Annotated in this window: 52 protein-coding genes (1 of these 52 running past the window's edge); 27 read left to right on the top strand and 25 right to left on the bottom strand. The window is 57.9% G+C overall.

The window, feature by feature from the left end; translation table 11 throughout:
• A partial coding sequence (locus tag VEH04_01135; protein HYG21353.1) for a hypothetical protein occupies window positions 1-184 on the top strand: 184 nt, incomplete at its 5' end.
• A 178-nt stretch (window positions 185-362) separates the two neighbouring features.
• Here VEH04_01135 and VEH04_01140 read toward each other — a convergent pair.
• The 4 genes from VEH04_01140 to VEH04_01155 form a co-directional block, all read right to left on the bottom strand.
• Window positions 363-1955: a glycoside hydrolase family 31 protein gene (locus VEH04_01140; GenBank protein HYG21354.1), complete on the bottom strand. Its 1593-nt coding sequence runs from the start codon at window positions 1953-1955 to the stop codon at window positions 363-365.
• A gap of 74 nt (window positions 1956-2029) precedes the next feature.
• The gene (locus tag VEH04_01145) at window positions 2030-3628 is read right to left on the bottom strand and encodes a hypothetical protein (GenBank protein ID HYG21355.1); all 1599 of its coding nucleotides are present in this window, start codon (window positions 3626-3628) and stop codon (window positions 2030-2032) included.
• A gap of 36 nt (window positions 3629-3664) precedes the next feature.
• Window positions 3665-5275 carry a DUF4832 domain-containing protein gene (locus VEH04_01150; GenBank protein ID HYG21356.1) on the bottom strand — a complete coding sequence of 537 codons (1611 nt, stop codon included), beginning with the start codon at window positions 5273-5275 and terminating at the stop codon, window positions 3665-3667.
• A 3-nt stretch (window positions 5276-5278) separates the two neighbouring features.
• A complete protein-coding gene (locus VEH04_01155) occupies window positions 5279-6088 on the bottom strand; it encodes a prepilin-type N-terminal cleavage/methylation domain-containing protein (GenBank protein HYG21357.1) in 810 nt (269 codons plus the stop codon).
• Between the two features lie 137 nt (window positions 6089-6225).
• On the opposite strand from VEH04_01155, the gene VEH04_01160 reads away from it, so the two are divergent.
• The 3 genes from VEH04_01160 to VEH04_01170 are packed head-to-tail and all read left to right on the top strand — an operon-like array spanning window position 6226 to window position 10892.
• Window positions 6226-9399 (top strand): two-component regulator propeller domain-containing protein, encoded by a 3174-nt coding sequence (locus tag VEH04_01160; protein ID HYG21358.1) that lies wholly within the window; start codon window positions 6226-6228, stop codon window positions 9397-9399.
• Between the two features lie 26 nt (window positions 9400-9425).
• A complete protein-coding gene (locus VEH04_01165; protein ID HYG21359.1) occupies window positions 9426-10052 on the top strand; it encodes a response regulator transcription factor in 627 nt (208 codons plus the stop codon).
• Window positions 10053-10076: 24 nt separating this feature from the next.
• Complete coding sequence (locus tag VEH04_01170) at window positions 10077-10892, top strand: methyltransferase (protein HYG21360.1); 816 nt, start codon at window positions 10077-10079, stop codon at window positions 10890-10892.
• Window positions 10893-10901: 9 nt separating this feature from the next.
• Here the strand turns inward: VEH04_01170 and VEH04_01175 are convergent, their stop codons facing one another.
• Genes VEH04_01175 through VEH04_01190 form a run of 4 tightly spaced genes read right to left on the bottom strand, consistent with a single transcriptional unit; the run spans window position 10902 to window position 14396 of the window.
• Window positions 10902-12107 (bottom strand): right-handed parallel beta-helix repeat-containing protein, encoded by a 1206-nt coding sequence (locus VEH04_01175; GenBank protein ID HYG21361.1) that lies wholly within the window; start codon window positions 12105-12107, stop codon window positions 10902-10904.
• Window positions 12108-12151: 44 nt separating this feature from the next.
• Window positions 12152-13273 (bottom strand): right-handed parallel beta-helix repeat-containing protein, encoded by a 1122-nt coding sequence (locus VEH04_01180; protein ID HYG21362.1) that lies wholly within the window; start codon window positions 13271-13273, stop codon window positions 12152-12154.
• 33 nt (window positions 13274-13306) lie between these two features.
• Complete coding sequence (locus VEH04_01185; protein ID HYG21363.1) at window positions 13307-14182, bottom strand: hypothetical protein; 876 nt, start codon at window positions 14180-14182, stop codon at window positions 13307-13309.
• Window positions 14183-14219: 37 nt separating this feature from the next.
• A complete protein-coding gene (locus VEH04_01190; protein HYG21364.1) occupies window positions 14220-14396 on the bottom strand; it encodes a hypothetical protein in 177 nt (58 codons plus the stop codon).
• Between the two features lie 118 nt (window positions 14397-14514).
• Here VEH04_01190 and VEH04_01195 point away from each other — a divergent pair, with 118 nt between their 5' ends.
• Window positions 14515-15219: an SDR family NAD(P)-dependent oxidoreductase gene (locus VEH04_01195; protein HYG21365.1), complete on the top strand. Its 705-nt coding sequence runs from the start codon at window positions 14515-14517 to the stop codon at window positions 15217-15219.
• Between the two features lie 18 nt (window positions 15220-15237).
• Here the strand turns inward: VEH04_01195 and VEH04_01200 are convergent, their stop codons facing one another.
• Window positions 15238-15540, bottom strand: a complete 303-nt coding sequence (locus VEH04_01200) for a DUF2249 domain-containing protein (protein ID HYG21366.1) — start codon at window positions 15538-15540, stop codon at window positions 15238-15240.
• 143 nt (window positions 15541-15683) lie between these two features.
• On the opposite strand from VEH04_01200, the gene VEH04_01205 reads away from it, so the two are divergent.
• From VEH04_01205 to VEH04_01285, 17 genes are all read left to right on the top strand, one after another.
• A complete protein-coding gene (locus tag VEH04_01205) occupies window positions 15684-16937 on the top strand; it encodes a c-type cytochrome (GenBank protein HYG21367.1) in 1254 nt (417 codons plus the stop codon).
• 18 nt (window positions 16938-16955) lie between these two features.
• Entirely contained in the window at window positions 16956-18785 is a 1830-nt protein-coding gene (locus VEH04_01210) for a cupredoxin domain-containing protein (protein HYG21368.1), read from the top strand.
• Window positions 18778-19494: a hypothetical protein gene (locus VEH04_01215; GenBank protein ID HYG21369.1), complete on the top strand. Its 717-nt coding sequence runs from the start codon at window positions 18778-18780 to the stop codon at window positions 19492-19494. Before VEH04_01210 ends, VEH04_01215 begins: the two co-directional genes overlap by 8 nt.
• Window positions 19491-21176: a hypothetical protein gene (locus tag VEH04_01220; protein HYG21370.1), complete on the top strand. Its 1686-nt coding sequence runs from the start codon at window positions 19491-19493 to the stop codon at window positions 21174-21176. Before VEH04_01215 ends, VEH04_01220 begins: the two co-directional genes overlap by 4 nt.
• Complete coding sequence (nosD, locus tag VEH04_01225) at window positions 21176-22543, top strand: nitrous oxide reductase family maturation protein NosD (GenBank protein HYG21371.1); 1368 nt, start codon at window positions 21176-21178, stop codon at window positions 22541-22543. The genes VEH04_01220 and nosD overlap by 1 nt, the downstream gene beginning before the upstream one ends.
• On the top strand, window positions 22540-23271 hold the full coding sequence (locus VEH04_01230) for an ABC transporter ATP-binding protein (protein HYG21372.1): 732 nt from the start codon (window positions 22540-22542) through the stop codon (window positions 23269-23271). The genes nosD and VEH04_01230 overlap by 4 nt, the downstream gene beginning before the upstream one ends.
• The gene (locus VEH04_01235) at window positions 23268-24278 is read left to right on the top strand and encodes an ABC transporter permease (GenBank protein ID HYG21373.1); all 1011 of its coding nucleotides are present in this window, start codon (window positions 23268-23270) and stop codon (window positions 24276-24278) included. Before VEH04_01230 ends, VEH04_01235 begins: the two co-directional genes overlap by 4 nt.
• Complete coding sequence (locus VEH04_01240) at window positions 24275-25219, top strand: SCO family protein (protein HYG21374.1); 945 nt, start codon at window positions 24275-24277, stop codon at window positions 25217-25219. The genes VEH04_01235 and VEH04_01240 overlap by 4 nt, the downstream gene beginning before the upstream one ends.
• A gap of 470 nt (window positions 25220-25689) precedes the next feature.
• Window positions 25690-26148, top strand: a complete 459-nt coding sequence (locus tag VEH04_01245) for a VCBS repeat-containing protein (protein HYG21375.1) — start codon at window positions 25690-25692, stop codon at window positions 26146-26148.
• The gene (locus VEH04_01250) at window positions 26141-26422 is read left to right on the top strand and encodes a hypothetical protein (GenBank protein HYG21376.1); all 282 of its coding nucleotides are present in this window, start codon (window positions 26141-26143) and stop codon (window positions 26420-26422) included. The genes VEH04_01245 and VEH04_01250 overlap by 8 nt, the downstream gene beginning before the upstream one ends.
• Complete coding sequence (locus VEH04_01255; protein ID HYG21377.1) at window positions 26382-27377, top strand: VCBS repeat-containing protein; 996 nt, start codon at window positions 26382-26384, stop codon at window positions 27375-27377. The genes VEH04_01250 and VEH04_01255 overlap by 41 nt, the downstream gene beginning before the upstream one ends.
• 593 nt (window positions 27378-27970) lie before the next feature.
• The gene (locus tag VEH04_01260; protein ID HYG21378.1) at window positions 27971-28483 is read left to right on the top strand and encodes a hypothetical protein; all 513 of its coding nucleotides are present in this window, start codon (window positions 27971-27973) and stop codon (window positions 28481-28483) included.
• A gap of 100 nt (window positions 28484-28583) precedes the next feature.
• Window positions 28584-29387, top strand: coding sequence for a rod shape-determining protein MreC (gene mreC / locus VEH04_01265; protein ID HYG21379.1), 804 nt, complete (start codon window positions 28584-28586; stop codon window positions 29385-29387).
• A gap of 4 nt (window positions 29388-29391) precedes the next feature.
• Window positions 29392-29943: a rod shape-determining protein MreD gene (gene mreD / locus VEH04_01270; GenBank protein HYG21380.1), complete on the top strand. Its 552-nt coding sequence runs from the start codon at window positions 29392-29394 to the stop codon at window positions 29941-29943.
• 55 nt (window positions 29944-29998) lie between these two features.
• Entirely contained in the window at window positions 29999-32029 is a 2031-nt protein-coding gene (locus VEH04_01275; protein ID HYG21381.1) for a penicillin-binding transpeptidase domain-containing protein, read from the top strand.
• Window positions 32029-33243: a rod shape-determining protein RodA gene (gene rodA / locus VEH04_01280; protein HYG21382.1), complete on the top strand. Its 1215-nt coding sequence runs from the start codon at window positions 32029-32031 to the stop codon at window positions 33241-33243. Before VEH04_01275 ends, rodA begins: the two co-directional genes overlap by 1 nt.
• A 3-nt stretch (window positions 33244-33246) precedes the next feature.
• Entirely contained in the window at window positions 33247-35211 is a 1965-nt protein-coding gene (locus VEH04_01285) for an Rne/Rng family ribonuclease (GenBank protein ID HYG21383.1), read from the top strand.
• A 71-nt stretch (window positions 35212-35282) separates the two neighbouring features.
• Here VEH04_01285 and VEH04_01290 read toward each other — a convergent pair whose 3' ends face one another.
• The 8 genes from VEH04_01290 to VEH04_01325 form a co-directional block, all read right to left on the bottom strand.
• Entirely contained in the window at window positions 35283-35744 is a 462-nt protein-coding gene (locus VEH04_01290) for a hypothetical protein (protein ID HYG21384.1), read from the bottom strand.
• Window positions 35745-35781: 37 nt separating this feature from the next.
• Window positions 35782-36234, bottom strand: coding sequence for a hypothetical protein (locus VEH04_01295; protein ID HYG21385.1), 453 nt, complete (start codon window positions 36232-36234; stop codon window positions 35782-35784).
• A 51-nt stretch (window positions 36235-36285) separates the two neighbouring features.
• Window positions 36286-36879, bottom strand: a complete 594-nt coding sequence (locus VEH04_01300) for a sigma-70 family RNA polymerase sigma factor (protein ID HYG21386.1) — start codon at window positions 36877-36879, stop codon at window positions 36286-36288.
• A gap of 36 nt (window positions 36880-36915) precedes the next feature.
• Window positions 36916-37578, bottom strand: coding sequence for an imidazoleglycerol-phosphate dehydratase HisB (gene hisB, locus VEH04_01305; GenBank protein HYG21387.1), 663 nt, complete (start codon window positions 37576-37578; stop codon window positions 36916-36918).
• A gap of 59 nt (window positions 37579-37637) precedes the next feature.
• Window positions 37638-38564: a hypothetical protein gene (locus VEH04_01310; GenBank protein HYG21388.1), complete on the bottom strand. Its 927-nt coding sequence runs from the start codon at window positions 38562-38564 to the stop codon at window positions 37638-37640.
• On the bottom strand, window positions 38564-39346 hold the full coding sequence (locus tag VEH04_01315) for an ABC transporter permease subunit (protein HYG21389.1): 783 nt from the start codon (window positions 39344-39346) through the stop codon (window positions 38564-38566). The genes VEH04_01310 and VEH04_01315 overlap by 1 nt, the downstream gene beginning before the upstream one ends.
• Window positions 39343-40098, bottom strand: coding sequence for an ABC transporter ATP-binding protein (locus VEH04_01320; protein HYG21390.1), 756 nt, complete (start codon window positions 40096-40098; stop codon window positions 39343-39345). Before VEH04_01320 ends, VEH04_01315 begins: the two co-directional genes overlap by 4 nt.
• Window positions 40099-40248: 150 nt before the next feature.
• Window positions 40249-40635 carry a type II secretion system protein gene (locus VEH04_01325; protein ID HYG21391.1) on the bottom strand — a complete coding sequence of 129 codons (387 nt, stop codon included), beginning with the start codon at window positions 40633-40635 and terminating at the stop codon, window positions 40249-40251.
• 458 nt (window positions 40636-41093) lie between these two features.
• On the opposite strand from VEH04_01325, the gene VEH04_01330 reads away from it, so the two are divergent.
• Window positions 41094-42566 (top strand): O-antigen ligase family protein, encoded by a 1473-nt coding sequence (locus VEH04_01330; GenBank protein HYG21392.1) that lies wholly within the window; start codon window positions 41094-41096, stop codon window positions 42564-42566.
• 8 nt (window positions 42567-42574) lie between these two features.
• On the opposite strand, the gene VEH04_01335 is transcribed toward VEH04_01330, so the two are convergent.
• Entirely contained in the window at window positions 42575-43558 is a 984-nt protein-coding gene (locus tag VEH04_01335) for a DUF362 domain-containing protein (protein ID HYG21393.1), read from the bottom strand.
• 20 nt (window positions 43559-43578) lie between these two features.
• Window positions 43579-44469 (bottom strand): hypothetical protein, encoded by an 891-nt coding sequence (locus VEH04_01340; GenBank protein ID HYG21394.1) that lies wholly within the window; start codon window positions 44467-44469, stop codon window positions 43579-43581.
• Between the two features lie 264 nt (window positions 44470-44733).
• Here VEH04_01340 and VEH04_01345 point away from each other — a divergent pair, with 264 nt between their 5' ends.
• Genes VEH04_01345 through hemC form a run of 4 tightly spaced genes read left to right on the top strand, consistent with a single transcriptional unit; the run spans window position 44734 to window position 49029 of the window.
• The gene (locus tag VEH04_01345; protein HYG21395.1) at window positions 44734-46101 is read left to right on the top strand and encodes a S8 family serine peptidase; all 1368 of its coding nucleotides are present in this window, start codon (window positions 44734-44736) and stop codon (window positions 46099-46101) included.
• 9 nt (window positions 46102-46110) lie between these two features.
• Complete coding sequence (gene ccsA, locus VEH04_01350; GenBank protein HYG21396.1) at window positions 46111-46941, top strand: cytochrome c biogenesis protein CcsA; 831 nt, start codon at window positions 46111-46113, stop codon at window positions 46939-46941.
• A 16-nt stretch (window positions 46942-46957) separates the two neighbouring features.
• The gene (gene hemA, locus VEH04_01355) at window positions 46958-48010 is read left to right on the top strand and encodes a glutamyl-tRNA reductase (GenBank protein HYG21397.1); all 1053 of its coding nucleotides are present in this window, start codon (window positions 46958-46960) and stop codon (window positions 48008-48010) included.
• Between the two features lie 44 nt (window positions 48011-48054).
• The gene (gene hemC, locus VEH04_01360; protein ID HYG21398.1) at window positions 48055-49029 is read left to right on the top strand and encodes a hydroxymethylbilane synthase; all 975 of its coding nucleotides are present in this window, start codon (window positions 48055-48057) and stop codon (window positions 49027-49029) included.
• Between the two features lie 5 nt (window positions 49030-49034).
• Here hemC and ccsA (VEH04_01365) read toward each other — a convergent pair whose 3' ends face one another.
• The 6 genes from ccsA (VEH04_01365) to VEH04_01390 form a co-directional block, all read right to left on the bottom strand.
• Window positions 49035-51032 carry a cytochrome c biogenesis protein CcsA gene (ccsA, locus tag VEH04_01365; GenBank protein HYG21399.1) on the bottom strand — a complete coding sequence of 666 codons (1998 nt, stop codon included), beginning with the start codon at window positions 51030-51032 and terminating at the stop codon, window positions 49035-49037.
• Entirely contained in the window at window positions 51029-52177 is a 1149-nt protein-coding gene (locus VEH04_01370; protein HYG21400.1) for a cytochrome c biogenesis protein ResB, read from the bottom strand. The genes ccsA (VEH04_01365) and VEH04_01370 overlap by 4 nt, the downstream gene beginning before the upstream one ends.
• Window positions 52174-53337: a hypothetical protein gene (locus VEH04_01375; protein ID HYG21401.1), complete on the bottom strand. Its 1164-nt coding sequence runs from the start codon at window positions 53335-53337 to the stop codon at window positions 52174-52176. The genes VEH04_01370 and VEH04_01375 overlap by 4 nt, the downstream gene beginning before the upstream one ends.
• A gap of 174 nt (window positions 53338-53511) precedes the next feature.
• Window positions 53512-55026: a transcription termination factor Rho gene (gene rho, locus VEH04_01380; GenBank protein ID HYG21402.1), complete on the bottom strand. Its 1515-nt coding sequence runs from the start codon at window positions 55024-55026 to the stop codon at window positions 53512-53514.
• A gap of 154 nt (window positions 55027-55180) precedes the next feature.
• A complete protein-coding gene (gene rpiB, locus VEH04_01385; protein ID HYG21403.1) occupies window positions 55181-57340 on the bottom strand; it encodes a ribose 5-phosphate isomerase B in 2160 nt (719 codons plus the stop codon).
• 54 nt (window positions 57341-57394) lie between these two features.
• A protein-coding gene (locus VEH04_01390; protein HYG21404.1) for a S41 family peptidase crosses the window boundary here: on the bottom strand, window positions 57395-57671 show its 3' portion. The gene runs 824 nt beyond the window's last position; only the last 277 of its 1101 coding nucleotides appear in the window; its start codon lies beyond the right edge, outside the window; its stop codon occupies window positions 57395-57397.

The following is a 57671-nucleotide window of genomic DNA, read 5'->3' on the forward strand; positions in this document are numbered from 1 at the left end:
TGGCGCTTCTGTTGAAGAAAAAATCCATCTTGTTCACAACTCGGAAATTTCCCGGCGCGAAAGTTGTTCACATCGGCTGCGGCGAGCTGATCCAAAGGCTTCCTCGCCGATATTGAATAACTTTCGGAACAGCTATAAGGGTGCTCTGATCCGTTCTACAGCGTGGCGTCATTTTCAGGTTTGAACGCTCCTCCTCTCCCCAGCCCTCTCCTCCGCTCCGAGCGGAAGAGAGGGTGTTAAGAGTGCAGCTGAGCCTACGGCGACTCACACTTCTGTCCCGATACATCAACGGGCTTTGCTGATTCGTGTGAATTCGTGTCCATTCGTCGTACTGCGCGCGGTTTCAACTAAATCGTTCCGGCTTAGTCGGTTCGTTCGAAAAAGCAAAGTTCGTCCAGTTGAACTGGCACCGTGATCCGGGCCGGACCTTCGTGGCGTTTGCCATCCAACCCTTGCCACACCCCCGGAGGAAGAACCACTTGCCGTTCGCGTGCCCCCTTCTCCAATACCGGCGCCACCAGAATGCGATCACCCAGGAGAAATTGATCTTTGATTCCTTCATAACCCTGATGCGGAAATGCATACTCCAGGGAGCGCACGATGGGCTCGCCCGTCGACGCTGATTGGCGCGCCAACTCGAGGATGAAGCTCTTGTGTTTTTCCCGCACCTCGACGGCTTTGCGAGCTGCCTTCAAGTGTGTTGGATCCAGAACACGCCATGGAGCGACAGAGAATTGCATCATTGGCATCAAGGCATGGCACTGCGCAGAGCGCACCACCAGTTCCTGGTCGATCGTCGCACTCGATTGAAACGACTTATATTCGCCGCCGCCGATCATGTCGGGACAGCAAAACGGGTATCCCATAAGTCCCTCGAGCAGCATGTTCGGAACAAGCTTTGGGAGATCGCTCCACGAATGATCCTTGTCACGCAGCCGCTCCGCCAGGGGCTGGCCACCCATCTTCCACATCGCGCGGTATTCATTGAGCGGATACGCGAGACCGATTCTGCCAAACAACTCAGAATGCGTGTTGGCCGAAACGGGCTGTGAAGCAACGGTCCCCTGGTAATACGAACTGTCGCCGCCGTCGAACTTGAATCCATCCACCTTGTAAGCAGTTTGCAGATAATCGAGCTGCGAACGAAACCAGGCGACCGCCTGCGGGTTCGTGAAGTCGAGCAAGGCGCTCTCGCCATTCCACCATTTGACCAACGCAACGCCGCCCGTCGAACCCTTCAACAATAGATTGTTCGCGGCCAAATCCGCGTACGAATGAGAGTTGGTGTGCACGAACGGGCAGACCCAAAGCATCACCTTGAAGCCTTTCGCGTGCAGCGTGCGGATCATTCCCTTTGCATCGGGAAACTTGTTCTTTCGGAAATCCCATTGCCCGTAGTTCTGCTGCCAGTTGTCGTCAATCATCAGCACGCCAGGGGGGAAATCATTATCCAGGATGCCTTGGGAATATTTCAGAATGTCGGCCTGATTCTGATCGTACATCAACTCGATCCATGTGTTGTATTGTGGCGCTGAGAACAACAGTTCGTCGGGCATCTTCCCTGACGGCGGGAAATGATTACGGCTCGCGTAAAGATAAGCGTCGCGCAACGAATTACCGGCTCTGGCCTGAATCAGCTGCCCCCCCCTGCCCTCCACCACCATGCCGCGGGACGAAAGTTGAAACGAGAACGGGTCCTCTGACCAGACAACATCCCCCCGACTCGAGAGCAGCAGTGGCTGGCCCTGGTTCCCATACGTGTCGCCGCACAGGTCTGCCTCATACCCTTCCGCCAAGGGCATGCGGTAGCCGTGTTCAATGACTCCGCCCCACCAGGACGTCTTGGTCTGAGCGGACACCACGACCCGCGATGCGTTGGTTGCCGGCGCAGAGTTCGCAGCGGCCGATCCCGTGGCCAGGGAGCAGGCGAGAAGAAGAATTAAGGATGATTTCATCGCAGTCGAGCAATCCGGGGGCGGGTCAGTGTGATAGCGGGCGCAGGCCAGGCCTGCGCCCACCAATCAATCAATTACGGATGAAATAATCCGAAGAAACAATTTGTCGGCGCATGTGAAAACACGGAATTCAACGTGGACTGTCGCACAACGGCCAGGCGCCGCTGCCCTGCGATGTTCAGCCAGCCAGTTTCCTCCGCCGGAAGTGTCAGCCACTCGCCGTTTGCGAGGTCATTCTCGAGGCTTTCCGTGGCGTAGAGGCTCGCAAAGCCCAGGTCGGGCTGCGGCCACGTCAGCCAGTATTCCGCATCCGGCGGGTTGATGAAGATCCCCTGGGGATTCGATGCCTTCCGCAGCCAGGTCGCCGCATCCAATTCATAGGGCGCGCCTGAAGATACAAAGTTATCGTCCAGCGCGGCTGCCGCACCCGTTATCTTGATCCGGCTGAATGTGGCCGATTGACCTATCCGCGATGTGTCGGTCGGTCGAACCCCAAAATAGGCAATCAGGTCGCCCTGGAAATGTGCCGCATCGGCTTCAGGAATGGTGACGGTCGTGTTGGTGCCAGTTGGCGCCGATATCGTCACGTTGGTGTTGTTGTTAAAGGTCAGCGTCCACGTTCCGACAGGGCTCGATCCCGAGTCGAAGTCCGTCCAGCCAAGGAAGGTTTCCGCACTGGCACTATTGACCTTGTAACGGAAATTGGCCCTTCCTGTGCCGTCCGCATTCGCAGTGATGGTGAAGTACGCCACGTGTGCCGAATCCCAATCCACCGAAACGCCATCAGGACTGCTCATTCCGTTCGCGGGAATGAGATACATCATCGCTTCGAATCCGCTTTGCGCAGCGCCAGGGAAATCGGCGACGGTAATTGCATACGACGTTGTGTTCGCAGCAGCCGTGGCCGTGTGCCAGGAATAACCGCTGTTCACGGTTCGAATCATCTGGCGTTGCCAGGCGTCGCCGGGTGCATTCGCAAAAACGCTCACGCCCGCAGGCGGCGCTTTGGCGATCGTGATTGCGGGCTGATTCGTATGCACCGAGGGCGGGGCGGTGAGTCTCACATTATCGATCCAATACTTGACGGTGTTCGTCAGGCTGCTGCCGCCATTGGAGATAAAGCCCACGACGACGCTGTCGTAGGTCATGGCAGGAATTCCTGAGAGGGTTCCATGAATGCGCTGCCATCCGTCGGTCGCCGCCAGCGTGGCGAAGCCCTGCACCTGCTGCCACCCGCCGTCCCCGCCATTGACATACAACCCAACGGCCCCGTAGCTCCCATCCAGCGCCGGCGACGAGTTTGTGACGTCCACCTTCACGAACACTTCGACATCGATGTAATCCCCCGAGGCGAATGACCCTGCGCCGTAAGCCACCTGCACGTCGTTCCAGCTATTGTTCCAGTTGGGATCCGAGGCGAGCGGCCAGTCAACCGTGACATACATGGAACCGCTGCTGGCGTTCCCGTCGGCATCCTGCGCGGAGTCCCAGATTTCGTCGTGTCCCGTGACATACGTTCGCCAGTTTTCCCAAACGATTCCGCCGAGACCGAACTCGAAAGTGTTCACGAGCAGGTCGTCGGCGCGCGCTGCACCTGCCGAGCCGAGGAGAGCGAGGCCGCAGAAAATGGGAAGGACGGCTTTGGATTGGGATCTGATGCGTTGAGCTTTCATATCATATGCACTCGATTTTGATGGGTTGATGGATGTTCACGGCGAGCTGACTACACGGTAAAAGCGCGTTGCTGCGAATGCTTCATCCATGACGCTCCAGTCCGGCGTCGTGGTGTTGGTCACAAAAAATCGAACCCAATCCGCCAGGTTGGTGCTGCCTTCAACGGCCCATGGCCCGGGCGCAGCATCGCGGATGGCGAGTGCGAAGGCAGCATCGGAAAAGCTGCCGCGCAGGGACGGCTTGAACGGCCCCGATGTGACTGTGAACTGGCCCAGAGTCAGCCAGCCGGGAACATCAATGTCCTGCGCGTCATTTGCGAAGCGAAAGGGAACACCGTTGGTGAGCGGGTTCAGCACGCGCAGGAGAACCGTGTACGCGCCCGGTTGCAATCCATGATCCTCCCGGCTCCAGCTCCAAAGCGTGTTCGTCGCGGCCGGAAGGAGTGAAGAAAGTTTCCATGGTGTGTTCCATGTTTGGACCAGCGCGTTACTGCTGTTCAGGAGGCCCAATTGCACTGGCCAGTCGTAGTAAAACGGCGCAACGCCGGCGTTTCGCAATTGCAGGTCGACACGGATGCGACTGGAATCGATGACGTCCACCAGCACAGCGTTCGAGACATGCATCTCGTAACCCAGCCGCACACTTCCCGCTAACGCGAGCGTCTTCTGCGCACCCGAGAACCCGGGCGAAAATGCGCGATGATTCAGCATCCAGGATGCGTGCGTGAGATCCACACAACGATCGAACTCCTGCCCGGCCGGAACACAGTTGGTCACGGCCGTGTTCCACATGCAGGGCTGGACCTCCGGCCGCACCTCGCCGCCGATCGGCTGGGTTCGCCACTTGTTCATTTCCCCTGCTGCCTTCAACAAACCGAGGAACATCCAGTTCGGCGGATCAACCGTTTCAAACGCAAAAGAGTCGTCATGGTATCCGATTTTTCGCGTTGAAGGATTCGTTCCAGCGGGACGGCGGACGACCAATCGGGTCTTCGTGAACGCCAGCTCAAATGCGTTCAGCACTTCATTCTCCACGGCAGTCGAAGCATACCAAGTCTCGTGCGGGTACGTGTGCCATTCGCCCCAGAACCCGAGCAACCCTGCTTTGACAAAGCCGACGCGGGGATCGCCATCATAACGTTCGCCAAGCGCGGCAATGAAATTCGTCAGGGCCGTGCGCAGCAGCGGGTTCTCGTAATCCGGCGACACACTTCGCCCGTTGTTGCCGTAATCCGAGTAACTGTGCGTTTCCAGGCCCGCATCCAACAGGTACTGCGGCAACCCGGTGGATTTTCCCGGATAATCCACATAGACCCGGAATACTGTTTGATGCCCGCGGCCGGCCACAGCATTCAGCAAGGTCTCGAGACTGGACCAATTGAAGTTCGTGGGACCGCTCATCAAGTCACGCAACGAAACGTAATTCCACTCCATGCTATGCGGGAAGGTCGTGTAATTGCCCGAATAAGGCATGAAGCCTTTCAGCGGATTGTTGGTTGGCGACGCGGAACGCCCGAGCGAATAGACATTGGTTCCGGCTGCTGAATCCAATGCGGGGCAAACCAGCGCCAGCGCGAAGGAAATGCAACGCGCAAAACGCTGAATCCTTGTGAAAGTAGTTTCGCGGGTGACGGCGGGATGATGCATGGTCTATTTAGGCGCCGGAAGGGTGGATGGTGCAACCCAGTTGTTGTGCCAATCCAACGTCCAAAGCTGCTGCAGCTTGGTCGGACCCGCGTGGCCATCCGCGAACGCGACTTGAATGCCGCCGACCAGTGCGGACGCATCCGTGATGTTCCTTGGCGCCGCCTTGGGCGAAACGCCGAAATGCCGGGCGACGCTGAATCTTCCCATAAACGTGTTGTTGCTACCGTTGTAGAGATCCTTCGCGGGCCCCTCGGTTTCCTGCGGCCATCCATCCACCCACACGGCATCCGCAAACACAGGGGTGCTCGACGGTTTGCGAACACCCGCTTCCGAAGAATATTTCCAACTATCCGACGCCCCGGGAATGACCGCGCCAGCCGAATAGCTTCCCGTGTAGAGCCAGCCGTTGTAGCCGTAGCTCCCTGTATAGGTGGTTCCAAACGGATTCCATTTCCACGTTTGGTCGGCAGCGCCAAAGGTGTATTGCGTGCTTAGAATGGTGCGCGTTGTGGCGGCGCTCGCTGAGGGGCAGACCCGAACTGCATTCACCTTCGCGTGGTAACTGAGCAGTATCGCCATCCAGAGATTCTGGTCGTAGGTGTATTGGAAGGATTTGTTGAAGTCGCCCAGATACATGCTGTGGGCCAGCCCCAGCTGCTTCACGTTATTGATGCATTGGACATCCTTCGCCTTAAGCTTGGCACGGGATAGCGCCGGCAACAGCATTGCGGCCAAAATGGCAATGATCGCGATCACGACGAGCAATTCGATCAATGTGAATGCGCTCGCGGCGAGGTGTCTTCTTATTTTCATGCTTGCGGCCCCTATGCGGGGAAGGTTCGGCGTGGGACGACAGTGTCATGAACGAAGCCGCCTTGAGTAGCTGCACAATGATGTAGCTGGAACAGCCTTGTCGGGGCTGGGACGGAAACCTAGAGTGCAACATCAGAGTGCCGACGCCCGCCAATGAACAGCGATTCCATGTGTGGATCAACGCCCGCATAGTGCTCGTCGTGGCGTGGATTTGCTGTTGCGCCACGATCTGCGGCCAGCCTGCGCGACCGCTCGTCCCACCGCAGAACGAATTCATGGTGAAGGCCTGGTCCATGGCCGACGGACTTCCCCATCCTTCGGTCACCGCGCTGGCACAGACTCGCGATGGCTACATCTGGATCGGCACCCTCGCGGGGTTGGTGCGGTTTGATGGAGTACGCTTCAAGGTTTACACCCCGCAAAATTGTCCGGAACTGCCGCGAAGCCGCATCGGCCGGCTCTTTGAAGGCGCGGATGGCACGCTCTTCATCACCACGGAAAGAGGCGGCGGATTGGTGGCCCTGCGTGGGGGCAAGTTCCAGCAACTGCTCGGTTCAGGAAACGAGCAGGATGAAATTGTGAGCGCCTTGAACGAAGGCTCGGGAAGCTCCCTGTTTGTCGCACGCTCGGGCGCGTTGTGGCGCTGGGCAGACGGGAGGCTCACGACCGTTTCCACCAACCGCGCCTTCTACCCGGTATCTCGGTCGCACGTTTGTGAAGACGGCCAGGGCAAAATCTGGATGGTCAGCGGCGCACACGAGTCGCGGCGGCTGCTTCGCTTCGATTCTGGCCACGTGGAACCAATCCTCCTCGAAGGGCCGCTTGCGGGAAGCCGCATCCAGGCAATTACCAAGGACGCGCACGGTCAAATCTGGCTGGGCACATCGAAGGGATTGGCTGCTTTGCGAGAAGGCCGCTTCGAGCGCATGGAACTGCCTGGGCCAGATTTGACAGCGAGCATCACACACCTCGCCCCCAGCCGGGATGGCGGGCTGTGGGTGTGCGGCGCGAATTATTGGCAACAGAAATACCACAACGGCCGCTGGGTGGGCGCAACCAGCAGGATTCAAGGCGTGCAAACGTCGCTTGAACTTTTGGGGGAAGATCGATGGGGCAACCTATGTTTCGGAAAATATCCCGAGGGATTTGTCACCGTGTCGCCGGAAGGAACAGTCACGAAACTTGACCCGCGCAATGGCCTGCCCGGCACCACTGTTTCATGTTATCTGGCCGATCGTGAAGGCAACGAGTGGCTGGGTTTGTTCGATGGCGGACTGGTCCGTTTGCAACCGCGCCGCTTCAGCATTTTAGGTGGACCCTTGCTCACAACTCCTGTCTATGCCGTCTGTGAAGATCCTGCCGGGGATATCTGGGTGGGCAGCAGTTTCGGCGGTGTTTACCGGTTTCAGGGCGCTGATGCGACGCGCTTCGGACCCGGCGATCTGCCGTTGACGGATGTGTGGTCGATCTTCGCTGACAGCCGATCCAACCTCTGGATCGGCACATCGTCCCACGGCGTCTTTCAATTTCGGGGCGGCCGATTTGTTTCCATGTTCGACCGAAGTCGCATCTCGGATCGGGTGAACGCCATCCATGAAGATCGGCGCGGGCGAATCTGGTTTGGACATTGGGGCGGACTGGCGTGTTATGCCAATGGCGAGCTTGCCCGCGTGCCGATGCCGTGGTTTTCCGACGAATATGAAGTGGTGGCGATCGCGGAGGATAAATTGGATCGACTGTGGCTGGGCACGAAAGGTGCCGGGCTCCTTTGCCTGCAGGACGGCAAGTTCACCTCCTACACCATGACGAACGGCCTTCCCAGCAACCTCGCGTGGTCTCTCTTTGTCGATCGTCATGACACGCTTTGGATCGGAACGGCGGATGGCGGGCTCAGTTGCTGGCGCGGCGGCAGGTTCGTGAACATCACAACGCGCGAGGGTCTCGCCGACAACACGGTTTGCCACATCCTTGAAGATTCGATGGGCCGCTTTTGGTTCAGCTCGCCGCACGGGGTGTTCTCCGCTCACCGATCAGTGCTCGAAGCGTTCGTCCGCGGCGAGAGGCCGGCAATTTCATGCACGCTGTATGGCCAATCCGATGGCATGCTGTCAGCCGCCTGTACATGCGCGTTCCAACCGTCCGGCTGCGTCACGCGCGACGGGCGGCTGTTATTTCCAACGCTCAAGGGCGTCGCCGTGGTGCGGCCGGATGCGATCGTTCCGCCTTCGCTTTCGCCGCCGGTGTTCATCGAAGAAGTGACGATCGGCGGAAAAGTGCATGCCGTGAACGGACCAGAAACGTTCACCACGACGCCAGGCCGATCCCGCCTTGAAATCCGTTACACAGCCGTCAACTTTTCCGCGCCGGAAAAAGTGCGATTCAAGTATCGAATGGAGGGACTCGACGCAGCATGGGTCGACTATGGAACGAAACGCGTGGTCGACTATCCCTACCTGCCTCACGGGCGTTACCGGTTTCAAGTCCTGGCGAGCAACGATGACGGCTTATCGACTCCGCAGATCGCAAGCATCGAACTGGTCGTTCCACCGCATTTCTGGGAAACGTGGTGGTTCATGGCGTCGCTTCTCCTCACCGGCGGGGTGGGCATTGCGCTGACGGCGAGACGCCTCGAAAAGACACAGGCGCAACGACGGCTGGAACGGCAGCAGCAGGCTCACCTGGTGGAACTCGAACGCGCCCGCATCGCGCGCGATTTCCACGACGACATCGGATCATATCTCACCCACGTCATCGTGCTCAGCGAACTGGTCAAGAGTGATCAGGCGCGGGCCAAAGAGGTGGAGGCGCACGCGACGATGATCGGCAACACGGCACGGAAGGCGGTGCGCGGCCTCGGCACAATCATCTGGGCTGCCAATCCCAGAAACGACACGCTGGACAGCCTCGTGCAGTACATCAGCCAGTATTCGTATGACTTTTTTCAAGGCTCCCCCGTGTTGTGCCATTTGGACCTGCCACCCGAAGTCCCGGCATTGCCACTCACCGCCGAGGTGCGGCACAATCTTTTCATGGTAGTGAAAGAGGCGTTGCATAACATCCTCAAGCACGCCCACGCCTCAGAGGTGCGCTTGAGTTTGAACCTTTACGATGCCGGCCTGGAACTTCAGGTGAACGATGACGGCCGCGGTTTCAACGTTGATTCCGTTGCCGCCGGCCAGCGCAGCGGCCTTGGCAACATGCGCCATCGCATGCAAGCCATCGGCGCAATCCTTGCCATCCACAGCACGCCAGGCGCAGGCACGTCCATTCGCGTACGCTGGAAATATCCAAAACAAATCCCGCCGGTCTAACGCGAACATCGACGTGAGCTAACCAAATGAGTACCCGAGTCGCCCTGGTGGAGGACAACAACGACCTCCGAAAGAGCATGAAAAGCCTGCTGCAGCGATCACCTCCGCTGCGCGTTGTGGCCGATTATCCCGATGCGGAGTCAGCGCTGGCGGACATCGTCGAACAGAAACCGGACGTCGTGCTGATGGACGTGAAGCTGCCGAACATGGATGGAGTGGAATGTGTGCGGCAGCTTAAAACCATTCTGCCAACCGTGCTGGTTGTGATGTTGACGGTTCACGACGACAACGATTCGCTCTTCAATTCGATCCTGGCAGGCGCTGACGGTTTTCTGTTGAAGGACACGGTTCCATCGCGGCTCGTTGAAGCCATTGAAGAAGTGCGCAGTGGCGGCTCGCCCATGACACCCCAGATCGCGCGCCGCATCGTTCAGCGGTTTCGCAAAAGCGACCCGGAACCCTCGGTTGTGGCGAACCTGACACCGCGCGAAATGGAAGTCCTGGAGCAACTGGCGCTTGGGAATCGCTACAAGGAAATCAGCGACAACCTGGGCATCAGCCTGGATGGAATTCGATTCCATATCCGTCACGTGTATAACAAGCTGCACGTTCATTCGCGGACGGAGGCAGTTTTGAAGTTCCTGAAACGGTAAGTACCTTCGCACGAGATCGAGCACATGGCAGCAGATATTCATCAGCGTTTCCTGTCCCGGATTTCCTCCCTTGAGCAGGAGATGGGCGAGGAACTCTTCATATCAGGCCTGGTTGGTCCGTACCGGATTTTTCAACGGAAGAAAGGGCACCGCCACGGAATCGATGATGCCACCACCGCATGGTATGCATTGCAGAAAACGCCCCCCGTGACGAGGACGCTCGATCTTGGCACGGGCGTTGGAACCGTCGGGCTCGCCGTCCTCTGGGGCCTCGGCGAAAGCGCGGAGTTAACGGGCGTTGAGGCGCAGGAGGTCAGTTACCGATTGCTGTGCGAGAACGTTGCGGGGAACGGGTTAGACCAGCGAGTCCGCGCCATGCACGGGGATCTACGGGAGCTGGAATTGGGCGAACGTTTTCCCCTGATCACCGGGAGTCCTCCCTATTTTCCAATCGGCAGCGGATCGGTGCCGGAGGATTCACAAAAGGCGCACGCGCGTTTTGAACTCCGGGGCGACGTAGGCGACTACGCGCGAGCCGCGCGGAGGCACATTACGGACGACGGCTTGTTCGTATTCTGTTTTCCGTTCCAACAGAAAAGCAGGTGCATCAGCCTGGTAACTGGCGCGGGGTTCAGGCTGATATCGTTTCGCGATGTGATGCCAATGCAAAACAAGCCCGCACTGTTCTCATTGTATTGCGCTTCACTCAGCTTCAACGGACCAGTTACGGAGGAAAAGCCGCTGATCGTCGCTTATGAGGACGGGAAGAACACGCCCGAGATGATGGCAATCCAGGCGTCACGCGGATTCGGACCTGAGGGAACAAACGTGATTGGATAAGCGGGGGCATCATTGTGCAAAATTAGCCCATGGATTCGTCGTTCCAAGCCCTGAGCCGCCCGCATCACCAGAAATTGCGGCGCTGGCTGGCGGCGTCACAATCAAGCCGACCTGGTTCGTGGCTGCGATGACGTAATTGATCGTATTGGCCCCGGCGGTGTTTCCAAAGATGATGTTGCGGGTGCCATCCACCTTGATTCCGCGCTTGTTGCTGCGAACCACATTGCCTTCGATCCGGTTCACACCGCCGGTTGCGTGAATGCCGGCGCCGTCTGCAGTCCCGTCGCCGTTGCTGATGCAATTGTTGCCGCGGACGGTGGAGCCGGTGCTGACGACAATTCCCTCGCCCATGTTGTTTGCCGAGTGGCATCCTTCCAGCACCGCACCGCCGTTGAATCCGTTGGTACCGTTGGAGGTGGCCGAACACTCGCGGTAAATATTGCCGCCGCCCGTGAACCCGTGGGCATTGTTGCGGGCTGCTGAACAGTTTACAAAGATGTTGCCTCCGCTTCCAAAAAATCCCGAGCCCCCATTCGCGCTCGATGCGCTATCGCGAATCGTGCTGCCATCGTTGGAGATGCTGAACCCGTCGCTGCCATTGTTGCGCGCGGTCGAATCCGAAACGGTGCTGCCAATGTTGGCAAAGATCCCCCATTGGGCATTGGTCACCGCTGAACAGCTCTTCACAACAGAACCGAAACTTCCCGATAACCCGCCTCGCCCGTTTGAAAGCAGATGAAGGTTCATGAAGTGCGCGCCGCTGGCGCCGAGAGCGTCGATTCCATCGCGATCCCAATAACGAATGATTCCGTTCCGAATAACAACGCTGCTCCGACCGTCGGTGATGAAAATACCATTCAGCGATCCCGGCACTCCAACCAGTGAAAAACCATTCAAGTCGAGGGACACGCTGTCAGCGGTAATCGTGATGCCATTCGTTCCCGCGACGCCACTCAAGTTGGTCACCAGGTAATACGAACCCGAGGCGGCGATCACGAACGGCAGGGACCCAATGGGCGTTCGCGATTCAATCTGGTCGAGGCTCTTCATCGTCGGCGCAGGTGCACCAGGCGGGGTGAGCGAACCCTGGGCGAAGGCGGTTGCGAGTTGGAATTCGAGAGCAAGGAGCAGCATCGAACAGAGTGAACGATGCAAAACGCGAAACCAGAGGCCCGCCATCGCATGCCGTGCGCCGCCTAAGTCTTTGAATTTCATAAATCGTAAATCAACAATCATAAATGGATCCTGGGATTTCGAGATCAATACGAGACATTTGCCCACGGGTTGGTGCTGCCAACTCCGGAGCCGCCGGTGTCGCCTGAGATTGCCGCGCTATCCGGGGCGGCCGCAATCGGGCCAACTTTGTTGCCTGCCACGATGACGAAGTTCGTGGTGTTGCCGCTTGCGCTGTTGCGAATGATGAGGTTGCCGATTCCATCGGCGTCAATTCCCAGGTGATTGCCGGTGATATTGTTCCCTTCAATCCGGTTGTCCCCGCCCGTCGCGTGAATGCCCGCACCCGAATTATTGTAACAATTGTTTTGGACAATGCGGCAACTGTTTGTGACTTGGATTCCAGCCAATCCGTTGAACGAGACGGTGCAATCTATGACAGTGCTGCCGACTGTCCCGAAAATCCCGGTCCCGGAATTGTTATAGGCCGTGCAGCGGCTGATTGTGCAAGCGGTGCTCGTTGAAATCCCATGTCCGCCGTTCAGTCTCGCTGTGGAATCGGTGACCGTGCACCCGCTGCTCGTGACGATTCCATCACCGCCGTTGCTATACGCGGAACAGCCATTAACCGTGACACCGATCGTGACGGAGATTCCATTGCCATTGTTTGCATAGGCGGTGCAGTGGTTGACGACGCTTCCCAATCCCGCGTAAATTCCACGCCCGCCATTTCCAGAAACGCGCAGCCGCTCCAACTGGCCGGCACGCCCCTCAAACAGATCCACGCCGTTGCCGCTCCAGCCACGCACCGTTCCGTTGCGCACCGCCACGTTGGTGCACGTCCCGCGGACAACGATCCCATCACCGGCGCCGCCAACGAGTGCAAAACCCATCAAATCAAGAGTCACATCCGCAACGCTGATCGTGATGCCGTTGGTAAACTTGCTCGAACCGGCCAGGTTTTCGGTGAGATAATACGATCCGCTGTTGGTGATCACGAACGGCAGCGAGGCTATCGGGGTCCGCGGCTCCACCTGGCCGAGCGACCTCATGGTCGGGACCGGCGCGCCCGGCGGCGTGAGCGAGCCTTGGGCGAAGCTCATTGAAAGCTGAACGTTCAGGCTTAATAGCAGCAACAAAAAGCGGAAACATGTCGTCCCAAGCCGCGCACGTTTCATCAATCGTAAATCGTAAATCATGAATTTCATAGATGGTTGCGGATTCGCGTCTCGTGGCATTGATCAAGGCGAAAGGGGCTTGACGGCTTCGACGCGAAAGTAGCGTTCAGACAGGGATGGCGTCAGAACAAGAGAGCGCGTCGTATTCATGCCCGGATCGGGCGCGAACAACGCGGTCGCATCCACCCACGGCGTTCCCAGGCTCAAGTTTGTCCGGTAATCGATCTGGTAGTTGCGCGACTCCTTGCTTTTCCACGCGAGCGTGTTGGTCTCGGTGCCCGCGCCAAACAGTGCCAAATAGGATGTGATGCGCAAAAGGTCACCGGGATCGAGTGGATGAGTATCGGCCACATGTTCGCCTTGATCCGGGATGCCGTCGCCATCCGCGTCACTGGTTGCGGTGAACGCCGTGAGGGAATTGGTGTAACTCAGTTCCCATGCGTCAGTGATGCCATCACCGTCCGAGTCGGCGCCCGGCTGGATGATATCCGTCCGGACAAGCGCAACCTTGTTGCTGAGGCTGATCCAGCCGCAGTTGGCGCTATAGATTTGGCCCGTGAGTACGCCCGTAGTCAGGTCCACTTTCGGTGCGCCGGATTCTTCAAAATTGATCCAGCCGATGTTGGCTCCGTACGCATAACCTCGCAAATTGCCGAGGCCATCGTGGTTCACCCCGAAGTCCGTCGCGGAATTATTCTGATAACGGATGCCGTTCGCGGGTGTTCCACCGCCGAGATGAATCCAGCCGACGTTTGCTCCCCAGACATAGCCTGAGCAGACGTATTCGCCGACGACTGCGCCATTGACGACGTCGCCCTGCGCGTTGAGCCAGCCAATGTTGGCCCCGTAGGCGTATTTTTCGGCGCTGTTTATTGTGGTGGCAGCGGCTCCCGATGAGATTGCGCAGAGGATCGCCAGGAAAGCCTGAATGAGTTTCATTGGATGACACCGAACATGTCCGATGCACCGGCTCCATTCAACCACGCAGTTTGAGGTGCACGCGCGGCCCGCCGGCTTCAGCGATGAGGCTGCGGTTGACGACGCCGGCGGGACTTCCGCTGGCTGCTTCGGGTTGCCCGATTCTGCAATCAACGCGAACGCCATCCAGTTTGCTCGTCTTGACCAACCACACCGGGACTGCAACGTTCGTCAAGCGGTCACCGGCCGATGGCAGCAATCTCCTCGGATCGAGGATCGTCGAGGAGCCGCATGAAACGTGAGGACCGAGGATGAAAACAACGACAACGAACAACGAATAGGCTTAAAACACCATGCCGAACCCAACTGCAAAAACCGTTTTGATAACTGGAGCAAACCGCGGCATTGGATTTGAAACCGCGCGGCAGCTTGCCAATCGCGGATTCCACGTCGTCATTGGCGCCCGTTCCGAGGACCAGGGCACGAAGGCTGTGCGCAAACTGGAACACGTTGGGAATGTGTCTTTCCTGCTCGTCGACGTAAGCGAATCGGAGAGCATCGACGCTGCAGCCGCTCAATTCGCAGCCATCGGTTCACTCGACGTGCTCATCAACAATGCAGGAATTTATCCCGACGAAGGGATTTCGATCCTCAACATTTCACGCGCGCAGATCGCAAGCACACTTCAGACAAACACGCTCGGGGCGCTTGAAATGACCCAGGCTTTCGTGCCGTATCTCAAGCAATCACAGGGAGGACGGGTGATCAATGTTTCCAGCGCATACGGCCAGCTCGATGGAATGTCCTCCAAGGTGCCGGGCTACTGCCTTTCCAAGATGGCGCTGAATGGCGTCACGATCATGTTTGCCCAAGCATTAAAGGAGCATGGGATCGCGGTGAACTCCATGTGCCCCGGGTGGGTCAGAACGGACATGGGCGGATCATCTGCGCCCCGCTCGGTGGAGGAAGGCGCAGATACCGCAGTCTGGCTCGCGGCCGAAGCCGATCAAAACCTTACCGGCCGTTTCTTCAGGGATCGAAAGCCCATCGAGTGGTGAACGGCCGCTGAAGCAACTTCAGTGGTTCCCGCAGCATTCGGTGGCCGGCAGCGCCGGATCCATCACAAGTTTCACCTTCGTGATCTTGACGCGGAATTCCGCCGGTCCCTTGACGAGATGCTCCCACGTGAACGCCTCAGGCCATTGCGCGGCGAATTGATAATACAGCGGCACCGGATCGTGATCGTTAAGCAGGATGAAGTGATCGCCGACGGGGAGGCCAAGCCACGTGCGAATGATCAAGCCATGCTTGATCGAGCAGGGAATCGGCCGCACATCCATTACTTTATCAGGCCCAATGAGATTTTCCGTCGTGTTCATTTGTGAATTCATGTGCAGCCAAACTACGGCGGATTGATGTGCGCGGCTTTGACCCACATCAAGGATCGCAGCTTCGGAACCGAAACCGATTACTTTGACTTACCTCAAGGTTGGTTCCTTCGCGCCAGCGTACTTTTGGCAGCGTGAAGACGAAATTTATCCTGACACTCACAGTCGCGGCGGCGGTTCTACTCGCGGCCGTTACGGGATGCGATTCCTCGAACACCACCTCGAAGACATCGCCATCCGCGAAGCAGCTTGCCTCCGCTTTGAAGCCATCGGCCGCTGCGAAACCCACACTGATGGACGTCCCCGTGCCGCCGAAGCCCGCGGTTACCGCGGAACTTCTTGAGCATGGGAAGAAACTTTACGGCCAGAACTGCCTGGCCTGCCACGGCACGAAGGGTGACGGCAACGGCGACGCCGCGGCATTTCTCCTGCCGAAGCCACGTGATTTCGTGGACGCCAATTATCGTCTGCGCACCACAGCGACAGGGAAGCTGCCGACGGATGAAGATCTCTATCGTTCGGTTTCATTCGGCATGACCGGCACTCCGATGCCTGGATGGAAACATTTCCTGAGCGAGGACGAGCGCTGGGCAGTGGTGGAATACATCAAAACATTCTCACCTAAATTCTCGGACACGACTGAAGAGCGGCAGCCGGTGGTTGCGCTGAATGCTCCGCTGGCAAAATCGGAATCGATCCTTACCGAAGGCAGGGAGCTGTACAGCAAACTCGCGTGCATCACCTGCCACGGCGATACAGGGCGCGGCGATGGTTCCTCAGCCGCGAGCCTGCTTGATGACAAGCAGATGAAGATCAAGCCGCGCGATTTGACGAAGCCGTCCGGATTCAAGGCAGGATACGCCACAAAGGAAATTGTCCGGACCATCCTCACGGGTTTCAACGGCACACCCATGCTGGGTTTTCACGGAACCATCAGCGAAGCGGATGCGTGGAAGCTCGCTTACTACGTTGAAACGATGGCCAGGCCGACCCCGCCTTCAACAACGATCGTTCGCGCTTCCCAGAATTTTCTGGAACGCGAGCAACTCGGGGAGCCTGACGTGCGCATCAAGCTGACGGAGCGCGCGTGGAAGTTCGATCCCGCTGAGATCCGCGTGAAGAAGGGGCAGATCGTGGAAATCACGTTCGAGCCAACTGACAACGGCCTGGGCGTCGGCCATGGATTCGCGATCAGCAGCTACGACGAAGCTGTGTTTCTGAACGGCGTGATGGCAGGCACGCCGAAAACGGTGAAGTTCCGCGCGGATCGCGCGGGTCAATTCACATTCTACTGCGCGACCCAGTGCTCGACTGAAAAACTCCATCCCCTGATGAACGGCACGTTCATCGTTGAAGATGGTTCCAAGAAAACCGCCTCGCTCGAATAACTTCACAATTTTACGCACATGAAAGTTTCAATCCTCCTCCCGCTCCTCGCGCTCGCGCCGATGGCGTTCACTGGCTGCAACTCCGACACCACCGCGCGCCAGCAGAAAACCGCCGCGCAAAACGCGTCCGCCGCCCAACTCACGTATGTCGCGCCTGGCAAGCTGGACGACTATTACGCCATCCTGAGTGGCGGCCAGAGCGGAAGCGTATTTGTCTATGGCCTTCCTTCCTGCCGGTTCATCAAGGAGATACCGATCTTCGAACCGCGTGCGGCGCTCGGATATGCCAACAATCCCGGATCCGAGACCTACAAGCGTCTCGCCGCCACGGGCCCGCTGTGGGGCGACACTCACCATCCCGTGCTCAGCCAGACCGGCGGGCGGTACGATGGCGACTGGCTTTGGATCAATGACAAGGCCAACGATCGCATTGCGAAGATTGACCTGCGCACATTCGAAGTGGCCGAGATCAAGGTTGTCCCGAACATCCAGGGTGCGCATGGCCTCGCTGCATATCTGCCCTCGTGCAAATACGTTTTCGTCAACGGCGAACTCGAAACCGATCACGCTGGAAATTCCACCGAGGCCGAGAATTACCGTTCGCTCGTGGCGTTCCTCGATGCGCAGACGCTCGAAACCAAATTTCAGGTGAGCTTCGTGGGCAACGCGGACATCGCCAGCTCCGGCAAGGATGGGCGTTATGTGTTCGTCACGATGTACAACACCGAAAATGCCGTGTCCTCCGAAGGCATGATTGAGCGGGATCGCGATGCCGTTGGCGCGATTGATGTGCCGCTCGCTGAAAAGGCTCTGGCTGACGGAAACTTCACAAAGATCAACGGCGTGCCGGTGATTGAATCGGAAAAAGTTCCCGGCGTGTTGACGCTGATCCCCGTGCCGAAGAATCCGCATGGCTGCAACGTCACACCCGACGGCAAATATGTTCTGGCGAGCGGCAAACTCTCACCCACGGTCACGATCATCGACACGAAGACGCTGAAGGTGATCGCCGAACCGGAAGTTGGCTTGGGGCCGCTGCACACCACGTTCGATGACCGCGGGAACGCCTACACCTCGCTGTTCGTTGATTCCCAGATCGTGAAGTGGAATATCGCCAAGGCGATTCAGGGAGCGGACGATTACATCGTTGACCGCGTGGATGTTCATTACAACGTGGGCCACACGAAGGCGGCCGGCGCTGACACCAGCCATCCCAATGGAGACTGGCTGATTTCATTGAACAAGCTTAGCAAGGGCATGTTCCTTCCCGTGGGACCTGCGATGCCGGAATCGCAGGAACTCATCGACATTTCGGGAGACAAGATGCGCGTGGTGGCGGCCTTTCCGTCGCTGCCCGAACCCCACGACGCCGTGATGGTTCACCGCAAAGTCCTCGAGGACAAGGTCGTTCAAACGCATCACCTGCAGGCAAATGCCGTGAAACTCGGAGAGGAGAAGGTCGTTCGCAATGGCAGCAAGGTGGATGTCTATATGACCTGCATCCGGTCGAAGTTCGTGCCGGAACAGTTTGAAGTTCACGAGGGCGACGAAGTCACGGTGCATTTGACGAACGTGGAAACGGTTCGCGACATGACGCACGGCGTGGCGTTCTCGCGCATCGGCATCAACGTCGGCGTGGATCCCGGCCAGACCGTCGAAACCACCTTCAAGGCGCCGAACCCCGGAACGTATTGGTATTACTGCACATGGTTCTGCTCCGCTCTGCATTTGGAAATGCGCGGACGGATGCTGGTGAAACCGCAGGGCGCCCAGCTCAACGAATATCTCGGGCCGCTCGCGAAGGAAGACAAGGCCCGCAGCGTGCAGAAGGAGAGTGCGTATGAATAACCGGGAACTCGTCCAGGCCAACCAAACGCCGCAGCCATCAAAGGCCGGCTGGCGCTCGCGAGTCCTCCCAATCGCGTTCACCGCCGTCGCAGCCGCGCTGCTGTTGTTCAGCCTTAAACTACCGTTGTGGCACATGCATCTCGAGGCGCCACAGTATCGGGACGAGGAAGCCCTGAACGTCGCCGTTTATCCGAACTTCTTTCGCGGCGACCTCACGGAACTCGCGGTTCTGAACCAATACATCGGCGTCCATGTTCCTGAAACGCTCCCTCAGTTTGCATGGATGCCCGCCGCATTGATTGCGACAGCCGTGTTGGGAGTCATCGCGGCGTTCGCGGCGCGATCGATTCGCTCCCGCGCGTTGATCATCATTCCCGCAGCACTAAGCCTCGCGCTGGCGTTCGCTTCGGTGCAGGCGATGCAGCAGATCCGCGACATCGGCCATAAGCGCGACGCGAAGACTATCATGGCAGGCGTGAAGGATTTCACCCCGCCGTTCCTTGGCACCAGGAAGATCGCGCAGTTCACGGTGACCTCGAACCTGAGCCTTGGCTCCTGGTTGATAGGCTCTGCGCTCGCACTGCAGTTCGGCGCTGCACGGTTGAGCCGCCTGCCCCGTCAGAAAAAGGCAGCAACCCCGAAGGTGAAACCGGCGATCAACCCCCCAGCTGATTCATTAGTGGCACCCGCGGCTTCCCACGTATCATGAAAGCCACCCGCGTTCTCTTCATTTCTGGCCTCGTGCTGTTGCTGACGGTTTTCGTCATCGGCATTTACGTCGTGCCGAAGCTTCAATCCGGCAGCCCTGCCACGTCACGCCAGAGCGATGCGTCACGCGTATCGCTGTCTGATGTGTATTTCGACGCGACTTACGCCACGCCGGAATACATCAAGCGGGTGAAGCTTGAGCCCTATCTTCAGCAATGGCTCGGTCGCGCGCAGCCCTTCCTTCTCGGCGTGAACACGCACGTCGGCACCATCGCCGACCTGGACCTGCGCGGCAAAGTGGAGATTGAAGACAGCAACGGCGATCGCTACCCGTCGCTCGGAACGCCCGTGGTCCTGAGCGAACATCACAACATGTATCTTGTTGTGTTCCCCCTGCTGGACAATTCCGGTAAACCGATCTTTGCAGCCGAACGCGGACATTTCAAACTGCACGTGACGGGCGTCGGCAAGACGCCTGAACGGGTTTTCGAATGGAAACTGCCCGTCGCCGAAGCCGCACCAGCGCGCACGGTGGCGAGCACATTAATGCTGGTCCTGAGCGTTGTGGGCGCGCTGATGGTCATTCTCAGTCCGTGCGCCATTGAACTGACGACCTACTACACGGGCATCATTGCAGGCATTGCGAGTTCCGCGGCGGCGGCCGAACAAAAGGCGGAGCGATCCGCCAGCGCAACACAGGCCGTTGCCTCTCCTGCGCCGGAGATCGCGCTGGCTGCGCATGCAGGCGCGGGTTCCGGGCGAAACTGGAAACTGACGTTGCAACAACCCGGGACTTCTGCATTGCCATCCTCATCGCGCCCGCGCCGCATTCCGCCGGAAGTTCGCGGCCGCATCGTGCGCAACCTCATTGCGTTCGTGGCGGGCTTCACAGTCCTCTACATGGCCAGCGGTGCAACGGTGGCCATGGTTGCGACTGAACTCCTGGAAATGCAGGCGAAGCTGCAGGCGGGCGCGACCCTGGCAGACGTGTTCTGCGGAACAACTCCCGAAGCTGTCAGCACCGCGATTGCAAACGCCGCGGCCGCACCCGCCAATCCGCATGCGAATCACGGTCCAGGATTCGGCGGATGGACACGATACGCGAACTGGCTGGGCGCTTCATTCCTCGTGTTCTTCGCGTTGAAGTCGGTGGGATTGCTGAAACGCGGCAGCCAATGCTTCGTCTGGCTGGCCAAGCTCGGACGCAAGTTCCGCACTGGAATTGCAGCGGTCGTGGGTTTGTTTTCCGCGAAACGCGCCGCGGTGATCCGCGCGCCAGCGATGAGCCTGCGCGATTCTGAAAATATCACGCCCGCCAATTCGTTCTGCGCAGGGCTCGGCCTTTCCGTGAGCTGCCTCACCTGCATGGGCGGCGCGATTTTGTATCCCCTGCTAATTTTTGTCGGCACATCGACATGGTATTGGGGCGCGTTGATCCTTGGCACCTATTCACTCGCGCTGGCTCTCCCGATGGCGGCGATTGCAATCGCAGTCGGCAACTGGAGCTGGCAGTTCATGCATCGTCCCTGGCTGACACGCGGCCTGCAATGGACGAGCGCAACAGTGATGATTGCGGTCGCGGTGCTGATCGTCTTCGATCGCACCCGGTTCATCAATTCCGTCGTGTTTACAATTCTATCGGCGTTCGGGACCAATCCCGAGCCGTCATTGGCGCAGATGTGATGAACAGCAGCTCGCAATTTGAAACCGAATCGCGTCGCTCCGACCGGCGCGTTCTCAATCACGATCACCGTCTCTGCAGTGCGGCCATCTGGTGTGCGCTTGGGCTTGCGGTGATCCTTCCCGCACCGGCCGCCACATTCCACGCCACGGAGTCCATCGCCGCAGTTGTTTCAAAGGCCGACGATGGGGACACAATAATCGTCCACGGCCCTCGCGTCTTCAACGAGCGCATTGTTCTCAACCACTCCATTCGCCTCGTTGGCAGCAATTCACCCACGATCGATGCGGAAGGCTTAGGAACACCGCTCACGATCGCCGCACGCAATTGTGAAATCAGTGGACTGACAATACTCAACTCCGGCCGCGACCTGACCACGTTTGACTCGGGCATCATGATCACTGCAGCCGATGCGGTCGTGAGCCAGTGCCGCATCGAGAACGACGGGTTCGGAATTTACATCCGTGGCGTGAGTCATTGCCGCATAACGAACAATGACATCTCAGGCAGCGCCAAGGTGCCATCTGCCGCGCGCGGAAATGGAATCCACCTTTGGAAAACGCGGGGCAACGAACTGCTCAACAACACAATCCACCACAAACGCGATGGCATGTATCTGTCGTACGCGGACGCCAGCGTGATCGGCGGCAATCGCATTTACGACACGCGTTTCGGCATTCATTACATGTATTCGCATCAAAACCAGCTGCTCACGAACTCGCTCATGCGCAATACCGTTGGCGCCACGCTGATGTTCAGCCGCGGCTCGCTCGTGCAGGGAAACCACGTTGCTGCCAATCGCCGTCACGGAATGATTTTCAAGCAGCTCGATACCTCGCGCATCGCGCACAATGTGATCGCCGGGCAGAACCGCGGATTGTTCATCCAACAGGCAACGCAGAACCGTTTTGAGGGAAACGTCATTGCGACGAATGACATCGGCGTTTATCTCAGCAACTGCTCAGAGCAGAACGTCTTTGTAGGCAACGCGTTCATCCGCAACAGCGACCAGGTCTGGCAGCCGCCGTTCGAAACCGAGCTGGGCCGGAAAGCCCCGAACGCGTTCTCCGAGAAAGGCCGTGGCAACTACTGGAGTGATTACACAGGCAGCGATCGCAATCACGATGGCATCGGCGACACGGCGTATCATGAGACCGATGTGTTTGGATACATCGTGGATCGGAATCCCGAAGCGCGCGTTTTTGCACTGAGCCCCGCGGTCGCGCTGTTGCGCAAGGGAGAGGAACTGATGCCGTTGATGGATACAACAGGCGTGACGGATCTGGCGCCCATTTACGATCTACGGTTTATGAAACGTGATTGGGTGAACGGAGTGGCATCAGTTGGCACGAGAGACACAACGCGATGACTCCTTACCTGCAGATCTCCGGGTTGACGAAGTGTTACGGCGCGAATCACGCGCTGGATGGAATTGAGCTTAGTGTCGAAACGGGAGACGTGCTGGCTTTGCTTGGACCGAACGGCGCCGGAAAATCCACATTGTTCGGCTGTCTCCTCGGATTCACGCGCCCGGCGCAGGGCGAACTGCGACTGAACGGAAGCGCGATCACCGCTGCTGAACGCTTGAATTTCGGATACGTGGCCGAGCGCGTGGCGGTGTATCCGCAACGGACGGTTCGAGAAAACGCGCAATTCTTTGCGGAACTCAAGGGCTATTCGGATTCCGAAGTTCAACGACAATTGACGCGAGTGGGCTTGTGCTCGGTGCAGGAGCGCCTGGCGCGCGCGCTCTCAAAAGGAATGCTTCAACGATTGGGTCTTGCCATCGCACTCTGCGGACGGCCGGAATTGCTTGTCCTCGATGAACCGTTCAATGGCCTTGATCCAGCCTTGCTCGAAACGCTCCAGGAGATTATGCGCGAGGAGAACGAACGCGGCGCGACGCTGCTGATTTCGACGCATACAATGTCGGCCGTTGAGCCGCTGGCAACACACGTGGCGATTCTACTGCAAGGCAGGCTGGCGAGCTCTGGAACCCTGGCGCAATTGAAGGCAGAGCATCCTGCGGCGGATTCACTCGAGGATATTTATCATCGAATCGCGCGCGCCAAACATTCGGCGGAGGTGCTGGTTTGAAAGCCGAGATCATCGCGAACGGCTCTGTGCACGCTGTTTCAGCAGAGCCCCATCCAGGAACACGCGGCGTCGAGCGCACTCCCGCATTGAAGCGTTGGCGCCACGCGCTGGGATTGCTGCGCCAGACACGGATCATCGCTGCAAAAGAGTTCAGCGACCGCTTCCGCTCAGGCTGGGTCGTCGCGTGCGTGCTGGTCTGGCTCGGCGCGATCGGGTTGACCAGTTTCCTGGGGTTGATTCAAGTCGGCAGGATTGGAGTGCAGGGATACGAGCGCACCGTAATCAGCCTGCTCAACCTGGTTCAGTATCTTGTCCCGTTGCTCGGCCTGCTGCTGGGGCACGATCTGATGGTCAGCGAAAACGAGGAACGCACGTTGCGCCTGGTTCTTGCAGGCGGCGTCAGTCGTGCCCGGCTCTTGTTCGGGAAGTTCATCGGCGGCGTCCTGACGCTCGCCGTGCCGCTGGTTCTCGGCTTCGTGATTGCCGGCACAGCGATTGGATTCGCTGCCAGGGACAATGCCATTTCCCCTTTTCTGCATCTCGCGATTTCCGGCCTGATCCTCGGCGTAATCTTTCTCGGCACCGGCCTCGCGATTTCCACATTGAGCCGCACACGCGTCCAGGCGCTCGTGGCAGCGCTGCTCGTGTGGTGTTTCGTGGTGTTTGTCTTTGACCTGGTGGCGCTGGGAATCACCCTCTCAGCGCGCGCGCCCGCAGCCGCGGAGGAAATCGACTTGCTCTGCGACACCACGCACGTGAACGCCGCGGCGGACATCCACGCCACCTTCGACAACGCGGGCGAAACCGCGCACCTTGCGGCTGTCCCCCAAAACCCGCCCTCGCTCGGCTGGCTCGCGCTTAATCCCGTTGATCTTTTTCGCGCTGTGAACCTTCCAGCGCAGCTGGGAGTGCACGTTCCTGCAACCACGATTTTCTCAACCGTATTCCTTTGGCTTGCGCTGCCGTTCGCGCTGAGCTTCTGGAGATTCCATCGAACCGATTTATGAAACCGAAAGTGATCCTGCCGATTCTCGCCGCCGTGACGTTGTTTTCTGTTTTGAGTGTGGCGACGATTCACCGCCGCCAGCAGTCGAAGGCTGAACCTGTCGGCACCCAAACGTTTCACGTTCGCGGCCAGGTGCGCAGCGTGGATGTGGCCAACAAGGTCGTTCGCATTACGCACGAGGAGATTCCAGATTACATGCCCGCGATGACAATGCCGCTGAATGTGAAGGACGTTGGCGTGCTCGCGGGTCTCCAACCGGGTGACACGGTGATGTTCGACCTGGCTGTGACGGACGACGATTCGTGGATTGCGCGCATTGAGAAGGTGGCGGGAGACGAAGCGCAGCCAGCGCCCAAAATCCACTTCAAGGATCTCGAGATGGAGCGCGTGCAAGCCGGCGAACTGATGCCGGATTTCGAATTGGTGGATCAGGACGGAAAGAAGATTCACCTGAAAGATTTTCGCGGCAAAGCGGTGGTGCTGACGTTCATATACACGCGCTGTCCCCTGCCCAACTTCTGTCCGTTGATGTCGAAGAACCTCTCCGATCTTGAATCGCGCTTCAGCAAAGACTTTCCCGGGAAGTTTCAGCTGTTGAGCGTCAGCATGGACCCCGCGTTCGACACCTCGGAGGTGCTAAAGAGCTACGCAGAGCGTTATGAAGCGGACACGAAGCATTGGAGCTTTGCGACTGGCACCGAGGAGCAAATCCAGTTTCTCGCGAGCCTGACGGGTTTAACCTATGAGTGGGAAAACGGGTTGATCTCACACGATCTGCGCACTGTGCTGATCGGGCCGGATGGAAGAATGGTGCAGGTCTGGAAGAGCAATGTGTGGACGCCGTATGAGGTGCATCGCTCGGTGGCCGAACTGCTTTCGCCGGGCAAGGGCAGCCTGACCGGCAAGGCAAACACCACAGCCCGCACGACGGCATCGAAGTGATCCTGAAAATCTTGGTGGTGGTTTTCCTTCGAGGCCATCGCGACCTTTGCGTGAGGAAGGCTGGTTGGCCTTGGTTCGGCCCTTGCGGTTGTATGTTCCTGGCAGCGGAATCGTTCCATTTTGTGGGCGATCCTCGCCGGATTCCTGCCATGGATTTCAGGCTAAGCAACGAACGCGGAAGCCTTCCCCTGTCGTTGCACGTCGGAATAGAACGCGGCATGTCCAGTGTCGATCGAACCGCGGCCGGTTATGAGCGGCGCTCCTGTTGCGCGCGCGACCGCGTTTACCCAAGGACCAAAAGAGGATCGGCTTGCTTGCTTTCATGTAAAGCCCGGCTTCTATGATACTCAGCGCGTTGCGAGATGCCGGGCGCTTATGGTAACAACGAAGGCGTGAAAGGAGTTCATTCCCCACGAGGCCGATTCTTTGACCGAGGATTTTTCCTGGCTCCGATACTTCTATGGGGCCTCGTGAATTCACCTGGGTTCGGGCAGAATCCGCCCGCGCTCACCGAAGTGCACAGCACATTCCAGTTGCAAGTCGAGGAATTCACCGCCATGCCGGGGAGCCCTGTTCCCGCCAGTGCACGGACCTGCTGGATGGACTTCGACAATGACGGGCGGCTGGATTTTTTCGCGTCGAGCCTGGAGTCCAGGTTGTTCAGAAACACAGGTGACGGGACATTTTCCGAGGTCTTGCATAGGCACCCGTCTGCCTGGCAGGCCATTGCGGCGGGCGATTGGAACAGGGACGGCTGGATTGATTTCGTGACGGGCGACCACGAGGTCCTCTTATTCCAAAACCTCGGGAATGGCTTATTTACGAACAGCGTTCTGATCTCTTCGCCGTTTGACCTGGAAGACGCTGCTTGGGGCGATTCGACAACGACGGAGATCTGGATGTCTGGTACTGGGGTCCGGAATGGTTGAATACGAAAGGCATACGAGGCTATTGCGCAACGATGGCGGCCAGTTCACGGATGCGAAGGTTCGACTGGAAAGCGTCTACGGTCGCGGTGTGTTTGCCGATTTTGATTGCGACGGCCGTTTGGACATCATCACCGCGGGTTTATCGAGCAATTATGAGCCAACAATACTGGTCTATCGCAACATCGGCGCGGAAGGGTTTGCGCAACTATCCACTTCATTGCCCGGGCTTGCATATGCCATGGCGGGGGGTCAGCGTCGCTACTGGGGATATTGACAATGACGGCGATCCCGACCTGTTTCTTGCGGGAAGGGACAGTTACGGTGCGGTTCGCGCGGGGATTTTTCGAAATGATGGATCCTTCATTTTTTCGGAGGTGCCAACCGCTTTGCCTGCGACAACGATGGTAGGAAGCTGGGGTGATTTCGATAGTGACGGCTGGCTCGACCTCGCAGTCAACACACCCTCTGCAGCAGCGACGAATAGCTCGATTTTCGTCTATCGGAACAACCGTGATGGAACCTTCGAGGACATTGGCGTTGAACTCCAGGCCCCGAGCAAACGCATGTTGCTGGAAGCTTGCACGTGGGCTGACTATGACGGCGATGGGGATCTCGATATCCTGTCCGACGACACTGGAACGATTTTTCGCAACAACATGACGAGGTCGAACCGGCCACCGTCCGCGCCAGGTTCGTTAACGTCGTTGGTTCTTCCCACAGGGGAGGTGCTGTTGTCGTGGACAGGGGGTCTCGATCCCGAGACGGGCGGCTCGGGAGGACTTACCTACAATCTAAGAGTGGGGACAATGCGGGGAGGGATTGACGTGATCAGCCCGCATGCAGACCCTTTGACTGGGCTGCGCCGCGTATCGGAATCTGGAACAGTGACATCGAACGTGTGGCCTTTATGTGGCTTGCCGCCGGGGACCTATTATTGGAGTGTGCAATCGATTGATCCCGGATTTGTCGGTTCGAGCTTTGCTCACGAATCCGCATTCACTGTCACGCGGCAGCCCATTCAGTTAGGGGCTGCCGTTGAGGCTGGAACGTTCGTTCTGCGGTTCACGGATAACCCGGGCGCGAAATATTCCGTTTGGCATTCGGCCGACCTGGTTTCCTGGCAGTTCGGGGGGGACGTCGTCGAAACAGAACCAGGGAAGTTCCATTTCAGCCGTGACGTCAGCGGAGGGCAGGGTTTTTTCCGAGTTACAGGCATGCCCGGACATTGATCGGCGCGTCTTCCGGCTTTTCTGCCGACAGAGTGCGCAGCGTTTCAGCGTTTGGTTTGAGAATCCGTGTTCATCCGTGGTTAAAAGCCCTTCATCGTTGCGATTGGTGTCTTTGGTTCATGCGTGGTTTAATGCGAAACGCCTCACGCGGAGGTCGCGAAGGGCGCGGAGGGAAGGCTTTGAACAGGAGCACGCTGAGATAACGGAGAAGAGCGTGGGCGATTGAAAATTGACCCGTCCCTTCGTCCCTTCGTCCTTTCGTCCTTTCGTCCTTTCGTCCTTGGCCTTGGTCCTCGGTCTGCATCCGTGTCCATCCGTGGTTAAAATTCCTCCTCAATTCGCGATAATTCGCGTCACTCGCGTAAACCCATTTTCCCCCCTTCCGTGTTGTTGCAGCTCTGCCGCGCTGTGTTCATCCGTGGTTAAAGAGGCGCAGTGCGGTGGGTCCGGAACATTGGGACTGCAGATGCGCGATCCCCGCGATCCCCGCGGCATCCCCGGGGCTTTCGCCTTGACCTGTCCCGGGGGCTCATTACTGTGTGCGGCGTCAGGCGAACGTCATGTTTGCGCGAATAACAACCCGGCTTTCCAGGATGGCAGTCATTCTCCTGGCCTGGATTCTCTTCCACCCGAAACGGCAGGCTGTTGTGGCCCGGGCCGCCTTTGGTGAAGTGTTCATCGTGCCCATGACTCGTGCCTGCAAACTGATGATTGGTAAACGCACGGCGGAAAACAAAACGCGCATTGACGCAGGTTTTCTGCTGGAGCAGGAATCAGCACCGGAAACCAAGGTCCTCGCCCGAGCCGCGGGAGCGATGAAGCTCCTGAACCCGCGTCCGGATATACGTCTCGAGGCCCTATCGGAGCCGCTTTCCCAGACATCTGAATCTGTTCGCATCGCTCCCAAACCGCTCCCCTTTTACGAGGGCCGCGGACGAATCGCCCTTCCAACGCGCGGCATCATCCGCGCGCGCTGCCGTCGGATCTCCGACACTACCGGAAGAGCGATCCTGTCCCAGGCACCTGTTTCCCTTTGGGCGACGGGCCGGCTGCGGGGCTTGCACCAGCTTCATTGTCAGGATCGCGCCCCTTCCGCAGCATTCTGATTCCGCTCAGCTTCACCTTCATCTGACACGTTCCGCGGGTTGATCCGCATTCGTGCCGCGCCTGCCGCGGCTTGAGGCGCCCTTCCTGCGGCCATGAAAGATGTTCAAGCGGCAGCACTACATAGTCCTGGGAACGATGGTCGTGATGATTCTGGTTATCCTGAATCTCCCGGCCCGCACTGCCACACGCCTCAAAGTAGCCATCGGAAGTGTTTTTCTCCCCCTTTTCGGACTGGCCAGTTCGACCCATCAGGTGATTGAGAAAGCGAGCGACGCAGTCACGACGCGCCGTGAATTATTGCGTCAGAACGAAGCGTTGCGGCAGGAGAACCAACAATTGCGAACGCAGGCCTTGCAGGGGTCGGAGACGGCCCGCGAGAACGAGCGCCTGCGCCGGCTGATCGGCTGGCAGCAACAGAAGCGCTGGAACATGAAGCTCGCGCGCGTTGTTCTTCGCGATCCCGCCAACTGGTGGCGCACCGTGCAAATCGACCGCGGTTCGCGGGATGGCATGCGCCCCAACCTGCCTGTGCTCACGACAGACGGGCTCGTCGGCAGAATCTCTTCCGTTTCGGTTGATCGTTCGCAGGTGGCCATCCTCGGCGATCCCGGCTGCCGCGTTTCGGGTCAGATTGGCAATGACGCGGGTGACATGGGCGTCGTGGGCGTCGGGGGGCCGTTCGATGGTTCGCTGGTCGACATGTTCCATCTTTCGAAGAACGCCCACCTGAAATCGGGCCAGGAAGTGTTCACGAGCGGCATGGGTGGCATCTTTCCCAAGGGAATTCTCATCGGGCGGATTGTCGACGCGCGGCCTGTGGAGTTCGGCCTTTCCATGGAGGCACGCATTAAACTCGCCGCAAACATGAGTTCACTGGACGAAGTCTGGGTGCTGTTTCCTTGAACCCATGAACGCAATTACTTCCATCCTGGTATTGCTGGCGGCGGCCCTTGCAGTGTTCTGGGAGTCGGCCTTCCAGGGCATTCGGCATCTTCTGGGCGCGCAAATCGACCTTCTTCCCGGGTTGATCGTTTATGCCAGCCTCTCGACGGGATTATTCACGACGAGCCTGACTGCCGTGACCGCCGGCCTTTTGTTTGATTCGCTTTCCGCGAATCCGCTGGGTGTCACGGTGCTGCCGTTATTGCTCGTTGGGATTCTGATTCATTCACAGCGGGAACTGATTCTTCGAGACCAGGTTTTCGCCCAATTCATCCTGGGACTTGCGGCAAGCGCGATCGCTCCTCTGTTGACGCTGCTACTGATCCTGACACGCGGCGAACCGCCGCTGCTGGGATGGGGAAGTCTCTGGCAATGGATTGTCCTGGCCGTGGGCGGCGCCATTGCGACGCCGATCTGGTTTCTGGCATTTGGATTGTTTGACCGCACGTTCAACTATCAGCGTGCTCGTGAAACAACCTTCCGGGCCGATCGTGAAATCCGGAGGGGAAGGAAATGAGCGCTGCGGCATTTGTTAGGGCGGATGCTGAACTTTTCCGAAAGGCGTCACTCTCGTGTTGATCTTCGACCAACTTCGCCGAAACGACCCCGCATTGAGATTGCTTGCGCTCGGGATTTTCCTCGGCCTGGTCACTCTTGGCGCGGGCCTTTGGTGGGTTCAGATCGTGTCCTATCGCGACTATCAGGCGAATCTCGAGACGCAGGCGTTTCGCACGATTCGAATTCCCGCGGTGCGCGGGAAAATCATGGATCAAAATGGCGCGACCCTCGCTGACAATGTTCCGACCTTCAACGTCAGCCTTTATCTGGAGGAATTGAAGGATCAATTCCGTGAGGAGTATGCAAGAATCCGTCCCCGCGAAGTTGTCACGAACAATCCGCCTGCATGGAAATTTTGGGCCAGCGGATCCCAAGTGCGAACGCAAGCGACCCGGTTGAAGCGTGATCAACTGGACGTTCTTTATTGGGAAGCGCGCTTTCGGGTCGCCAGCAACGCAGTCGCAAAGATCAGCAGCGACCTCAACAAGCCGCTGTCGTTCAACCCCGCGACATTCAAGCGTCACTATCTCACGCGGCTTGCCCTGCCCTACCCTGTTGCTGAGCGCCTCACTCCGGCAGAGATCGCGCGCTTCGAGGAAAAGACATCGAGCACGCGCGGCGTCGATTTGGAAATCCAATCCACCCGGAATTACCCGCAAACCAACACTGCCGCGCATTTGCTGGGGCATCTTCGTCAAAGCGATGAATTGGACGAAGGCGAACCTTCGGTGTTCGATTATCGATTGCCGGATTTCCGGGGAGTTACGGGAGTCGAGTTTGCCTACGACTCTGAACTTCATGGGCGTGCCGGCGCGAAATCCGTTCTCGTCAACAACCTCGGATATCGCCAAACCGAAAACACGTGGTCGCCGGCTGAACCCGGGCGCGATGTCGTGATGACGCTTGACCTGCAGGTTCAACTCGCCGCCGAGCGCGCGCTCCAGAATGCCGCCGCTGCAAAACCAGTTCGCGGCGCCGCGGTCGTTATGGATGTCAACACTGGCGACATCCTGGCGATGGCATCGGAGCCGTCGTTTGATCCAGGATTCTTCGTGAATCGACGCGCCTTTCCGCCCGGCTATTACAACCAGCTTCAAACCGTGAATGCCGAAAAGAATCGGGCCACGCAGGAAAACTACAGGCCGGGATCGATCTTCAAGCCGATCGTCGCGCTCGCGTGCCTTGAAAGCGGTCTCGACCCTGATGACACCTACAAGGTGCAGCCTTACACGCGCAACGCCGGCCTGGGCGGGATCTTCGTGGGGCGCCGGGAGATCCGCGACACCGCACCGCCAGGCGATTACAATTTCCGCCGCGCCCTGATCCACTCCAGCAATGCCTACTTTATTCATTACGGATTGCGTGCGGGTGTGGATCGTATTGCAGAGATGGGACGCCGCCTGCATCTCGGCGAGCGATCCGAACTTGGAACGCGGCAGGAAATCAGCGGAACCTTCCCCGATCAGCGTCGGATCAGCCGGGGTTGGACCGATGGCGACACCGCCAACCTGTGCATTGGCCAGGGCTACATTGACGTGACGCCGTTGCAGATGACGGTTGTCGCAAGCGCGCTGGCAAACGGCGGCAAGGTTTTGTGGCCCAGGCTCGTGGCCCGCGTTGACCCCTCTGCGTTCGATCCAACAAGCCAGCCTACAACGTTTCCTTCGGGGCGGGTGCGCGATCAGTTGAGTGTTCGCGCGAGCACGCTGCGGATTCTTGGCGAAGCCATGCTTGCGGACACTGAAGATCCTGAAGGCACTGCCTATCACGCATTTCGGAACTGGCAGCACCAAAAGGTAATGCGCGTGTGTGGCAAAACTGGAACGGCGCAAATTCAAAACGAGCGCAATCAAACGATTGGGCTCACGACATGGTTTCTCTCGTTCGCACCTTACGAGAACCCCCGCTACGCAGTTGTGGTAATGGTTGAAAACGGGTCGTCAGGTGGCGGCACATGCGCTCCCCTCGCCCGTCAAATTTACGACGCACTGGTCACGCGCGACCAATCCAGAACGCCACGCCAATCCGTTGCCCACGCAAACTGATGTTCGAAGCCGTCCTCAACGAAAGACAGGCACGGATCGAAAAGATCCAGCTGATCGCCATTGCTGGATTGATGCTTCTCGGCGCTGCGTTCATTTACAGCGCGACGATGGTGAATGAATCGGCGCGCATCGCGCCATTGCTGCGCCAGACATGGTTTCGCCAGGTGATCTGGTATGGAATGGGAACCGCGGCGGCGATCGGCTGTTGCCTCATCGATTATCGCAGCCTGACCCGATGGGCGCTCGTGATTTACTGGGGATCCATACTGCTCCTGGTTGTAGTGCTGATTCCGGGAATCGGATCGACCCATGGATGGGGAGCACGGCGTTGGATCGACCTGGGATTCTTCAACCTGCAACCCAGCGAGGTTGCGAAGCTGGCGATGATCATGGCCATGGCGAGTTTCCTTAGCCGTCCTGCCGAAGAACTGAGGCAGGCGCGAAACTTCTGGAAGCCGATTGCGATGATTCTGCTGCCGTTCCTGTTGATCCTCAAGGAACCGGACCTTGGCTCGGCGATCGTGCTCTTCCCCACCGGATTCATGATGATGCTCTGCGCCGGCACGCCCAAGCGTTACCTGATCAAGCTGGTTGCCGGGATGGCGATCGCAGGATCGTTGTTGATTGTTGACGTGCTTTTCGCCCCTCCCGGCTGGTGGCAGATCCCGCTTGAGAATTATCAGAAGCAACGCCTGCTGGTTTATTTCGGCGCCGATTTCGCGCCTAAAGATGCAAGCCCGGCGGAGCGCGAAAAGGCGAGGCGGCTCCAGGCCGAGAAGTCGTATCAGGTCAAGCAGGCGTTGATTTCGGTCGGCACCGGCGGGCTGTGGGGCAAGGGCTGGCGTGAAGGCACCCAGACTTCGCTGGCATTTCTGCCGCCAGGCGCGGCGCATAATGATTTCATTTTCTCCGTGATTGCCGAGGAGAAAGGATTCGTCGGCAGCATATTGGTGCTGACGTTGTATGGAGCGGTTCTGTTCTCCGGAATCAGAATCGCCACCCAGGCTCGCGATCGCCTTGGGAAATTGCTGGCAGTGGGCGTTGTGACGCTGCTGTTCAGCCACGTGTTCGTGAATATCGGCATGAATATTCGCATTGTACCTGTAACGGGCATTCCACTGCCGCTGTTGTCTTACGGCGGGTCTTCAGTGCTTAGTTCGTTGATCGCCATGGGCATGCTGCAAAACGTGTATATACACCGAAAGGGTTATTGAATTATGAGTGAAAGGAACTTTTCCCGGCGGCGCCGCGGCGGAATGCGATTCCGCCCCAGCGGCGGCCTGGGACACACCTCGCAAAAACCCGACCGCGATGCGACAGAAGCGCGCGCCGAGGTCGTTGGTGGCGCGGGTGCGCAGGAAAAGGTTTTCGAGCGGCGCCACGCGCATGAGATTGATCGCGCGGAAAACATCGCTGCTGGATTGCCGCCGGAAGGACCGGCGCAGGAACCCGCGCGGACGGAGGAAAAACCAGCGGAGCCCGCGCGCGCCGCAGCTCCATCCGCACCACAGCCGAAGGAAGAGAAGTTCGAGCCCGTGACGATTTCCGAGAAACCCAAGGGCATTGTCGATGCCATCCGCGTCGCGGCAACTTCGCTGGTGAAGAAGGTGCAGAAGCTCCTGAAGCCGGTGAAGAAGGTTCACAAGGAGGTCATCATCAATGCGGAAACCCTCGAGACGCGTGTGGCGGTTTCAGAAGATGGAAAACTCGAGGAGTTCAACATTGAGCGGACCACCGAAGAACGCCTGGTTGGAAGCATCTTCAAGGGCAAGGTGCGCAACCTTGAAGACGGGTTGAAAGCCGCGTTTGTCGACATTGGTTTTGAGAAGAACGCGTTTCTGCATTACTGGGACATTGTTCCAAACCAGTTCGACAGCGGCGTCGAAATTGTCGAGCGCGAAGGCCGCAAACGCGACAAGCCGAAGATCACGCAGAAGGATATCCCGCGCGTTTACCCGCCTGGCAGCGATATCATTGTCCAGGTGACAAAGGGACCGATTGGAACGAAGGGTCCGCGCGTCACAACAAACCTCGTTTTGCCTGGACGCTATCTCGTCCTCCTGCCGAACTCCGACCAAAGCGGTATCTCGCGCAAGATCGAGAACCAGCAGGAACGCCAGCGCCTGAAGAAGATCCTGCGGGAACTTTCCATTCCAGACGGCATGGGAGTCATCATGCGCACTGCGGGCGAAGGCCAGCAGAAGCGTTACTTCGTGCGCGACCTTGCCCTTCTCCTGGAGGAATGGCGCGGCGTGCAGGACCGAATCAAGAGCCAGCCGACCGCCACCTGTGTCTTCCAGGAACCCGACCTGATCGAGCGCACGGTTCGCGATTTCCTCACCGAAGACGTGGAACGCATCGTCGTTGATCATCAGAAGGCCTACGATCGCATGCGCGAAATGATTTCCAAGATTTCGAAGCGTTCCGCAGCGAAGGTGAAGCTCTATGGCGATCCGCAGCCGATTTTCGATCGGTTCAACATCAGCAAGCAACTCGAGAACGCATTCTCACGGCAGGTGCACCTCAAGAGCGGCGGATACATCGTCATCGACGAAACCGAGGCGCTCGTTGCGATCGACGTCAATACGGGACGGCACAAGGGCGGCAAGGATCAGGAAACGGCGATCCTCAAGGTGAACCTCGAAGCTGCGGATGAGATTTCGCGTCAACTGCGCCTGCGCAACATGGGCGGGTTAATCGTGCTGGATTTTATCGACATGAAATCGCGCCGCGACCAGCAGAACGTCTATCAGCGGATGAAGGAAGGGTTGCGCCGCGACAAGGCGAAGACCCATATCCTGCCGATCTCGCAGCTTGGCCTGATGGAAATGACGCGGCAGCGGCACAGCGAAAGCGTGCGCGCGGCGGTTTACGACGATTGCCCCTACTGCAAAGGCCGCGGCAAGGTGAAGAGCTCGCTCACGATGAGCGTGGAGATTCAGCGCAAGCTGCAGGAAATCCTGAAGAAGCGCACCCGTGACGAGAACGACTTCCAGCTGCGAATCGTGGTGCATCCGACCGTGCTGGAGCGCCTGCGAACCGAAGACGAGAAGCACTTGATCGAGATGGAAAAGCGTTACTTCGGCAAACTCTCGTTCCGCGCGGACACGGGCATGCACGCCGAGCAGTTCAAGATCGTGAACGTTGCGAACAACGAGGAACTGGCGAGCGTGGGAAGCTAGGAGTGTTGAAACATTGAAACGGCCGGGGCGCTGGCGTCCCGGCCGTTTTCATTACGATTGAAGAATTTCGATTACTCGGTGCGTCGGACGGCGACAAACCAACTGGTGGAGTCAGGCGCATTTCCGCCGAGCACGAGCATTTCTCCCTTGCTGATATTCTGCATCCGCTTGAGAACCGATTTACCCTGGCCGAACAGGCTGACCTCAAAATTTTCTTCATCGACCTGGCGGATCGAGATTTTGCATTTATCGCTGAGCACAACTTCCTTGGCGCCCTTCTCCGGGACCGACGCATCGACTTTCCGCACCAGAAAGTAGTTCTTCCATTTCAGGTTCACCTTTGCGAGCCGTTCCCGAGTTTTCTCATCCACGGGTTTATGCTGCGGATCGGGCGAGCTTTCGGACATCGTCGCCCAAATCAACTGGGCTTCGAATTTGAAATCCCGGGCTTGCGCAGCGGCAGCGGACAGGACCAGAAGGAGCGACGCCACCGCGGCGAGCAGAGAGACAGATGAACCGATTCGGAATCTCATTGTGAAAAACTCTAGCAATGATGGTTGGATGCGCAAACTACCTTTCAGCCGGGTATGAAACCCAGACCAGCGTGGTGCCGCTGTCGTAATCCTGGTACGTGAACGCTTCAGAGTCGGCAACCGCCATTTCTGAATCAATTCCGTTGCCACGCGGGAATGTCAGGATGCTGATGACAACCAGCACGGCGAACGCGCCGACTGGAACCAGCACGCGCCGGAAACGGTGAAACAACGAGGGGCGCTGAGGCGGCGCGGCCGGGAGGTCGCGTTCGATCTCCCTTTGAATTTTCGACCAATAGAATTCCCGTGATTCCGGCAGCTGAACATTCGCTTCCGTGCTTTTGAACGCCTGTCGTGTCTGGCGCAGTTCCTTCAGCAGCGCCGTCGCCTCCGCATCACGCGCCACCCAGGCCGAAATTTCGCGCGTTTCCGCCTCCGGCAGTTCGCCGTCAAGGAAAGCCTGCAGCTTCAGTTGTTGCTCGTCGTTCATACTTCTCAAATCCATTCTGCGTCGTCACCGATACTTCAATTCCTGTGGGCGCTAATCGGCCCCTCTCAAATCCGCCAGCAAGGCCGCAAGTTTCCGCCGCGCGTAGAACAGCCTCGACATTACCGTGCCAATCGAACAATCCATCGTTTTGGCGATCTCTTTATATTCCATTTCCTCAAACTCATGGAGGATCAGGACGGTTCGATGCTCGTAGGACAACTGGCTCATGGCCTTGTCGATCCTCTGCCGGAGTTCGCCGCGTTCGAGTCGTTCCGTCGGATTCACCGTCACGGCCGGCATCTGCCGTTCCACTCCGCCCGCTTCTTCATCCAGCAGCTCAATCGATTCCGCCCGCTGCCTCTTCTGTTTGCGCAACTGGTCAAGGCAAAGATTGATGACAATGCGCGTCATCCAGGTGGTGAAGCTCGACTCACCCTGGAACTGGTGGAGCCGCTGCCAGCCCTTCACCCATGCTTCCTGAGAAAGATCCACCGCTTCTTCTTCGTTCCGCATCATGCTGTAGGCACGGGCGTAAATCTTGTCCCGATGCCGGAAAACCAATTCCTCGAAGGCGCTCGTGTCCCCCTTTTGGGCGAGGCGCACCAGGGCTGTGTCTTCAGCCGAGGAATAGTCTTTTTCAGCCATGGTTGGACGGAGAGTAATGGTGGACTATTCGATGCCTTACAGCTTGCCCTTCGTGCTGGGAAGCTGCCCGGCAATCCGGGGATCCCGCTGGCAGGCGAAATCCGCTGCTTTCGCAAATGCCTTGAACAGCGCCTCGACGATATGATGCGGTTCATCCCCGTAAAGCAGCTCCAAGTGCAGGTTGCAACGGGCTTCGTTGGCAAAGCCCTGGAAGAACTCCCGCGCGAGCCCAAACCTGAAAACACTGGACATATCCTGAGCACGATCCTTTTTCCTGACGGCGCGGGCTCCCCATTCATTCAATCCGCGCCAAACCAGGTAGGGACGCCCGCTGAAATCGATGACACAGCGAGCAAGGCATTCATCCATGGGTACAAAAGCCTCGGCCGTAAGGGGATTCCTGGGATCGAAGCCTGTGCCATAGCGGCGCACACCTTTTTTGTCGCCGAGCGCCTTCACAAAGGCCTGGCCGAGAGCGATTCCACAATCCTCAACAGTATGATGCGCGTCGACTTCCAAGTCGCCCTTGCAGCGCAGCGTCAGGTCCATCACCGCGTGTTTCGCGAACAGGGTGAGCATGTGATCGAAGAAGGGAATGCCGGTGTCGATTGAACTCTGCCCCGAACCGTCGAGGTTCAGCCGCAGGGAAATCGCCGTTTCCTTCGTGACCCGCTTTAGGGTGGCCTGACGTTGCTTCATTCCGCGGGAGTAAAACAAACGCGGTTTCCAAAACAAAGCGGATTCAAACCACCGGGCAGCTATTGGTCGGCAGGTTGCGTCTGAAGTTGCTCGATGCGCTTCTGAATATTTTCGGGGTTCGGCGAGAAGCGTTTCATCAGATTGAGATAATGGATGGCCTCATCCAGCCGCTTTTCCTCCAATGCGGTCTTGAACATTCCGCCGAGGATGCGTTCCGCAAGAAAGTTGTTCGGTTCTTCCTTGCCCGTTTCAGTATCAAACCAACGCTGCATCGCAGCATGCCAGAGATTCCGCGCTTGGGCTGGATCCCTGCGGTTCTCGAGCTTAAGCCACGCGAGTTCGTTCAGCAGTTCGGGATTTCCTGGATTCCGGCGCAGGCCTTCGCGAAGAAATTGCTCAGCTTCATCCACTTTGTTGAGACGGCTCCGCAGCCAGTACGCCGCGACTGTGAAAGACTCGATGCTTTGGGGATTCAATTCCGCCGACAATTTCAACCATGGCAACATTTCGCGTTCCGCCCCCTTCTCGAGGTGAACGTGATCGGCGGCATGGAATTTTTGACGAAAACGACTGATCCAGTCGCTGGGCCCGGCCGCCGGTGATTCCGGTTCCGTGGCGGCATGCTCAATTGCGTCCGCATGAGGCTCACCAGCATGGTCGTGATGTTCGTGCCCATCCCCTTCATGATGCTCATGACCGCCGTGGGCCTCGTGAACCACCCCTTCGCCCTGAGCTTCACCCGCCATGTGGTTTTCCTTCGGCCGCCCGCCGCCTTCGAATATCGACGGGTAATTTCCCCTGTGAAAATAGACGTCTGCCTTGGCAAAAATTTCATTGGCAAACAGCATGCGCCCTTCGCCCAGCAGCAAGGCCACGAAGCTTTCGGCTGCTGGCCCGGAACGGGACACCTCCCCCTTTCGTGCTATGAGCGTTGACAACGAAAAGCAGGCGATCAACAGCAAAACTAGAACAAGTTTGGATCGCATCAAGCCTGGTTCAAGGGTCTGCGGCGGAAAGCCAGGCACGCACCAATCAGAAACACCGCTGTATAAAACCACCCGTAGAGAGTTGCCAGGACGATGTCCAGCCACGCGACGGGCGGCCAGTCATGAATGACGCGCGCGCGAAGGTCATAGAAATCGAGGTGCGGCAAGCCATAGTAAATCACGCTCACGATGGATGATACAGGTTCCTTCATGCGCATCGCCAGAGTGTTCAGGAACGGTCCGATGAAGAGAATGCCGAGGGTGATGATGAACACCAGGGTTACATTAGCCGCGGGAGTGCTCATGACGATTGAGCCGAGCAAGGTCAGGGCAATCACGATTCCGAGCATCTGCCAATGCATCCAAAGCGCTTGCACGTAATTGGCGAATGGAAAACCCGATTCGCGAGAGATGCTTACCAGTGCGAAAAAAATATAGAGAACAAACAGCGCCATTCCCGCGGCAAGCCAGCAGCCCAGAAATTTGCCCAGCAACACCTGCGGCCGGCTGATTGGTTTTGCGAGCAGCGGGAATATGGTGCGGCTCTCCCGCTCGGATGGAATCTGGCGCGCGGCGGTTGTGATCGCCACAACGAGCGCCGCGATCCAAATCAACATCAAACAGATTTCCTTGAGATAACGCGCAATGCGGTCGTCATCGAAGAAACGCACCGATCCTGAAATCAATGTGATCAGGACAGTGAGGATGAAAAGAACATAGAAATCCTTGCGACGAAACAGTTCCTTGATGGCGATTCCGGCGACAGCGATGATCTTGCTCATAATTGCGCCTGAGGCTGGTAACCCACGATTTTCAGAAAAATCTGCTCGAGATTGGCCTGATGCTCTTGAATGAGGTCGGCGACCCGTCCTTCAACTTTCAATTCGCCCCGATGCAGGATCGCCACCCGATCGCAAACGGTTTCCACCTCGCCGAGTTCGTGAGAGGAAAAGAACACTGTTTTTCCCTCGTCCTTCAAACGCTGTATGATCTCGCGCACCTTCATGCGTCCGAGCGGATCGAGGCCGCTTGTAGGCTCGTCGAGCAGGAGCAGGTCAGGATTATTGATGAGCGCCTGCGCCAGCCCGGCCCGTTGCTGCATACCCTTTGAATACGTGCGGATGGGTCGCTTTCGGGCGTGGTCCAGGTCGACCAGCTTCAGGAGGCGGTTAATTCGCTGCTCGGTTTCAGCCGCTGGTATTTCGAAGATCTTTGCGTAAAACCGGAGGAGTTCTTCTGCAGTGAGAAACTTGTAGTAGTAGGTCAGCTCGGGAAGGTAACCGATTCGCTGGCGCGCGATGGGTTCCCGCACGTTGACATCGAAAAGATAAGCATTGCCCGCGCTCGGGTTTACATAGCCGAGCAGGACATTCATCGTGGTGGTTTTGCCCGCTCCGTTGGGCCCGAGGAAACCGAACACCTCGCCGGCATTCACAGTGAGGTTCAGGCCCTTGAGAGCCACCTTCGTCTCGTGTTTGATTTCGCGGCTCCGATACTCCACCCGCAAATTTTCTGTCTTGAGAATGGCATTCATACATTCAATCCCAACCGCCACCGGTCAACCTAAGATTCATAGGTCTGAGAGGATGCAGCGTGCAACCTTTATCGACGCGACACGGAAAACCGGGAGTGAAAAAGAAACAGCCCGAAGCGGGTGCTTCGGGCTGTTTGAGGAGAATTCAGACTAGCTGCCGCCGCCACCGGATTCGGCCAGCGTGTGAGGATACTCTGCTGACGTGTTCGAGCAGCTCGGGGCAACGTCCGCTGCTCCGACAGCATACGTGTCGGTTTTCGTCTTCGGACAGGTCGGGAACGAGCCAGCGGATCCGCGGCCCATATACTTGGCCAGGTCAGTCTTGGCGAGAGTGGCGTTGTTGCCTTCTTCAAGCAACTGCTGCTGCTTCGCGCCGTCAATCTGGCGAAGATTGTTGATGCAGGCATTCTTCTGGGAGGTCGAGCGCGCGCGCACGAAGTTCGGGATCGCGATTGCAGCCAGGAGGCCGATGATCGCAACCACGATCATGATTTCCACCAGCGTGAAGCCGGCCTTGCGGGAGGTTTTAATTTTCATACTACGTTGTTTACCTTTCGTTCGCGGCGTGAACTCGGCATCAGGCTGTTTATATCAGGACTGTTGGCGTTCACTTATTGCCTGCTGCCAACCGCACTTTCACTTTTAGCACAGTGGATGCCAAGCACCCGCTGCCTCTGTTTTCCAACACCAACCAACATCCGGAGTTTCAAAACCGCTAAAAATGGCCTGAATTCCGTTAGTCCCAAGGACGTTCCCCGTACATCGGAACCACGGTGTGTAGCAAATCAGGACACGACATTCCATCTCCTATTCACATTTCTCAAGCGGAAATCTCTTAACCCGGAATTGACTGGCCAGCGAACCTCATTTGAAGGGCGTGAACAGGCGCAATTGACATTCCGCTTGCCCTCGGGCCGAACTTGAGAATTATTCGGCTGTGCTCCAGATCGAAGGACCCGTCCACGCCCGTGTGCCGCACGGAAACCTGTGCTTTTATGCTTGAGGAGGTGCGTCGCGACGAGTTGCCGGGCACTTCCAGCCCGGAGGGAAACGGCCGCGTTTCGCCTGCCTGCAAACTGGGTCAAGGGCTCCTCCTGGCATTTGCCGCGGGTTATCCGCTCGTCACGTGGTCAGGTTGGATTGCAAGCACCCACGCGAAGTCCTGGGTTCTCGCCGGATTCACCACGCTCATCGGGATATTGCTGCTGAATCATGTCTGGCGCGTCCCCTCCCCGAGGCTAGTATCGAAACGGATGCAATGGATACCCCTGGTTTGGGTTTTCCTAAGCGTGTATACGTGTTTCCTCCTCGGTCCCTCGTTGGACGCTTTCGGCTTCACATTCGTCACGTTCGTGTGGTCTCAGCTGGTGATTCGCCACTCAACTTGGGCGGGCAACCTTCCGAAAAGCGTTCTTCACCTGTTGCTTTGGTTTAGCGCGGTTGCCTGGGTTTGCACCTTTGCAACCAAATATCAATACGTGGCCCTCTCGGGGAATCATTATGGCAAGACCGGCTTTGTATCCCTGGGCTGCTGCACCCTGGTCTTTGTTGCGGTGGTATTATGGTTCCGTCAGGTGTCCGACGTAAAAAGGGCCATGGTTTGGATGGTCAGGGGCGGCGCTGTTGCCTGCCTTCTTGGATTGTGGCAGTTCTTCGATCAAAAAGGTTTGGCGACGCGCCTTTTTCCCGACCTTTTGAAGGATCCCCGATCGATGGGAACGTCGGGCCACGCCAATTGGTTTTCCACGTATTTGCTCCTGCTGTTTCCCCTCGCGACGTGCTGCTTCCTTTCAGTTCGACGGCCTCTCTGGCTTGCTGCCTGTGGATTGATCTATGCAAACATCCTCACGGCACAGACTCGTGGCGCCTGGGTCGCGCTTGCGTCGTTTTTGGTAATCGCGGTTTTCACACAGAAAGAATTTCGCAAACGGATGCTGCTGCTCGGCCTTGTGATGGCGCTTGTCACGGCGGCGCTTGCGCCTTTGCACAATTGGCAACTTCTGAAGCGGGCAAATTCGCTGAAAGACCAGGCTTCCCTGGCAGCAGCCGGGGCATCCCACGCGGGAACCGGGCGTCTGGGATTCTGGAAATACGCCGTCAACCGTTTGCCCAGGCACGCGGTTATCGGATCGGGATTGGATACATATGCGGAGGTGGCACCCGCCGGCACCAAGGCCCCGAATACAAAAGCGCATTCCATTTATTTCGAGTACGCGCTGTGTTTGGGTATTCCTGGGCTGGTCCTCTATCTCGGCTTTTTGTGGCGATGCGCAGGCGGGACCGCCCACTCGCTGCTTTCGTGGACGTTGAAAGCAACCATCGCAACCTATCTTGTGCAGGGAGTGTTCATTCACGACACCCTTCACTCGTGGCCGCTCGTTTGGCTGATTGCAGCCCTCGCTGTCGTGTTACGCAGGAATGACATTCCTACGGTCGATGCCCACAGTGTGCGCCCGCCGGGTTCGTGACTTCCCGTTCAGGAACGCAAATTTTGCTGGGCAGCGATATGGGGCAACAGACGAAAGGGGCGGCGAACGGACTCAATGGATTCGCCCACTTGGGTGATCCGCGCCTCATCGATTGCAAATCCTTCCTTGCCTGCCATATGAAGGTGCTGAACACGCGCGGGGTCCACGTCCATAATCCGAGCGCAGGTCGCGTCTACAGCTGGCAAATCGGTGCCCATGACAATCACACCGGCATCAACAGGATCGCCCATGATCGGCCCGTCCCCTTCCATTCCGACGATGCCGTCGACGATCGCCAGCTGCGGTCTTAGGTTCAAAGCAATATCGGCGATGCATTCATTGAGGCCCGCCTGATGGAGCACATTCTTGGGCCAGCCATAATAGCTTCCTGGCATGACACCAAAAAGATTCTTCATGGACAATGTCACACCGGCCCAATGATGCGTCTTCATCTTTGGCATCGACACGATCCAATCCGTTTCTCGGAAGATGCGGGGGAACGCAAGACGCGGCAGGGTGGAAAATCGCGTGCGATTTTTTACCAGCCAGGGATCCTGGTAATTCAGGTCAACGAATGCAGTGCGATCCGTGGCGAGGACTTCGCGCAGGCCGCTCTCTTCAAAGACGAGCAACGTATCCAGGCAATGTCCCGAGCCTTCCGCCACGATGACGGAGGCGGCACCCAGGCGTCGAAAAGCCGTCACAGCCGCGCGCACCAATGCTGGATGCGTGTTCACGTGCGGAGCCGAAGAATCGACTTCCACCAGGTTAGGCTTCAAAAGGATGCGTTTGTCTTTAACCGTTGCAGCATCAATCCCCAGTTCCAGCAAGCCTCGGACGATGAGCTTTTCCAGCGGGAGCAAATAATTCGATGCTTTGACGATCGCCACCGCGGACCGCCTGTGACGTTGCCATGTATGGAGAAGGCCTGCACCGCTGAGGATTGCCGCACCGCCGAGCACGCCAGTTGTTAACCATTGCCTGCGTGTCATTTGATGGGAGCGATTGGCGTTCATGCAGCAGGTCCTGAGAGAAGCGGATGTCCTTGCTTCGCGTGCAGTGCGCACTGAAGGAGGCAAAGGAGTACCATGTCGTATCCCCCAACCTCCGCCTCACGTTCGAGACACTCATCAATCCACACGGGGGCCTCCTCAACAAGCTCGTCGGATGCCGTCAATCCAATGATTCCCCAGCCGAGGGAGAGCGGAGTACGAATCCGGCGAATGCTCTGATCCAAATAACGGACGCTGTTCGACAACGCGAAGGCCTCGCCGGCACGCGACAGGGCGGTCAGAGCCATGCCCGTGCTGTGCGGCATCGGCCGCAATTCCAAGCCGTAAACCGTGGTGTTCCCAAAATTCCAACCACCGCCGGACAGCTGTCGATTCAAAATCATCCGCCGCGCCTGAACACAACGGTCATCTGCGGTCCGTCCGCAGGCACCCAGGGCCAACAAGGAGAGAACGGTGGGCTCGATCCATGAGTGGGTACCATCCACCCATGGCCACCCCCGCAGCGAAGTGTCGTGACCAATAGTCCGAGTACCACGACTTGGGTAATGCAAACCGTGCCATCGCAAAAGGAACTCCTGCGCCCCTGCCAGCGCTGAAGGCGCGTTTCCCTGCCGCTGCCACGCCAGCATAGCAAGGGGCGTCGGCCATGCCGCCTCGGGAAATTCAGGGTTAATGGGGACACGGCCGTCGGGCAACTGCCGTTCTTGAAGCTGACGGCCGATAGCCTCGAGTTGAGGCCGGAGAACCCTGCTGCCCCAGAACGCTACAATCAGCCAGGCTGCAACATCGGCACGAACGTTTCCATGACGCGAATGTCCTGCGTCAAAGTACTGGACGACCCGGCTCTCCAAGCGGGCGGAGACTTCGTTGCGCGATACCGTTTTTTCCACAAAGACACTGCTGTAGCACGATAAAGGCCATCCGCCGCGAGCCTTCGCCCCGCAGCGAATCGCTCGGATTTATCGGTTTGGGGTGGCTCGAGACGCCTTGCGGAAGACTTCTGCGAAAAAACTGCCGGTGAAATTTTACCGCCGGCGTCCGCCGCGCCGAGGCGAACCGCACCCTCCTCTTTCATTATCAGATTACTTGTCTATAGTGTCGCCATGGAATGCCGCCTTCCTAGCATCAGTCTCGCCTTTTGCCTGCTGACTTTAATGTCACTAGCGCAGTGGCAGATGCTGGCTGCCGACACCCTGCACTGGAACACGAACAACAACCGGGTGAGTGCAGATATTGCCTCTGCCCCCCTGTTGCGCGCTTTGGAAGGTGTCTCGCATTTGACTGGGTGGCATGTGTTTCTGGAATCGAATGCCTCGCGAAATGTATCGGCGAAATTCAGCGACCTTCCTTCCGGCGAAGCATTGCGCATCCTTCTCGGCAACTTGAACTTTGCCCTCGTTCCAGGAAGCAACTCTCCCGCGCGCCTGTATGTGTTTCACACCCTTCAACGAAACGCGACATTGCGGGTTCAACCCGGCGCGATCTCTGCAGCTTCGCAAAAATCCAAGCCCATCCTGAACGAGTTGGAACTTATCCTTCGGCCTGGCGCAAGCCTTGGTAATCTGCCATGCCTCGAAAACGCAAAGGTTTTGGGCCGCATTGATTCAATCAATGCCTATCGACTTCAACTCAACGATGAAGCCTCTGCTCAGGCAGTCCGCGAGTGCCTGGCAAACCATCCCGATGTCGAGTCGATCGAGTCCAGCTACGCCATTGAACGCCCAGACGGAGCCCAACAACTGGCGCAGTCCGGCTCGGCCGATTTCGATCTGCAACTGAAGGAACCGACGGGCGACTGCGCACCCATCGTTGCCGTGCTCGATACACGCGGGATGCAATCGGTGCCCAAGGAATACGCAAAGTTTCTTCTGCCCGGCCTCAGTGTCATCGACAGTGCGAATCGGGAAGGCGCGGCCGCACCCGTGTCCGCTGGCGAACTGACGCATGGACTGGCCATGGTCCACACCGTCCTTCAAAGCGTTCAAACGACGACATCGAGCGGCAGTTCCGGCGTTCGTGTCCTGCCGGTCGACATCTACGGCAACAACCCGACGACGAGCACATTCGACGTGGCCCGCGGAATTCAACAAGCCGTCAACAACGGCGCGAACATCATCAACATGAGCCTTGGCAGCAATGGCGACAGCACCGTACTGCACAACCTCATCAAGAAGGCGTCAGATCAGGGCGTTGTCTTTTTTGGAGCTGCTGGAAATGAACCGGTAACCACCCCCGTATATCCCGCCGCGTATCCGGAAGTCGTTGCTGTCACTGCTGGCAACAGGGCCGGCCAGGTTGCGGACTATGCCAATCGTGGCGCCTTCGTCGACCTCATGACGCCAGGGACAACGGTCATTAGCCTGGACGGAAAATCCTATGTGATGAATGGGACGTCGGCTGCGACGGCATATGCGTCAGGCATCGCAGCCGCCCTCGCTGACATGAACCGCAACTGCCCGCCTGGCGTGATCCCGACCATGAAGAGCAAGCTGGGAGTGACAAGTGTACCGCAAGCATACTAATTTCTTCACGTGCCCTGGTTGACTGACCGACATTTTTTTCTTCTCGCTGTGATCGTTTACGGTTGCAGCATGCTCTACTCGATTTTTCTTTGGCGCCACGGATTTCGCAAAGATGATCGAGTGAATTACTGCCTTCTCGCGGTGGCGTTCGCATTGCACACCACGGCAATGGTGCTGCGCGGATTCTCCTTCAATCGCTGTCCCGTCAACAACTTGTATGAGGCCATCACGTTTCTGAGCTGGACCATTGTGGCGAGCTACCTCGTGCTCGGCTTGTTCAGCCGCCTGCGGTTTGTGGGCGCGTTTGCATCGCCGATCCTGTTTGCCATCGGCGTGTTTGCCCTGATGCCGCCGCTCGACCAGGTGCGCGGGCCGGCTCCCAATTTCCACACCGACTGGGGCAGCATTCACGGCACGCTGATCCTGCTCTCCTGCGGCGCCTTTGGGTTGAGCGCGATCGCGGGAGCGATGTTTCTCACGCAGGAACACGATTTGAAGTACCAAAAACAACGCGCGATGTTCTCGATGCTTCCTCCCATTCAACGGCTCGAGAGGGTGATGAACCGCCTCCTTGCGGCGGGCATCATTCTGCTCACCCTCGGACTCGCGTTTGCACCATTATTAATTCGCGAAGCCGAGGCGCAGGGCCGGGAATTTCGGGGGGACCCTATCCTCTACTATTCCGGATTCATCTGGGTGGTTTATTGCATTCTGTTCGTGTCGCGCTGGAAGTTCGGCCAGGTCGGCCGCCGCTTTGCATGGGGGCTCGTCGGCAGTTTCGCCTTTGTTCTGCTCACTTTCTGGGGTTTCATCCTGATCTCTCCGCTGCACACCCAATGACTCGGTCCGCACGCTCATGCCCATCGTTGTCATCGGTCTAAGTCATCGCTCCGCTCCCGTTGCCATACGGGAACGGTTTGCATTCGAGGACGCGCGCATCCCGGCCGTGCTCCGGCTGCTGCGGGACCAACAGATCGTCGACGAAGCGGTGATCCTGTCGACCTGCAACCGTGTTGAAATTTACGCGGCCACCCGGCAGCAGGCGGCCTCGACGTTCACCGAACTGCGAAACTTCCTGATGACCTGCCACGAATATCGGGATCCGTTGACGGACGAAATCTACGTCCTGGGCGAACCCGACAGCGTGCATCACCTCTTCCGTGTGGCGTGCGGGCTGGACTCGATGGTGCTCGGCGAAACAGAAATCCTGGGCCAGTTGAAGAAGGCTTATGAGCTTTCGCTTCAGCATCAGCACACGGGCCCCCGTTTGAACAAGGCATTCCAACGGGCGTTCAACGTTGCGAAGCATGTGCGCACCGAAACCGCCATTCAACGCGGCAGCATTTCAGTCGCATCCGTTTCGGTTGAGCTCGCCGAAAAGATTTTTGAATCCCTCAAGGGTCGACAGGTAATGGTGATTGGCGCAGGCGACATGAGCGAAAAAACCGCGCGCGCCTTGCTATCCCGCGGCGCAACGGGGCTGGTGGTGGCAAACCGGTCACTCGAACGTGCCGCAATTCTCGCCCAGGAATTGGGCGGACGCGCGGTGCAGTTCGAAGATTGGGCCGCTGAATTTGAGAAAACTGACATCGCCATCAGCAGCACGTCCGCCCCGAATCATATTCTGGATCGCACGCGGCTCGCCCCGCTGATGAAGACGCGAAGAAACCGCCCGCTGCTGCTGATCGACATCGCTGTTCCGCGAGACATCGATCCCGAAGTCATTCTGATCCCAAACGTATATCTCTACAATGTCGATGACCTGCAAACCATAGCGGACGATTATCTCGCGCATCGGAGGGATGAAGTTGCGCGCTGTGAACAGATTATTCGCGACAAGGCCAGGCCCTTGCTGGAGCCGCCACCAGGTGGGGAAGGCAATCCGATGCGGCCCGCCTTCGGCCGTTGATTTTCGTCGCGAACGCAGAGTTGCCGCGCTACTTTCCAGCACACTTGAATACGAATCGCACTCTCTTCATCGCGACGCGCGGCAGCGCACTGGCATTGGCGCAGGCGAACATGATTCTTTCCCGTTGCCGCGCAGAATTTCCGCAGGGAAATTTTGAGTTGAGAATCATCAAGACCACGGGAGATAAACTTCAAACCGCCTCCCTCGCGCAGGAGAGTAAATCGCTTCCAAAGGGATTGTTCACCAAGGAACTCGAAGTCGCGTTGCTCGACGGTTCCGCAGACCTGGCGGTTCACAGTCTGAAGGATCTTCCCACGGAACTTCCCGCCGGGCTCAAGCTGGGAGCCGTTGGCGGAAAGCGGGAGGACGTCCGCGACGTGCTGCTCTACCGCGATGAGCGGATCGGCGCTAAACTGCGTGGTTTTCCGCCGCGCATGAACATCGCCGACCTCCCAACCGGCGCTACAATCGCCACGAGCAGCACGCGTCGCAAGGCGCAGTTGCTCGCTCAGAATTCGAACCTCAAGACGCCAGACATCCGCGGCAATGTCCTGACGCGCCTGCAGAAGCTCATGAATCAGCCTGAGCTCGACGGGACGGTTCTCGCGTTGGCGGGCATCACGCGGCTGCATTATCGCGTAACAGCAGAAGGATATTTGACGGGACCTGATGTCCCTGAGGGAATTCTCGCGACGGTTCTGGATCCTGAGGTGATGCTGCCCTGCGTGGGCCAGGGAGCGATTGGAATTGAATTGCGAAGCGATGATCCTGCCATATCAGAGCTCTGCGATAAGTTGAATGATCTTCCCACGCTGCAAGCCGTCACCGCTGAGCGTGCATTCCTAGCGGCGATGGGCGGCGGATGTCAGAGCCCGGTCGGCGCATATGCGGAACGCGCAGGAGCCAATCTGAAAATGCGCGTTGCGTCATTCATCGGCGAAACGCGCCGCGCTGACGGCCAGGGCGCAGCGGACGAAGCTGCCGAGCTGGGCCAGCGACTCGCCGCCCAGCTTCGTTGATTTCCTCAACCGACCGCCGCAGCGGTTCGGTTCGATCCGTGCGGGTCGCCTGTTCCGGGAGGAGGCTGCCGATTCTGGAAGCTCTTCCACATGTGCAGCGGCAACCCAGCCAGAATCATGATCGCGACCTGGCTGGCAGTGAAGAGCACCAGCCACTTGAAGGCCTCGTCCATGAAGCCGTAGGAGTGAAGCCCGATACCCAGCATGTTGACGCCGAACCATGAGAACGACGTCACGACATTGCCGAAGATTGCAAGGTTCATGATACCGCGATCGCGCAGCAATCCGCCCCAACGTGCGTGCAGGACGATGGCGTTCCACAAGACGATCAGGAGGGCACCGTTTTCCTTTGGATCCCATCCCCAGAATCGGCCCCATGATTGATCCGCCCAGATGCCACCCAGGACGGTTCCGACAAAACTGAAGAATGTCGCAAAGCAGATGATAGCGTAGACCATTCGCGACAACGCTTTGCCGAGGTTTGTGTCCCCTGCCGCCGTCTTCTTCACACTTGTGGTGAGCAGTGGGGTGAAAATCCCGAGGACGATATACGCCAATGCCAATGCCCCTGCGACGAAGGTCGCCGAATATCCGATCGTGATTGTTACAACGTGGGTGGCGAGCCAGAAGTTCGTATCGAGAACCGCCACCAGCATTTTCATCGTATCGCCATCCAGCGCCAGGTTGTGCGCAATCAGGAGCGTGATGAATCCGGTCAGCGCCGCGACGGCCGCGCCCAAGCCAATCCGGTAAATCCTTTCCAAAATCAGGCCGAGGAGACAGGCGGCCCAACCAATGAAGATGGCGGACGAGTAAAGATTCGTCACAGGTGGCCGGCCTTCCAGCACCATTCGGAAGATAATTCCGAAGGTGTGAACAACGAACGCCAGTCCTATCAAGTAGAATGCTGACCTTCGCAATGATTCTGACAAGGCAGGCAAGCTACCAAAGGTCAGGAGCGCGCCGCCCGCTAGCAGAAAGGCCACGATGTAGATGATGATTGCATGCAGAAACGCTTTCACCTGGTTGTAATAATACTCGGCGCGTGCCTTAGACACTTCCTTGCCGAATTTGGGCGTAAGCCATTCGCGATACCCGGCGACCGCAGCGTTGAACGCTGCGGCATCTCCCTGGCCATAGCTGTCGGCCATCCGCGAGAAAAACGGAACGGCGGGATGAATCTGGTTTCCAGTTTGCAATGTGTCGAGCATCCCGACCCCGAGATTCACCCAGCCAGTTCGGTTGGTCTCGGGATTGAGTGGAGGCAGCACCAGCGGCTCTGCAAGGTTTGCAATTGCATCGAAAGGACGAACCACCCGTGCGAAACGTTCCAGCGCCTCTCGATCCGGCGTCTCGCCTGATTGACGCGCGCGAAACGCAGCGACACCCGCTGGCAGCGCGCTTTGGAACTCGTCCACCAACGCGCCCAGACTTGCCGCTCCTTCAGGCTCGATGCTGTTCTTAAGCTTCTGGTAGAGAAAAACCGCGTTCGCCAGCTTGAGGATCTGCTTGTCGTACGTGCCCCGCTGCGCATCCTCCAATTTCGCGGCCTTCGTTGCCTGTGCTTCAATCTCGCGCAGTGAAGGTTGAACTTCCGCAAATGTGTAATAGCGCAAGCCGGATTTTTCGATGCCTTTTTCCTCGAGTTTCAATTCGCTCAAGATCTCGGGATGATGGATGAGAAAAATCGGACGCGTGTCCGCGAGTTCAGGCTTGAAAAGGACTTCCAACAGCCATTCGGTGGAGCGCAACTTCTCGGGGTGATGCCAAAACTTCCAGCTCGGGACAAGCTCTAGCGGCACGTCGCCCGTGCTTCGCATCTGCAGCAATGAATTGCGCGCGACGGAATCGAAAGGTTGAATGCGTCCGTTCAAAAGAACAGGCAAGCGTCCGAACTCCCGCGTATGAAGCTCCCCATTTTTGCGGGGTTGGAACACGACCACGAGTTCGACCGTGAACAGAGCGAGAAAAAACCACGGAACAACTTTCAACAATCCTTTCATGACTTCCTCCGTTTCGCTGCAAATCCGACCAGGTGAATTCCAAATTGCGAGGTCAACCCAAGCGAGACCAATACGCAGGCGAGATAGGGCGTAAGCCAGCTCGGATTCCGCACGACCTGCAGGATGCTGCCCTTGTCGTCGGCATCGAAACTCGATTGATAGTACGTCTCACCCTTGTAGCGCAACGGCGTGTTCATCTTGATCAGCACCTGCCTGTCCTCACCTGTCTGCGGGTTCACCACGCGAACCATGCTCGAGTAGTTCTTTGCAATCGAAGTTCCCGGATAAAGGTCGTGATTGAACTCCACGAGGTGAATGTGGAACGGCTTGTAGAAGCGGCGCAGGCGCAGCTCCAGCAGAAAACGCTTTCCATCCAGCACCAGTTCCTGCGGATTTTTCAGGAACGCCGAAATGAGGTACGTGCCGGCCGAGCCTTTAGGGCCGATCACCTCGAACAAACCCGACGGCATATCGCGCCGGTCCATGGCAGTCTCCTGCGGCAGCTCCTTCCAGAAGATTCCGGCGCCCACCCCGGCAGTTGCAGCAACCTGCTCATATCCTGCTTCCGCATTCTGCACGAGCGATGAGTTGGCGTAGTATTGTTTCAGCAACAGCCTGAAAGGAAGTTCTGACTGCGTGATTTCGCGATCAGAGCGCAATGCTCGCGCAGGCACGCTCACAATGCGATCGGCTGCAGGATCCGAAACATCGGTAATAGTAAGCTCGAATTCGCGCGAGGATTCAGAATAGTTTTTTGCCTCGCCTTCCCGCAGGTGCAGAATGCTTTCTTCCGCAAGAAAGTCCGTGAGAAACTGGCCGAGCAGCAGCAGGACGAGTCCGATGTGAATCAGCATGATGCCCACCTTCTTCCATCCGGCCTTGTAGTAGCGAAAATGCGAAGCGAAAAGATTGATGATCATCAATCCGCCCACCAGGTAGCCACCAGGGAAAATCGGGATTCGAAGATTCGATCCGCGGGGCTGCCATGTCACACAGAAGCTGCGAAAGAATTCGTTCTGGGCCTGATACAAACCAAGGTGCACCTGCGCGAGCGTTCCCCAAAAGATCAGGATGATCGCCAGAGCGAGCAGGACGACCGTTAATCGCAGCGAGGTAAAAAGGCGGTAGAGTCGGTCCAGGATCATTGGTGTTTCGCGGATTGCACAAATTTGATGAAGTTATCGCGTTGCGCCGAAACGAGATTCGCTTCGCCGGCAAGTTTGTAGAAGAAGGTTTGGCCGGGGCGCGGAACCATAATGCCGATCACTCGCGTTGGCTGGCCAGAAGCGGGATCAGTCCCCGATATCTCGATCGCGGTTCCCTTGCCCTCGGCGAGATCCATCTGGGTGCTTTGCTGCCGAATGTCGGCTTCCGCTGCTTCAGCAAGGCCGATCTGACGGCGCCACCGGTTAACGTTGGCCGCAAATCCCCCGCCTTCTCCCGCTGAAGCACTTACGTTCACGGCTGCCTGCGCGGTGCCGGAACCCGTGATTATGAATTTTCCGACGAGAAACTGGCCGCCTGCAACTTCCTTCCAATCTGCTGGCACCGTCCATTGGGGCTGCCCCTCACGGGAAATCGGACCCGCACTCGCCACTGCTGCGGCAGCACCCATGCCATCGATGGGCGGATGCGACGGCGGCAACATCCCTGCAGACGGCGCGGCCTCGAACCGCACCGACTTCATGAATTCCAACAACGCCGGCTTCTGCGATGCGACCAATGCATCGTCACCCGACATTTTATAAAACCAGGCACTGCCATCGCGGTGTTGAATAACTCCGATGACCCGCATCGGATCGCCGCTGCCAGGATTGGTTCCCGCAATGTCGTAAAGCTCGGCCGGTTCCCCTGCAACCTCGACCTTCTCCGCCGTCTTTTTCAACGCGTCCTCGGCAAGAGGTTCAAGGCTGACCTGCCCGCGCCATCGATTTACGTTGGCGACATCGCCCCCAGCGCCGCCTCCGAGCGGCATCACGCTGACGTCGGCTTGCTTGCCATCCTTTTCGATCTTGAAAGACGCAACCCGCATCGAACCGAGCGGAGCCTCGCTCCAGCCGGCCGGCGTCGTGAACGCAAGCTTCGGCCGATGCATCATACCCATGCCCATATCCATCCCGGCAGGCATGGTGGCACCCGGTTCCGGATGGCCAGGTGGCAAGGCTCCCGTGGGCACGGACGTGGAGGACTGCTTCGGAACGACGGTAACTGTTGCCTCGTCGCGGCCGCATCCCGCAAGGCAGGAGACTGCAATGGAGAGCGTTAAGAAAGGGGCAAGCGAACGGAGCTGTTGTTTTTGCTTCATGGGCTGCTGTTGTTGTCGCGGACACACTAGCGCGTGGCGCATTCGCCGCACGTCATTCTTTGCCAATTGCGGAACATCTGTTGCATACACCATAGCAAAATCCGCACAGGGTGAAAGCAGAAGCACGCCAGGAGATCCTGGCGTGCTTGCCCGGCCAAATTGCCTCGGAATCGCCTAACCGACACTCATCCCGAGCAAAAATTCAATATTGCTGCCCGTTTTCTTCAATTTGTTCAGCATGAGCTCCATCGCCTCGACCGGCGGAACTCCGGTCAGCGCCCGCCGAAGAATGACAACCTTGTTGTACTCGTCCGGGTGATACAGCAGCTCTTCCTTGCGCGTTCCAGAGCGTTCAATGTTAATCGACGGAAAGATGCGCCGGTCGACAAGCGAACGATCCAGGTGGACTTCCATGTTTCCCGTGCCCTTGAACTCCTCGAAAATCACTTCATCCATGCGGGACCCGGTGTCGACGAGGGCGGTGGCGATAATCGTCAGCGATCCGCCTTCCTCAATATTTCGCGCCGCGCCGAAAAAGCGCTTCGGCTTGTGCAGCGCGTTGGCATCCACACCGCCCGATAGAATCTTTCCCGAATGCGGCTGCACGGTGTTGTAGGCGCGCGCGAGGCGGGTGATTGAATCCAGCAGGATCACAACGTCGCGCTTGTGCTCGACCATGCGTTTCGCCTTCTCAATCACCATTTCCGCCACCTGCACATGCCGCTCCGGCGGTTCATCGAAGGTCGAGCTGATCACTTCGGCGCCACGACAGGAACGTTCCATGTCAGTAACTTCTTCAGGACGCTCATCGATCAGCAAAATGAAAAGATACGCTTCCGGGTTGTTCTTCAGGATGGCATTCGCAAGTTTCTGCATCAGCACGGTCTTGCCCGTGCGCGGCGGGGCGACGATGAGTCCGCGCGAACCTTTGCCGATCGGGCAGACAAGGTCCAGAACGCGGGTCGAGAGTTCGTCGGAAGCCGTTTCGAGAAGGAACCGCTTGTTCGGAAACAACGGCGTCAGGTTATCAAAATGCGTCTTGTCCTTGGCCTTCTCAGGGTCCTCCTGATCCACGCCTTCGACTTTGAGAAGAGCGAAAAAACGCTCCTTGTCCTTCGGCGGCCGGATCTGGCCAGCGATCAGGTTCCCTGTTTGCAGATCAAAGCGGCGAATCTGCGACGGCGAGACGTAGATGTCCTCAGGGCACGGCAAATAATTAAAACTCTGCGACCGCAAAAAACCAAAACCTTCCGGCAGAACCTCGAGAACCCCTTCGGAGAACAGCACGCCGGCGCGCTCAGCGTTCTTCTGCAGGATCTGGAATATGACCTCGTGCTTTCGCATCGTGCCGAAATTCTCAACCCCCAGCTCGCGGGCCATGTTGTTCAGATCTGTCATCGACATCGCCTGCAGCTTCGCGATGTGCAACGAAGTCGCGATATGATCCTTGCCGGTCCCCTGCCCCTCGGTCTTCCGTGACGGCGGCTCGACGGCTTCGGAATCGCTGGTCTCGATTGGACGAGTGGGCGGCTGGAGTTCCGCGGGAGCGGCCGGGGCGTCATGGACTTCCACTGCAGCAGGTGCGGTCACGGTCTCTGTCGCAGGCATTTCAGCAAACGTCGCCTGTTGTGGCGTTCGCGCCTTTGATGCGCGTGGAGCTCTTGGCTTCTTCGTACTGGCTCTAGGCATAGGTCAAATCAAAATAAATTTCCAATTACTGAAAAAACAACAGGTGAAAACTGGGGCGTCACCAAAGCCCAGCGACGATTGGAGGCTCTATCGATTAGATCAAATTGGAGTGACTGCCAACCGCGGGATTTGCACCGTAAGGTCCCGAATTTCGTCAATAAGGCAAGGGGAACCTTGCAGTGAGTTCGCGGACACGTTGGCGCACTTTGGTGATGGTGTCAACATTCTTGATGTCCATCAGGACCTCGCTGATCATGTCGGCAATCGCCGCCATTTCCTGCTCCTTCATACCGCGCGTCGTGACCGCCGGCGTGCCCAGGCGAACGCCACTTGCCTGGAACGGGGATCGCGTTTCAAATGGAATGGTGTTCTTGTTGGTCGTGATTCCAGCCTCGTCGAGCGCGATCTGGCAATCCTTTCCAGTCAGGTTCTTGGCACCCACGTCAACAAGCATCAGATGGTTGTCGGTGCCGCCACTGATCAGGCGGAAACCGTTCTGCTTCATGCCTTCGGCCAGGGCCGCGGCATTGCGAACGATCTGTTTCTGGTATTCAACGAACGTTGGCTGCAACGCTTCCTGGAAACACACCGCCTTGGCGGCAATCACGTGCATCAATGGTCCGCCCTGGATTCCAGGGAAGGCCTGTGAGTCGATCTCCTTTGCGTACCGCTCGCGGCAAAGGATCAGTCCCCCACGCGGTCCCCGCAGAGTCTTGTGCGTTGTCGTCGTTACAAAATCGGCATGATCGATCGGGCTTGGATGAATACCCGCCGCCACCAAGCCCGCGATGTGCGCAATGTCAGCCAATAGCAGCGCCCCCACTTCACGGGCGATCTCGCCCATGCGCTTGAAATCAATGATCCGCGGATAAGCGCTGGCGCCGACAGTGATCATGCGCGGCTTGTGCTCACGAGCCATCCGGGCGAGCTGATCGTAATCGATGCGTTCATCCTCTTTGCGAACCCCATAGTGAACGATTTCGAAAAACTTGCCTGAGAAGTTGGCTTTGTTTCCATGCGTCAGATGTCCTCCGTGGCTGAGGTCCATGGTCAACATCTTGTCGCCGGGCTTCAGCATCGCAAAGTAGACGGCCATATTTGCGCCCGATCCGGAATGCGGCTGGACGTTCGCGTGTTCGGCTCCGAACAACTGCCGTGCGCGATCGATTGCGAGCTGCTCAACCACGTCCACATTCTCACATCCCCCGTACCAGCGCTTCCGCGGATATCCTTCCGCATACTTGTTTGTCAGCACTGAACCCTGGGCTTCCATCACCGCGGGACTTGTGAAGTTTTCGCTGGCAATCAGTTCGATGTTTTCCTGCTGCCGGACACGTTCGTGGTCGATGGCGCTGGCGATTTCGGGATCGACGGTTTTCAGTTTCAATTCGCGACGGATAAATGAGGTTTCCATTTTGCTGACGCGGCGCTCGTGACGGCCGCCTTCAAATTTTGATTCGAGAAACGTATCGACGATCCGTTCCGCCATGTCAGTTGGCGTTGTCTTCGCCGCAATGCAGACAACATTGGCATCATTGTGCTGGCGTGTAACGGCTGCCGTCTGTTCGTCTGAAACAAGGGCGGCACGAACACCCGGCACTTTGTTTGCCGCGATGCTCATGCCAATGCCGGTCGTGCAAATGAGAATGCCAAACTGCGCTCTCCCATTTGAAACAGCCTGGCTGACTGCATGCGCGTAATCCGGGTAATCCGTGGAATCCTTTGAATGCGTTCCAAAATCAGCAACGCTCAAACCGCGCTGTTCCAAATGCTTCCGTACGGCCTCTTTCAAGTCGAATCCAGCATGGTCAGCCCCAATCGCAACAGCCACTCCCTTCCCATCGATCGGAGCGTGCCCGCCGTGCTCGATAAACCGAAGCAGCGACACGATCCCCTGTTCAATTTGATCACGGCAATTCACGTAAACCTCATACGAACCGCCGATGGGATCGCTGATGTCCTTTTCAAACGTGTCGAGGGTTTCGTCGAATTCGCGAAGCAAAAACGTCTTCTCGGCCGCATTCGGATACAGGAGCATCACTGTGTCAACGTGGCTGTGGGTCATCCCGAAGATATAATCCGCCTGGTGCACCAACTCCGGCGTGAGCATCCGGCTGCGCTGGTTGGTGATGTCGATCCCAAGTTCCCTCGCGGCACGCACGGCATGGGCGCTGGGTGGCTGGCCTTCCATCGCCCCCAGGCCCGCCGACATCACGCGGTAACTGCCGCGTCCCTGGACCACGTGGCGAAAGATGCCTTCCGCCATTGGACTTCGGCAGACATTGCCCGTGCAAACAAAAAGAACCGTCTTCATCAAATTCGTGGGGGTTGAAATTGGGTGCGGGAAGCAGAATCGTCAACGGCGAAATCAAAGCCGCGACTGGCGCACCACAGCAAGTCCCTTTAGCAGGTCCAATGCCCTTGCGAGCGCGGGGTCGTTGACCACTGGGCGGTGTGGATTGGCGGAATTATTGTCGGATTGAGAGTTGCCCGGGCGCCCCGGCTGAGGAGTTTCCCCCGGCATTTCCGGCGCGTCGCTGCCACCCCCCCGGCGAATTCCGGCACGATGTTCGCGAACCAGTTCAGCCTCACCAAAACGCGTTCGCCGCGCTCCGGCCAATTGATTGGTGCCAACACCATTCGTC

Source organism: Verrucomicrobiia bacterium, assembly GCA_035629175.1.
GTDB lineage: Bacteria > Verrucomicrobiota > Verrucomicrobiia > Limisphaerales > DASXHY01 > DASXHY01.

Bases quoted from the DNA above. Each gene is read 5' to 3' on its own strand.
- VEH04_01335 (HYG21393.1), bottom strand. From the start codon at position 43,558: ATGACACGCAGGCAATGGTTAACAACTGGCGTGCTCGGCGGTGCGGCA.
- VEH04_01295 (HYG21385.1), bottom strand. From the start codon at position 36,234: ATGAACGACGAGCAACAACTGAAGCTGCAGGCTTTCCTTGACGGCGAA.
- VEH04_01375 (HYG21401.1), bottom strand. From the start codon at position 53,337: ATGAAGCAAAAACAACAGCTCCGTTCGCTTGCCCCTTTCTTAACGCTC.
- ccsA (HYG21399.1), bottom strand. From the start codon at position 51,032: ATGAAAGGATTGTTGAAAGTTGTTCCGTGGTTTTTTCTCGCTCTGTTC.
- VEH04_01330 (HYG21392.1), top strand. From the start codon at position 41,094: ATGCTTGAGGAGGTGCGTCGCGACGAGTTGCCGGGCACTTCCAGCCCG.
- VEH04_01215 (HYG21369.1), top strand. From the start codon at position 18,778: ATGAATAACCGGGAACTCGTCCAGGCCAACCAAACGCCGCAGCCATCA.
- VEH04_01370 (HYG21400.1), bottom strand. From the start codon at position 52,177: ATGATCCTGGACCGACTCTACCGCCTTTTTACCTCGCTGCGATTAACG.
- VEH04_01195 (HYG21365.1), top strand. From the start codon at position 14,515: ATGCCGAACCCAACTGCAAAAACCGTTTTGATAACTGGAGCAAACCGC.
- VEH04_01185 (HYG21363.1), bottom strand. From the start codon at position 14,182: ATGAAACTCATTCAGGCTTTCCTGGCGATCCTCTGCGCAATCTCATCG.
- VEH04_01320 (HYG21390.1), bottom strand. From the start codon at position 40,098: ATGAATGCCATTCTCAAGACAGAAAATTTGCGGGTGGAGTATCGGAGC.
- VEH04_01255 (HYG21377.1), top strand. From the start codon at position 26,382: ATGCCATGGCGGGGGGTCAGCGTCGCTACTGGGGATATTGACAATGAC.
- rodA (HYG21382.1), top strand. From the start codon at position 32,029: ATGTTCGAAGCCGTCCTCAACGAAAGACAGGCACGGATCGAAAAGATC.
- VEH04_01230 (HYG21372.1), top strand. From the start codon at position 22,540: ATGACTCCTTACCTGCAGATCTCCGGGTTGACGAAGTGTTACGGCGCG.
- VEH04_01180 (HYG21362.1), bottom strand. From the start codon at position 13,273: ATGAAATTCATGATTTACGATTTACGATTGATGAAACGTGCGCGGCTT.
- VEH04_01150 (HYG21356.1), bottom strand. From the start codon at position 5,275: ATGCATCATCCCGCCGTCACCCGCGAAACTACTTTCACAAGGATTCAG.
- VEH04_01240 (HYG21374.1), top strand. From the start codon at position 24,275: ATGAAACCGAAAGTGATCCTGCCGATTCTCGCCGCCGTGACGTTGTTT.
- VEH04_01155 (HYG21357.1), bottom strand. From the start codon at position 6,088: ATGAAAATAAGAAGACACCTCGCCGCGAGCGCATTCACATTGATCGAA.
- VEH04_01260 (HYG21378.1), top strand. From the start codon at position 27,971: ATGGCAGTCATTCTCCTGGCCTGGATTCTCTTCCACCCGAAACGGCAG.
- VEH04_01165 (HYG21359.1), top strand. From the start codon at position 9,426: ATGAGTACCCGAGTCGCCCTGGTGGAGGACAACAACGACCTCCGAAAG.
- rho (HYG21402.1), bottom strand. From the start codon at position 55,026: ATGCCTAGAGCCAGTACGAAGAAGCCAAGAGCTCCACGCGCATCAAAG.
- VEH04_01145 (HYG21355.1), bottom strand. From the start codon at position 3,628: ATGAAAGCTCAACGCATCAGATCCCAATCCAAAGCCGTCCTTCCCATT.
- hemA (HYG21397.1), top strand. From the start codon at position 46,958: ATGCCCATCGTTGTCATCGGTCTAAGTCATCGCTCCGCTCCCGTTGCC.
- VEH04_01170 (HYG21360.1), top strand. From the start codon at position 10,077: ATGGCAGCAGATATTCATCAGCGTTTCCTGTCCCGGATTTCCTCCCTT.
- VEH04_01345 (HYG21395.1), top strand. From the start codon at position 44,734: ATGTCACTAGCGCAGTGGCAGATGCTGGCTGCCGACACCCTGCACTGG.
- VEH04_01175 (HYG21361.1), bottom strand. From the start codon at position 12,107: ATGAAATTCAAAGACTTAGGCGGCGCACGGCATGCGATGGCGGGCCTC.
- hisB (HYG21387.1), bottom strand. From the start codon at position 37,578: ATGAAGCAACGTCAGGCCACCCTAAAGCGGGTCACGAAGGAAACGGCG.
- VEH04_01220 (HYG21370.1), top strand. From the start codon at position 19,491: ATGAAAGCCACCCGCGTTCTCTTCATTTCTGGCCTCGTGCTGTTGCTG.
- VEH04_01315 (HYG21389.1), bottom strand. From the start codon at position 39,346: ATGAGCAAGATCATCGCTGTCGCCGGAATCGCCATCAAGGAACTGTTT.
- rpiB (HYG21403.1), bottom strand. From the start codon at position 57,340: ATGAAGACGGTTCTTTTTGTTTGCACGGGCAATGTCTGCCGAAGTCCA.
- VEH04_01310 (HYG21388.1), bottom strand. From the start codon at position 38,564: ATGCGATCCAAACTTGTTCTAGTTTTGCTGTTGATCGCCTGCTTTTCG.
- VEH04_01140 (HYG21354.1), bottom strand. From the start codon at position 1,955: ATGAAATCATCCTTAATTCTTCTTCTCGCCTGCTCCCTGGCCACGGGA.
- mreD (HYG21380.1), top strand. From the start codon at position 29,392: ATGAACGCAATTACTTCCATCCTGGTATTGCTGGCGGCGGCCCTTGCA.
- VEH04_01250 (HYG21376.1), top strand. From the start codon at position 26,141: ATGGTTGAATACGAAAGGCATACGAGGCTATTGCGCAACGATGGCGGC.
- VEH04_01290 (HYG21384.1), bottom strand. From the start codon at position 35,744: ATGAGATTCCGAATCGGTTCATCTGTCTCTCTGCTCGCCGCGGTGGCG.
- mreC (HYG21379.1), top strand. From the start codon at position 28,584: ATGTTCAAGCGGCAGCACTACATAGTCCTGGGAACGATGGTCGTGATG.
- VEH04_01200 (HYG21366.1), bottom strand. From the start codon at position 15,540: ATGAACACGACGGAAAATCTCATTGGGCCTGATAAAGTAATGGATGTG.
- VEH04_01210 (HYG21368.1), top strand. From the start codon at position 16,956: ATGAAAGTTTCAATCCTCCTCCCGCTCCTCGCGCTCGCGCCGATGGCG.
- VEH04_01285 (HYG21383.1), top strand. From the start codon at position 33,247: ATGAGTGAAAGGAACTTTTCCCGGCGGCGCCGCGGCGGAATGCGATTC.
- VEH04_01300 (HYG21386.1), bottom strand. From the start codon at position 36,879: ATGGCTGAAAAAGACTATTCCTCGGCTGAAGACACAGCCCTGGTGCGC.
- VEH04_01325 (HYG21391.1), bottom strand. From the start codon at position 40,635: ATGAAAATTAAAACCTCCCGCAAGGCCGGCTTCACGCTGGTGGAAATC.
- nosD (HYG21371.1), top strand. From the start codon at position 21,176: ATGAACAGCAGCTCGCAATTTGAAACCGAATCGCGTCGCTCCGACCGG.